Genomic DNA, 57671 nt, shown 5'->3' with positions numbered 1-57671 from the left:
CCACGCGTAGTCGTTGCCGGGGAAGGTCGCCCCCTGGACGACGCCCTGGTCGACCCGGTTGAAGCCGGTGGTGGTCGCGCCCGCCGAGCCGCAGTGGCCGGCGGTGACGAAGCCGCCCCGGTCGCCCTGGGTCACCGGGAAGCCGATCGAGCAACGGGCGCTGGCGTTGATGTAGTACGCCTCGCCGCCCCGCAGGTCGTGCAGCGGGCGCGGCCGCTCGGCCGACTCCACGACCCGTACGACATCGCGGTCCGCGCCGCTCGCGGCGACGAACGCCGCCGCCTCGGTCGGCTTGGCCGACTGCACCACGACGCTGTTGGACTTGAGGTCGACGTACCACGCGGACGCGACGTCGGTCGCCGGGGCGCGCTGCGCGGCCGTCCGGTCCAGCGCTTCCCTGGCGTCGGTGAGGGAGGTGAGGCTGTGGCGGACGACCTCGGCCTTGGCTCCGCCGGCCGTGATGGTGCCGCTCTGGTCCTTGTCGGTGGTGGCGACGGTGAGCTCGGCGGTGTTGCCGGACACCCATGTGCCGCCGTAGCTGCGGCCCAGGCTCTTGCGCAGCCCCGGTTCGGCGGCCCCCGCCCGGTATTCGTTGTTGAGCCGCGTCTTCGCCTCTTCGGCCGTAATGCCCAGGTCGCGCTGCATGGAGGCGAGCATCTCGGGCGGCACCTCCCTCCGGGGACCGGTGGTGGGTCCGCCGGGGTCGGCCGCCGCGGGTATGCCAGTGCTTAGGAAGAGGGCGGCTATGGCCACGGTGCACCCGGCGGCCAGCTCAAGGCCGTAACTGCGTCTGCGGGGCATCTTCTGTCTCCTCGGACTTGGGGGGCTGTCACTCTGCGTGCCCGTATGAGCGCCAAGCGTAATTGCCGTGGACGTGCCCCGCTCGGCGGAAGCGGGAGCCCCCCAGGGCCCGGACATGCGTCCGCCCCGCCGCGTGAAAACGCGGCGGGGCGGAGGAGTCAGGCGGTCAGACCATGTTGAACGTGTCGGGGTCCGGGCCCAGCCGGTCGCCCGAGTCCATGGCGCCGATGGCGGAGAGGTCCTCGGCGTCCAGCTCGAAGTCGAAGATGTCGATGTTCTCCTTGATCCGGGACGGGGTCACGGACTTCGGGATGGCGACATTGCCGAGCTCGATGTGCCAGCGCAGCACCACCTGGGCCGGCGACGTGCCGTACTTGGCGGCGATGGCCGCCAGCTTCGGGTCCTCCAGCAGCCCCTTGCCCTGGCCGAGCGGGGACCACGCCTCGGTGACGATGTTGTGCCGGGAGTTGAAGGCGCGCAGCTCCGCCTGCTGGAGATGCGGGTGCAGCTCGACCTGGTCGACCGCCGGGGCGACCGAGGTCTCGGAGAGCAGCCGCTGGATATGGGCCGGGTGGAAGTTGGAGACCCCGATGGCCTTGGCGCGGCCCTCGGCGTAGATCTTCTCGAAGGCCTTCCAGGTCTCCACGTACTTGTCGACCCCGGGCACCGGCCAGTGGATCAGGTACAGATCCACATGGTCCAGGCCGAGCTTGGTCAGGGAGGTGTCGAAGGCACGCAGGGTGGAGTCGTAGCCCTGGTCGGAGTTCCAGAGCTTGGTCGTCACGAACAGCTCGTCGCGCGCGATGCCCGACGCGGCGAGCGCCTTCCCCACGCCCTCCTCGTTCTCGTAGGCGGCGGCGGTGTCGATGCTGCGGTACCCGGCCTCCAGCGCGTTGCGCACGGCGACCTGCGCCTCGTCGTCGGGGATCTGCCACACGCCGAAGCCGAGCTGCGGCATCCGAACGCCGTTGTTGAGGGTGATGAAGGGGACCTTGCTCACGAGCGGTCGATCCTTACGTCGGAATGCGGATACGTGCTACCCCAAGGTCAACGATCAAGAGAGGCCACGCATTCCCGGCCGCCGCCGCCGGATCCCGGCTGGGGGCGAACCCAAGGGCGCATCTGCCGTTCGAGCCTCCGGGCGCCTGGTTTCTCCGGCTGGGGGCACCTCCCAGCGGTAGCGGACAACTCCCGGCCGCCCTGGCCGCCCCGGCCGCCCCGGCCCGCCCCGGCCGTCTTGGGCGCCTTGGGCGTCCTTGTCGTCCACCCTTCCCCAGGCCGCCCGTCTGCCGTCTGCCCGTCCCTACCGTGGCGCCGTGAGCCGCAGCGGCTCCGGCAGCTCCGACCGGAAGCGGTGCAGGGTGTGCCCCTCGCGCACCGTCGCCCCCACCGCGCACGCCGCCCGGCTGACCGCCGCGCGCGGCGCCCGTACGACCATGGCCAGCCGGTACGTACCGCCGATCCGCACCGCGCGGGTGTGCCGCAGCTCCCAGCTCGGATCCGAGCGCAGCTCCCGGCGCGCCTCCAGACAGACCCGCTCGCCGGGCGCCACGCCGTGGCCGCCGCCCAGGAACCCCAGCCGGGGGCCGAGGTGGGCCGGGCGGTCCGCCGCCGTCCCGCCGGCCTCCTCGGTCAGCTGCCGGGGTGTCATGGACCAGGCCACCGGCTGGAAGGCGGTGGTGCCCCGCTGGACCGGCTCGGCCGTCAGAGTGAGATCGAGGTTGACCGTGTGCAGCGCGGGGTCCGGCGCGTCCCGGGTGCAGGTCACCGACAGATGCAGCAGATGGTAGGCGGCGCAGTTGGCCTCGGCCTCCAGGAAGGCCCTCAGCTCCGGATCGGGGCCGACGAGCTCCGGCGTCACCGGGACGGCCACCGGCCCGCCCAGGACGACGCGCCCAGCCAGCGTCGGCCCGTACGGCAGGGGTGTCTCCTCGGAGACCAGTGCCAGTTCGCGTTCGGGAAGTTCGGGGAGAATGACATCGATCATTGCGATGCCCCCTTCGCGGCTCAGGTCGTGCTCACGAGTCGTGCGTGAGCGTCGCTCAGGCGTGGTACAGCGCCTCCACCTCGACGGCGTACGCCCGTTCGATGGCCTTGCGCTTCAATTTGAGCGACGGCGTCAGCAGACCATGCTCCTCCGAGAACTGCGCGGCAAGTATCCGGAACGTACGAATCGACTCGGCCTGGGAGACCAGTGTGTTGGCCGCGACCACCGCCCGCCGGATCTCCCTCTCCAGATCCGGGTCCCGGACCAGCTCGCCGGCCGGCAGGTTCGGCTTGCCGCGCATCGTCAGCCAGTGCGAGACCCCCTCCGGGTCGAGCGTCACCAGCGCCGCGATGTACGGGCGGTCGTTGCCGACCACGATGCACTGCGCGACCAGCGGATGCGCCCTGACGCGCTCCTCCAGGGGGACCGGCGAGATGGTCTTGCCGCCGGAGGTCACCAGGATCTCCTTCTTCCGCCCGGTGATGGTGAGATAGCCGTCGTCGTCCAGCGTGCCCAGGTCACCCGTGGCGAGCCAGCCGTCGCGCAGCACCCCGTCGGTCGCCTTGGGGTCGTTGTGATAGCCGGCGAAGACCTGGCCGCCGCGCAGCCACACCTCCCCGTCGTCGGCGATGTGCACGGTGGTGCCGGGGATCGGCACCCCGACCGTGCCGTACCGGGTCCGCTCGGGCGGGTTGGCGGTCGCGGCGGCGGCGGACTCGGTGAGGCCGTACCCCTCGTAGATGGTGATGCCCGCGCCCGCGAAGAACAGCCCGAGCCGCCGCTCCATCGCCGAGCCGCCCGACATGGCGTGCCGGATCCGGCCGCCCATCGCCCCGCGCACCTTGCTGTAGACGACCTTGTCGAAGAACTGGTGCTGCATGCGCAGCGAGGCGCCGGGTCCCGGCCCGGTGCCGAACGCCTTGGCCTCCTGGGCCTCCGCGTACCGCACCGCGACATCCACGGCCTTCTCGAACGGCCCGGACCGCCCCTCCGCCTCGGCCTTGCGGCGCGCCGCCGCGAAGACCTTCTCGAAGATGTACGGCACGGCGAGGATGAAGGTCGGCCGGAAGGCCTGGAGGTCGGGCAGGAGCGCGGCCGCCGAGAGATTGGGCTGATGCCCGAGTTTGACCCGGCCGCGGAGGGCGGCGACCTGGACCATCCGGCCGAAGACGTGCGCGAGCGGCAGAAAGAGCAGGGTGGAGGCCTCGTCACCCGGCTTGGAGTGGAAGGCCGTCTCGAACCGTTCGACGACGTTGTCACACTCGGCCATCAGATTGGCGTGAGTGATCACACAGCCCTTGGGGCGGCCGGTGGTGCCCGAGGTGTAGATGATGGTCGCGGGCTGCTCGGGCATCATCGCCATCCGGTGCCGGTGGACGATCTCGTCCTCCACCGACTCCCCGGCCGCGATCAGCTCTTCCAGCGCCCCGGCGTCCAGCTGCCACAGCCGCTCCAGGTACGGCAGCCGGCCGACCACCGAGCCGACCGTCATCGCGTGGTCCTCGTGCTCCACGACGCACGCGGAGACGCCCGCGTCATGCAGCATCCAGAAGACCTGTTCGGCGGAGGAGGTGGGATACAGCGGGACACTCTGGGCACCCAGGGTCCACAGCGCGAAGTCGAACAGCGTCCACTCGTAGCGGGTGCGCGACATGATGGCGACGCGGTCGCCGAACCGTACGCCATGGGCCAGCAGCCCCTTGGCGAGCGCCATCACATGGTCCCGGAACTGGCTCGCGGTCACGTCCTGCCATCGGCCGTCCGCGGTCTTGCGTGCGAGCGCCACGCGGCGCGGGTCGGCATCGGCATAGTCGAAGACGGCATCCGCCAGTCCTCCGGCCTGGGGTGCCGTGGCCATCGGGGGGACGGTGAACTCGCGCAATACCTGCTCCTTGAAGCCGCTCCGCAGCACAGCGCCGTGACCGTACCTGATCCGGGGCCCGATGGGGGAGAGGTGTTTTGTGCCCGGAACGTACGGAATGTGTGCCGGTCAGTGAGGTGAAAGAGGGTCAATCGGGCGTTGCGGAGGCCGGATTACGGTAAGTCTGGTCCCTTGCGGCTCATGTGTGGCTCATATGTAACGACTTTCTGCACGGAATCTCTCCGACGGCGGCACAGGGCCCGCCAAAATCGTGCCGCTCCCTCTGTCCGGCCCGCTCCGGGGCCGGCGTCGGAGCGGGCGGAATCAAGCCATGTGTGTGCCATCACACCGAGCCCCCGCCCGCGTCGCCGTGACCGAGGGAAGACCGTCAAGGGTAGCGGGCGAACGCGTCGGCAGTCGGAGCGGTAGCCGGGATTCCCGATTGCGATGATCAAGGGCACCATGGTCGGGGCCCGTCCGTTTCCTGGGGTCCCGGAAAGAGAGCGCATGCCCAGCCCGCACCGCCCGCACCGCCCGCACCTGCGGAAGATCACCCTCCCCTCCTGGCTCCCCCTGGACGGGTTCATCCTGGGCCTCGTCGGCACCGTGGCGCTCGCCGCGCTCCTGCCCGTCAGCGGCCGGGCCGCCACACTCACCGACACAGCCACCACGGTCGCGGTGGCCCTGCTCTTCTTCCTCTACGGCGCACGGCTCTCCACCCGAGAGGCGCTGGACGGAGTGCGCCACTGGCGGCTCCATCTGACCGTGCTGGCCTGCACCTTCGTGATCTTCCCGGCCCTCGGCCTGGCCGCCCGCGGCCTCGTCCCGTATGCGCTGACCCATCCGCTCTACACCGGGCTGCTCTTTCTGTGCCTGGTGCCCTCCACCATCCAGTCCTCCATCGCCTTCACCTCCATCGCCCGGGGCAATGTCGCCGCCGCGATCTGCGCGGGCTCCTTCTCCAGCCTCGTCGGCGTGATCGCCACCCCGGTGCTGGCCGCACTGCTGCTGGGCGGCAGCGGCGGCGGCTTCTCGGCCGACTCGATACTCAAGATCGCGCTCCAGCTGCTGGCGCCCTTCCTCGCCGGACAGCTGCTGCGCCGCTGGATCGGCGGCCTCATCTCCCGCCACCGGGCAGTGCTGCGCCTGGTCGATCGCGGCTCGATCCTGCTCGTCGTCTACGCCGCCTTCAGCGAGGGCATGACCCGCGGCATCTGGCACCAGGTCACCCCGGCCCGGCTGGCCATCCTCCTTGCCGTCGAGGCGGTGCTGCTCGCGGCGATGCTCTCGCTCACCGCGTACGGCTCACGCAAGCTCGGCTTCGTCCGGGAGGACCGGATCACGATCGTCTTCGCGGGATCGAAGAAGAGCCTCGCGGCCGGCCTGCCGATGGCGAGCGTGCTCTTCGGCGCCCAGGCGAGCCTGGCGGTCCTGCCGCTGATGCTCTTCCACCAGCTGCAGCTGATGGTGTGCGCGGTGCTGGCCCGGCGCTTCGCGGCGCGGGCGCCGGAGCCGGGCTCCGATCCTGCGTCGGGCGCCTCGGAGGCGGAAGCGGGCGAGCTCAGCTCCCGTCAGCCGGCTTACGGGCGATGAGAGAGGCCTGAGGGGTCTTCTCGTCCCGCTCGGGCTCGCGCTGTGCCCGCGCGCGCACCTGCAGCCCCGCCTCGTCCAGCAACGTGGCGATACGGTCCGGCTGCCAGCGGCGGAAGGTCAGCGCCACCTCATGCCCGAAGGCCTCCGTGTAGTGCACCGGCTCGTCCCCGACCTGGAACGCGACCAGCACATGGCCACCCGGCGCCAGCACCCGGTGGAACTCGGCGAACACCTCCGGCAGCCGCTCCGCCGGGACATGGATCGTCGAGTACCAGGCCACGACGGCCGCGAGCGCCCCGTCCGCCGCGTCCAGGGCCAGCATCGACCCCTCCTCGAACCGCAGGCCCGGATGTTCCCGCCGGGCCAGCGCGACCATCCGCGGCGACAGATCGACCCCGTGCACGGACAGTCCGAGCCCCCGCAGATGCGCCGTCACCAGCCCCGGCCCACACCCCACATCCACCACCGGCCCGCCCCCGGTCTCCCGCACCATCTCCGCGAACCCGGCGAGCACCGCCCGGTCCAGCGACTGGGCCTCCAGCACGTCACGGAAGTGCTCGGCGTAGTCGGCGGCCATGGCGTTGTAGGAGTCGCGCGTGCTCCGCAGAAAGTCGGTTTCGGTCACGGTGGCATACCTTAGTCCGGCCTCGTTGTCAGGGACCCCTCTATGTCCCACGCCGGATACAACCCGGGCAATGTCGGTGACGTGGACTTCGAGACGGCCAGGAGCGGGCGAGCCTCATCACCCCCGTGCCGGGCGGCGTCGGGCCCATGACCATCGCCGTCTGCTCGCGCAGACGGTCGAAGCCGCCGCCCGGCAACTCGGCCTAAGCGGTTACGACGAAGTCAAGTGCTGATCCTTCTCGGCGTCCAAGCCCTCGGCCAGGCCGAACGGCGAGGGATCAGCGGCGAACTTCACCGCATCCGCTTAGCCGCCGGATGAGCGTACGCGGTCCAGCGGGAGGCGTACGAGGACGCCCGAACCATGGTGGTCGAGCGGGGCGTTGAACTCACGGACGCGGCGCAGTTCGGTATCGGTGAGGGCGCGGGAATAGAGGCGGAACTCGTCCAGGCCGCCCGTCATATGGGAGCGGCTGTCGACCGCCTGGCCGAGATGGAGCCCGAACGGCGCGGTGCGACTGACGGTGCCAGGGACATCGGGGGCGGTGGCGGGGGTGCCGCCGTCCACCGTGAGGGAGAGCCGGCCGCCGCTGCGGATCAGGGCGATGTGATGCCACTGGCCGTCGTTGTACGCGGCGTTGGTGGACACGGACGCGCTGGTGAAGGTGGCGAAGCCATTGACCGTGGTGATCAGCGCCCGGATGCGGTTGCCGGCCGGCTCGCCGCGCAGCCAGACCTGTGGCTGTTTGGTGCCGATGCCGCCCATCCAGAGGAACGGATGCTGACCGGAGGCGGCGGTGTAGCGGAACCACATGCTGACGGTGAAGTCGTGGGTGCCGAGCGGCAGGTCGGCCCGGTACGGGACGCGCACGGCATCGTCCGTGCCGTCGAAGGCCAGACCGTTGCCGAAGCGGCCCTCGGTGCGCGCCGCGCCGCCGAGGACCGTCGCGGAGCGGGCGCCGGGTGCGCGGTCGTCGGTGGTGGGGCCGGGTGCGCGGCGGTCGCCCAGCCAGTCCTCGGTGAAGCGGGCGAAGCGGATCTCGTCGCGGGCGTCGACCGCGCCGCCCTCGTACAGCAGCCCGACCGTGTCGTGGGAGATCGCGGCCATGTCCGAGTAGCCGGACCAGTCGGTGGTCACCACCTTGCCGCGGTCGACACCCTCCCAGCCGCGCGCCTCGTTCCAGGAGGAGCGGATCATCATGGTGCGGCGGCGGTCGGGGTCGGCGGGGGCGGAGAAGAGGAGCCGGCTGTAGCCGTCGCGGTCCGGGTCGCGCAGCCGCAGGATCGACCCCTGCACCTGCGGGGTGGGCAGATCGGGGAGGGTACGGAAGGGCGCGGTGAAGCTCTCCCCGCCGTCGCGGCTGATGGCGTAGTCGCGGTGGCCGAGGTCGGTTCCGTCCTGCTCGCGCCCGTTGACGTAGATCGATCCGTCGGCGCGCTCCACCAGCGTCATCTCGGACGGCTTCTGTCGGAAGGTGCCGTCGTCGGCGATCGGGAAGGTGTCCACCGCGCCGAGGTGCCAGCGGTTGCCGCCGTCGTCGCTGTAGGCGAGGGCGGCATGGTTGTCGGTGACGCGACCGCCGCGGTAGCTCTCGGTGTTGATGGTGAAGATCATCCGGCCCTTGTGCCGACCGTGCCGGAGCTGAATGCCGTGGACGGGCCCGGTGGCGTACCAGGAATTCCAGTGCGGCGGGAGGAGGGCGGGGCTCAGATCGCGCGGGGCCGACCAGGTGGCGCCGTCGTCGTCGCTGTACTGGAGGTGCGGGGTGCGGTCACAGGGGACCTGGCAGCTCTGCGCGTCGTCGCGGCCCGTGTTGTACGTGCTGGCGAGCACGATGCGGCCGGTGCGCATGTCCACGATGGGCGCGGGGTTCCCGTGGGTGTCGCCGTCACCCTTGTCGATCACCTGGAGCGGGCCCCAGGTGCGGCCGCCGTCGGTGGAGCGCTTGAGGACGATGTCGATGTTCCCGGCGTCGCCACAGTTCTCCACCCGGCCCTCGGCGAAGGCGAGGAGCGTGCCGTCCTTGGACGTGAGGATTGCCGGGATCCGGAAGCAGGAGTACCCCTCGTCCTGGGCAGACTTGAAGAGGACGCGCTGGTCGAATCCGGAGTCGGGGCCGGGGCCGGGGCTGGGGTCGGGGGCGGGGCTGGGGTCGGAGGCGGAAACGGTACGCGCCGCGGACGCGGAGGAATCCGTGTCCGCGGCCCGTACCGGAAACGGAATCAGGGCCAGCGCCGCGGTGGCGAGAAGCACCGACGCGTGGCGCCGCCATGGTCTGGTGCGGGGGCCTGTGCGGAGAACTGACGCCATGGTCACGACCTGCCCTTCAGACTGCGCCTCAGAGGCATCCGGACATCACCGACAAGAGATCAACGACAAGACATCAAGACATCCCACGTCTTACCGATGACTGCGGCAGAAGTGTCTCGTCCGGCGGTCGCCGGAGACAAGGACCGTGCGTCATATCGAGGTGGCACCAGGACGGTTGGGGAGCGCCGTCACCGACCGTTCCATGACGACGGCGACCCGGTCCTCCGGGCCGATGCCGCGGCCGAGGGTATGAGCACGACCTTCCCGAGGCCGAGGAGCCCCGGACCGTGGCCGAGGCGCCCCGGGCCGTGGCCGAGGAGCCCCGGGCCGTCAGGCCGAGGCGTCCCGGACCGTGGCCGAGGAGCTGCTGTCCACGACCAAGTCGGTGCCGACGACGGCCGAGGAGCCCCCGGACCGTCAGGCCGAGGCGTCCCGGACCGTGGCCGAGGAGCTGCTGTCCACGACCAGGTCGGTGCCGACGACGGCCGAGGAGCCCCCGGACCATCAGGCCGAGGCGCCCCGGACCGTCAGGCCGAGGAGCCGCTGCCCACGACCAGGTCGGTGCCGACGACCTGGCCCGCCCGCCGTAGCGGTCGGCGAGACGCCCGCCGAACAGCGGCAGCCCAGCGAAGGTCGGTCCGTAGGCGGCGCTGAGCAGGACGAGCGCCGTGCAGCGGGCGGACCGGCGTCAGGCCCCGCCGATCGCTGTCCGCAGACCGAGCCGGTGCTCACCCGCGTACACGTTCATCGAGGTGCCGCGCAGAAAGCCGACCAGCGTCAGACCCGTCTCCGCCGCCAGATCCACGGCCAGCGAGGACGGCGCCGAGACGGCCGCCAGCACGGGGATCCCGGCCATCACCGCCTTCTGCGCCAGTTCGAAGGAGGCGCGGCCGGAGACCAGAAGGACCGCCCCGGACAGCGGCAGCAACCCCTGCTGGAGAGCCCTTCCGACCAGCTTGTCCACCGCGTTGTGCCGGCCCACGTCCTCCCGCACGTCCAGCAGCTCGCCGGCCGAGGTGAACAGCGCCGCCGCGTGCAGACCCCCGGTCCGGTCGAAGACGCGCTGCGCCGCGCGCAGCCGGTCGGGGAGGGCGGCCAGCGTCTCCGGATCGATCCGGACCGGGCTGTTTTCGCCGCCCTCGCCTTCCTCGCCGTCGAGCGCCCAGCGCGCCGTCGTCCGCACCGCGTCCAGGCTGGACTTCCCGCACAGCCCGCACGACGACGTCGTATAGACGTTGCGCTCCAGGGTGATGTCGGGGACGGCGACGCCGGGGGCCAGCTTCACGTCCACCACGTTGTAGGTGTTGGAGCCGTCCTCGGTCGCGCCCGCGCAGTAGACGATGTTCGCCAGCTCGTCCGCGTGTCCGAGGACGCCTTCGCTCACCAGGAAACCGGCGGCGAGCGCGAAATCGTCCCCCGGTGTGCGCATGGTGATCGCCAGCGGTCTGCCGTTCAGCCGGATCTCGAGCGGCTCCTCCGCCACGAGGGTGTCCGGACGCGTGCTGACCGCGCCGTCCCGGACGCGGATGACGCGGCGTCGCTCGGTGACCCGTCCCATGTCGATCAGTCCTCTGTGCGGTGGTTCTGTACGTGGATCTCATTGTCCCGCATACGGAGACTCTGTCTCAGCCCGTGAAGAGCTGCGTGGCCTTGCGGACGAGCTCATAGACCCCGTAGCCGAAGGGCAGGACGACCCGGGCCCGGACGGCGAGGGCGGCTTGCGCACGCTCCAGGCGTACGCCTGGCCGAGCCGATGGCGAGATGGACGGACAGCGCGGCGGGCGGCACCAGGCAGCGGCTCCAGCCCGGTGGGGCGAGGGTGCGGGAGTGATGGAGTGGGCCCGGACGATCAGTGGAGGTCATGGCCCGGACTGTGAGGATTCAACCACCGCGTGACCAGACGTCAGACGGTAACGCGTGGCCGGTCTGCGTCACGTGAGTGTGCCGTCCAGGCGCTCGACCGCTTCTTTGGCCTCCTTCAGGCCCGCGTCGGTGAGCTGTCGGTAGACCTTGATGGCCTCGATCTTCTTTCCCTCATTCAGCAGGGCCGTCACGCGCTCCAGCCCGGGCACGGTCTGCTCAATGCCCAAGTGGCCGAGGACCAGGTCCAGCTTCCGCTCGACACGATCCGTCTTGCGCTGGAGGCGCTGGAGCCTGCTCTCCAGGGCCGAGTACAGCAGAAGCAGGGCCGCGATGAGGATGTACGCCGCTATGTCCATGTTCGCCGATGGTAATCGCCGGGCGCGGGCACCGTGGCCCAGAGTTTGTTACGGGATGGGTGGATGACTGTTACGGAGCGGTTGAGGGACTGTCGGTGGACCGGGCCATACTGAGATGAGCGGGGTCCGGCACCGGAGCCTGGATCCGGGAACGGCACGGGACAATCCATGGGGGTGGGTTTGTGAAGTTCGATATGGGCACCTCGGTGCTGTCGACGCTGGTGGGTCATACATCCGGGTCGAGTGACGATCTCGGGGCGCTGATCCGGCAGTTGATCGCCGCGGCCCAGCCGTTGGAGGGGCGCTTCAACGGTGCGGGCAAGGCGGCGTTCGACGAGTTCAAGCGGAATGCGGACGAGATCACCGCGGCCCTGAACGGTTCGCTGCGCGACATCCTGGGCGGGCAGTCCGGCATGGACAAGGCATTCGGCAGCGGTGATGTCGAGTCGGCGGACAATGCGCGGCAGACCATGGCCGCGGCCAATTTCGACGCGGCCCGTTTCAACGGCCGCTGAGTCTCACGGGGGTGATGAGCGATGGCCAATCAGGATCGGCGTAGCTACGACACGGGCGCCTCGAGTGAGGTGCAGGGAAGCCTTGGCGGGATCATCGGTCAGCTGGAGCGGGTGCTCACCGACCGGGACCGCGCGGTGAAGGCGGCGATGGCCGACTTCACAGCCGACGGTGTGGCGGATGAGTACCACGGCAAGGAGGCGCGCTGGAACAAGTCGGCCGCCGAGGTGCGGCAGATCATCCACCTGGTGAAGTCCGCGCTGGAGAAGAACGACGGCACCGCGCAGCAGACGCTGTCCCGGGCCAAGTCCGCGGTGGACGCCATCGGGTGAACGGGCACGCTGCCGCGCGCCGTTGAGGCTGAAAGGGGGACGTGGTGGGCAAGCCGGAGAACGGCTGGGACATCGACACCGCCGGGGTGAGGGGTGTCCTGATCAAGACGGGAAATGTCGCCGATGACATCGAGGGTCAGGCGAAGTCGTACGGGACCCATCTGGAAAGCGCGGCGACGTCGGCCGGGACGCTGAGCATGGGTGGCGAGCGCCCGGAAGGCGGCCCGGTCGGCGCGGCGCTGGCGGAGTTCGCGCAGAAGACGCAGGACGACATCAAGTATGTGGCCGCCCGCGCGGGCAAGTCGATTCAGGGGACCGTGGACGCGACGACGGCGTATGTCGAGGGAGATCTCGGCATGGCGGCGGACGCGCAGCGGGAGGCGCTGAAGGCGCCTGATCTGAATACCGGGGGTAAGCAGCACCAGAACGGTCCGAAATGATCAAGCCGGAGGACATTCCCGAGTTCACGGGAAACCTGGAGCAGTTGGAGAAGGACGCGCCCGGCCTCAAGACGGACGCGGGTCATATCCGTAAGACGGGCCAGGGAATCCACGACGAGTTCCAGGGGCTCTCGGCGTACTACAAGGCGCCGGAGGCGGAGCAGCTGTTCGCCACCACCCAGCCGGTGAAGGAGAAAGCGGACGGTTTCGCGACCAAGGTGGAGTCGGTCAGCCAGGCGCTGAGCACGTACGCCACCGAGGTGCGTCCCATCGTGGACCGGCTCAAGCGGCTCAAGGCGGACGCGGCCCAGTTCGTCAGGGACTGCGGAGACGGGGACGACTGGAAGTACGACGGGGACAAGGTCCAGCGCAACAACGACCTGATGCACGACGTGGCCATGGCCACGGCGGCGTTCTGGGACGCCGAGCGGCGGGCCGCCAATACGATCAGCGCGCTGGTCGGCGGCACGAAATGGACGGTCGACGACGGCTCCCACAAGCCGGGGATGTACGGCTACAAGGCCGACGACCTCGACCACGCGGAGGAGACGCCCTGGGGCACCCAGGAGTCGGAGAAGCACCACTGGTACGAGTTCGGTCACTGGATCAAGAGCTTCGTCTGGGACGGCTTCATCGTCGACGGAGTCTGGGGCACCATCAAGGGGCTTGGCACCCTGGTCGGGTTCGACGGCTGGGAAGCCTTCAAGGGCGCCTGGACGAACCTGGGCAAGCTCGCGGTCGGCCTCTCGCTCGGCCCGGCGCTGTGGGTGACCCCGGACAACATGCTGCCGGGCTTCCTCAAGGACAGTAAGCACGCCGTGATCGAGACCGGCAAGGCGCTGGTGGCGTGGGACGAGTGGAGCAAGAACCCGGCCCGCGCGGCCGGAGCGGTCACCTTCAATGTGCTCACGGTCATCGCCACGGACGGCGCTGGGGCGGCCACCAAGACCGGCGCCGCGGCGAAGGCGATCAGCACCGTGGGCAAGGTCGGGAAGATCGTGGACCCGATGACCTATGTGCTCAAGGGCGCGGGCATGGGGCTCGGCAAGCTCAAGGTCGGCGATCTGCTGGGCAATCTGAAGAATCTGCACGCCGGCCGTGGCCTCGAACTCCCCGACGGCTCCCTCAAGCTGCCGGACGAGACCGTCTTCAAGCCCGACGGCTCGGTCAAGCTGCCCGACGGCACCGTCCTGCGCAAGGACGGGGCCCTGGTGCGGCCCGACGGCACGGTCGTCGACAAGCCCGTCCCGTCCGAGCTGTCCGCCGCCGAGCGTGAGGCGCTCCAGCGCCTGGACCACGAGCTGGAACAGGCCCGGCAGCCGGAGCTGGTGCACGCGGGCGGGCCCGGCCATGAGGCGGGGCGGGCCGGGGACGAGCTGGGGCCGAGGGCGAGCCATGACCCGCCGTCGGGCACCGGAGGCCATGACACGCCCGGCGGCACCGGCGAGCACGGCGCGGGGGGCGGCCACTCCGTCCACGAGAGCGGCACCCCGGGCCAGGAGCCGGCGACAGGCGGCGGTGGCGGTGGTGGCGGCACCGGCGGTGGCGGCGGTGGCGGCGGTCCGCACGATCCGGGCGGCCCGCACGACCCCGGCGGCCCGCACGACCCCGGTGGCAACGATCCGGTGAACGAGCCCAAGCCAGAGCTCACCCCGGCCGAGCGCGTCGCCCACGATCAGCATCTGCAGCAGATCGAACAGAGCCATAAGACCGACTTCGACGAGCTGAAGCAGGACCCCGATCACAAGGGGAAGGTAAAGCCATCGGAAATGGACGAGGCACGGCTCGCACTCGACCTGAGGGAACAGGGCAAGCTGCCGGCGGATATTCAGCGACCGCCGGGTGCCAACCAGGGTGACCTATACTCGCCGAGCACGGGTGAGTACTACGACATCAAGGGCGTCCACTCCGACTGGCCTCCGCTCAATAACGTGCGTGACAAGTCGCTGCCCTTTAAGGGGGCTTATGACCCGGCGAACAACCAGCGGTGGGTCGACAAGCTGGAGGACCAGATCGTCAACAGGCACCGTACGGTGATCCTGGACATGCGCAACGCCAATCAGGCCGCCATCGACGATGTCAAGGCGATCGTTGAGCACAAGGGCTGGGGTGACAATGTTGTCTGGTACCCGTGACGGAGGGCGTGACGTGAGGGCGCTGCCCACCGACGAGCAGGCGGCCGCGGAGGTCCGCTCATGGGCGGGCTCCTCCGACGACACACCGCTGGACGTCGCGGGTCTGGACCTCACGGGTGCGGATCTGACGGGAGCGGACCTCGCCGGAGGGCTGTTCACGGAGGCGGTTCTGCGGCAGGTTCCGCTCAGCGGCGCCGATCTGTACCGCGCCAATCTGGAGGGAGCGGACCTCCGCGGTGCCGACCTCTCCGAAGCCTCGCTGGTGAAGGCGGTCCTCGACGAAGCGGTGCTGAGGGGCGCCCGGTTCGACCGGGCCAACCTGGGCAGCGCGTCCCTGTGGGGGGTCGACGCCCGCGAGGCGGGTTTCCGCGGGGCCAGTTTCGACGGTGCGTCCCTGCTCCGGACCGTGCTGACCGGCGCGGACCTCTCCGAGGCGTCGGTCTCGGAGACGTCCTTCAAGGTTGTCCTCGACGACCGGACGGTCGTCACCGGCTTGTCGGGGACCGTGTTCGGCCCGGCCACGGTGACCGAGGGCGAGGAGTCGCGTGAACTCGCGGGCGCGGAGCTGGAGCGCTGGCTGAACGATCGCGGGGCGCGGATCGAAGTCCTCGCACCCAAGAGGCCGGGCTAGCCCGCCATGGCGAAGGACTACGACAGCCAGCTGCTGGAGTCGGTGTCGGTACGCCGTCGCCGCACCCGGGACGCGCTGCTCTACGGCGCGCAGCGGGGGCGGCGGTCGGCGGATGAGAACCTCGGCAAGTTGTTCGCGGGCCTGGCGATCGCGGCAGTGTTGTGTGCCGGGTGCGTGGGCTGGTCCTTCATCTCCGACAAGGTCGGCAAGCAGGGCGGTCCGGGGTCGGGCGTGGTCACGCCCGCACCGACGGCCGTGACCGGAAAACCGTGACCGGAAAACCGTGACCGGAAAACCGAGATGAGAAGTTCGGCGGAGTGGTGAGCGTGGGGGCGTCGGAACAAGCGCGGCGGACGGAGTTGAGCCGGGTCACCCTGGTCGGGGAGCGGCGCCGGGTGGACATCGTGCTGCCCTCCGACGAGCCGGTCGGCCGGCTGCTGCCGGATGTGCTGCGGCTGGTCGACGACCACGTGCCGGAGCGGCCGATGCTGCGGCATCTGGTCACGGCCGGGGGCACCGTCCTGGCGCAGGACGCCACGCTCACCTCCGCGTCGATCCCCGACGGGGCGGTGCTGCGGCTGGTGCTGGAGCGGGATGTTCCGGCCGCGCCGGTGGTGCACGACGTCACCGACGAGGTCGCCGAGGACCTGGACGTACGGGCCTGGCGGTGGTCGGCGGGCGCGCGCCGGTGGACCGCGAGCGCGGCCACCCTCGTGCTGGCCGTCGCCGTCGGGCTGCTTGCCCGGCGCGGCCTCGCGGACTCCTCGGTGGCGGCGGCCGTGGCCGTGGCCGCCGTGCTCTTGGGGCTCGTCGGCGCCGCCGCCGGCCGCCTCCGTCACCAGGAGCTCGGCACCGCGCTCATGCTCACCGGCGGCGCGCTCGGCGTGCTCGCCGCCTGGACCGGCGCGGACGCCCACGGCTGGGGCGGGGCGGCCCGGCTCGCCGGGGCGGCCGGCGCGGTCGCGGTCACCTTGCTGCTGCTCGGGGCCTGTTCGGCGGTCGGCCGCGGAGGGCTAATCGGCGCCGGGGCCATCGTGGGCTCCGGCGGGCTGTGGGAGCTGGTCGCGGCGTTGCAGGACGGCGCCCATACGGACGGGCAGCAGGCGCGGCTGGGCGCGGTGCTCGCCGTCGTCTCCGTCGTCGCGCTCGGGCTGCTGCCCCGGATCGCGCTGACGGCCGCCGGGCTCACCGGGCTCGACGACCGGCGGTCCGGCGGCGCCTCGGTCAGCCGGCACGAGGTCGAGACCGCGCTCGCCGCGACCCACCGGGGGCTGGTGCTCGCCACGGTCGTCACGGCCGTATCCGCCACCGCGGCCGGGCTGCTCGCCGTCACCCATCCCTCCCCGTGGACGGTGCCGCTCACTGTCGTCCTGGCCGTCGTGCTGCTCTCCCGGTCGCGGGCGTACCCGCTGGCGGCCGAGGTGGTGGCGCTGCTCGCCGCAGCCGTCGTACTGCTGATCCGCCTGGTGGTGCTCTGGGCCGACGCGGCCGACGGAGCGCCGTACGGGCCGCTGGCCGCGCTCGTCGTCGCCGCGCTGCTTCCGCTCGGGGTGCTGACGGTGCGGCCGCCCGAGCATGTCCGCGTCCGGCTCCGCCGGGTTGTGGACCTGGTCGAGGCGGTGGGGGTCATCGTGCTGTTCCCGCTGGTCGTCGGGGCGTTCGGGGTGTACGAGCGACTGCTCGACGCGTTCTGAGACCGGTGCCCGTGACGAGCCGAGGGAGAACCACCATGGGTGGAGGCGACTGGCAGGGCGAGCTGCTTCGCCAGCTGCGGGACACGTCCGCCCCCCAGGCCGTACCGGGGAACGAGCGGGCCGTCGGGCTGGAGAAGGGACCCGGGTACGACAAGTCAGCCGGGCACGACAAGTCAGCCGGGCACGACAAGTCAGCCGGGGACGGGAAGAGCGGCACCGGGGCCGAGGGCGGCGCGGGCTCCGAGGCCCCCCGCCCCGCCGGCTCCGGCCCCGCCGACTTCCGCCCCGCCGGCTCCGGCCCCGCCGACTCCCGCCCCGCGGACCCACGGCGTCACGACGCACCCGCCGTACCGGACAAGCCCACCACGCCCCCGCGCCCGGCCCCCACCGACCGGCGCCCTCAGCCCCGCCCCCGTCATCTGCCCGTGCCCACCCCCGTACCGCCCATCGACCCCCGGCTCGCCCTCGCCCAGGGCAAGCCCCGCAGCGGCGACCCCGTCACCCGGCGCGCCGGGCGTACCCTGCGCCGGCTCGTCGCCTCGTCCGCCTCCCGTGAGGTGGCGGAGGCCACCCAGGTCGCCCAGGCGTTGCAGCGGCCGGTCACCACCGGGCGGCAGATCGCCGTCACCAGCATCCGGGGCGGCGCGGGCAAGACCACCGTCGCCGCGCTCCTCAACCTCACCTTCGCCCACTACCGCCAGGATCCGGTTCTCATCGTGGAGGCGGACCCCGCGCTCGGCACCCTCCCGGTCCGGCTGGGCGCCGAGTCGGTCCGCTGGACGTGTGCGGAGCTGGCCCAGGTGGTCACCCCGGCCATGCCGTTCGCGGAGATCAGCGGCTATCTCGTCCCCTTGCCCGAGGGCGGCTGGCTGCTGCCGGGGAGCCAGGGGAAGATCGGCACCCCGCTGGACATCCCCGCCTACCGCACCGTGACGATGGCGTTGCGCCGCTATTTCGGCATCACCGTCGTCGACTGCGAGACACTCCCCGGCGAGCTGGCCCGTACCGCGCTCGACACCGTCCAGGCCCGGGTGCTGGTGGCCCCCGCGACCCTGGAGGGCGTGGCGAGCACCCGCGCTGTCCTCGACTGGATGGCGGCGGTGCCGCGCCCCATGCTGCCCGGCACGGTGGTCGCCCTGACCGAGTCCTCGCCCGACACCGCGATCGACATGGACATCGCGCGCCGCCATCTCGCGGAGACCGGGGCCCTGGTGATGGGCATCCCGTATGACCGCCACCTCGCGGCCGGCGGCGCGATCCGGACCGGGCTGCTCGCCGAGTCCACCCGGCTGGCCGCGGGCCGCCTGGCCGCCGAGCTGCTGGACCGAGCCGTTAGGGACGCCCTACGAGACAGGGGAGGACAGCGATGACGAACCGTCTCGTGCACCGGCCCGCCCGCGCCACCCGCCCCCTTTCCGCGCCACAGCCGCGCACCATCGAGGCGCCGCCCAACCTCCCGGAGGGCAAGGCGGCCGGGGCGGCGATGTCGCTGCTGCCGATCGCCGGGGTGATGAGCTCGGTCGTCATGATGACCGTGTTGCGCAGCGGGCAATTCGCGGCCATCGGCGCCCTCGTCCTCGTCGTCACGGTGATCGGCGCCGTCGGGCTGCTGTTCTCCCAGCGCGGCCGGGCCCAGCGCACCCGCCGTCAGCAGCGCGAGCGCTATCTGGAGTATCTGGAGGAGCTGCGTGACGAGTTGACCGCGGAGGAGCGCGCCTGGCGCGATACGGCGCGGGTGCTCGACCCGCCGCCGCAGGCGCTGTATGACATCGCGCGCGACCCGGCCCGGCTGTGGGAGCGACGCCGCACCGACGCCGACTTCCTGCGGGCCCGGATCGGGACCGGCGAGCTGCCGCTGCGTCCCCTGACGGTGAGTCGGCAGGCGGGCAGCGTGCTCACCCCGCCCGACCCGTTCATGCTGAACGAGGCCGGGGCCCTGGTCAGCCGCTACCGCATGGTCACCGACCTGCCGCTGACCGTGCCGCTGGACCGGGCGGGCAACGTCAGTGTGGTGGGGGAGCGGGCGGCGGTGCTGCGGGTCGTCCGTGCCCTGCTCGTCCAGACCGCCGTCAGCCACGCCCCCGACGATGTCGCGCTGGCGCTCGCGGCTCCCGGCGACCGGCTGGAGGAGGACTGGGCGTGGCTCAAATGGCTGCCGCACATTCTCGATCGGGAGGAGCGGGACGGCCCGCTCGCCGCCCGCCGGATCGCCCCCGACCTGGTGCAGCTCGCCCGGCTGCTCGGCCATGACCTGCGGCAGCGTGCCGCGTACGCCGCGGAGGTACGGCGCGGGCTGTCCGGCCGGGACGCGCTCGGGCTGACCGGGCGGCTGCTGGTCATCAGCGACGACCACGGCGAGGAGGCCAGGGAGCTGCCGCGCCCCGACGAGGCCGTGGCCGCCCACGAGATGGGCCTCACCGTGCTGCATCTCGTCGCGGAGCGGGTCGCCGAGCCCGGCGAGGTGTCGGTCCGTATCACCGTCCACGGCGACGAGGTGACCGTCGAGGATCTGCGGGGCGAGCAGCCGCTCACCGCCCGGGGCACGGTCGACGACATCACCGCCGCGGGGGCCGAAGGGCTGGCCCGGATGCTGGCCCCGCTGCGGCTGTCGGCCGAATCCCTGGTGGACGCGCCGCTGTCCGGGCCGGTCGACTTCGCCGCGCTGCTGGGGATCGAGGATCCGGGCGCCATCGACCTCGCCCGGGTCTGGGCGCCGCGCGGCGAGCGCTCCTTCCTGCGCGTGCCGATCGGCGTCAGTGACGCCCATGATCCGGTGCTGCTGGACCTCAAGGAGTCCGCGGAGCTGGGCATGGGCCCGCACGGTCTGTGCGTCGGCGCCACCGGCTCCGGGAAGAGCGAGCTGCTGCGCACCCTCGTCCTCGCGCTCGTGGCGAGCCATCCGCCCGAGGATCTGGCGCTGGTGCTGGTCGACTACAAGGGCGGGGCGACCTTCGCGCCGTTCGACGGACTGCCGCATGTCGCCGGGGTCATCACCAACCTGGAGAACCAGGTCGGCCTCATCGAGCGCGTCCACGCGAGCCTGGCGGGCGAGGTCAAGCGCCGTCAGGAAGTGCTCAGGGACGCGGGCAACGTCGCCGACATCTCGCAGTACGCCGCCGTACGCGAGTCGACCCGGCCCGAGCTCGACCCGCTGCCGCATCTGTTCGTCGTCATCGACGAGTTCGGTGAGCTCATCACCGCCAAGCCCGACTTCATCGACCTGTTCCTCTCCATCGGCCGCATCGGCCGCAGCATCGGCGTCCATCTGCTGCTCTCCAGCCAGCGGATCGAGGGCGGCAAGCTCAAGGGACTGGACACCTATCTCTCCTACCGGCTCGGCCTGCGCACGTTCTCGGCCGACGAGAGCCGCACCGTCCTCGACACCACGGACGCCTTCCACCTGCCGCCGCTGCCCGGGTTCGGCTATCTCAAAGTCGACACCTCGGCGTACGAGCGGTTCAAGGCGAGCTATGTGTCCGGCCCGTACCGGGGGCCCGCGCTGCGCACGGCCGAGGACAACGGACCGGCCGCCTTTCCGTACCCCGCCTACAACACCTTCGCCGAGCCGCGGGACGCCGTCCCCGCCGACGATGACGCCTCCGGGGTGAGCAAGCGCAAGCGCGACCCCGGGCCCACCGTCATGTCGGTGATGGTCGACCAGCTGCGCACCGCCGCCCCGCCGGTGCGCCGCATCTGGCTGCCGCCGCTGCCCTCGGCCCTCGCGCTGGACAGCGCGGCGGGCCCCATCGAGGTGGACGCGGAGCGCGGCATGCAGCTGTCCCGGCGGCCCGGTCTGATGAAGGTGCCGCTCGGGCTGCTGGACGACCCGGGGCGGCAGTGGCAGGGCCAGTGGGTCCTGGACCTGACCACCGCGGGCGGCCACGCCGCCGTCATCGGCGGCCCACAGTCCGGCAAGACGACGCTGCTGCGCACCCTCGCGCTCTCCCTCGCCCTCACCCACACCCCGCGCGAGGTGGGCATCTACGGTCTCGATCTGGTCGGCGGGGGCCTGCAGGCGCTCGCCGCGCTGCCGCATGTCGGCGGCGTCGCCGGGCGGGCCGACCGGGAGCGAGCCACCCGCACGGTCGAAGAGGTGCGCGGCATGCTGGACGTCCGCGAGGAGCTCTTCCGCGAGCACGGCATCGACTCCGTGGAGCGGCTGCGCGAACTGCGGGCCACCGGCGCCCTGCCCGAGCTGGCCTCCACCGAGATCGTGCTGCTGATCGACGGATTCGGGGCGCTGCGCGACGACTTCGAGGCGCTCGACGACGCCGTGGGCGATCTGCTCAAGCGCGGCGGAGGCTACGGCATCCATGTCGTGGCCGGGATGCTGCGCTGGAACGACGTCCGCATCGGCCACCAGTCGACCTTCGGCACCCAGGTCGAGCTGCGGCTGAACGACGCGGGCGACAGCAGCGTCGACCGCAAGCTCGCCGAGACCCTCACCCCCGACGACACCGGGCGCGCCCTGACCGACCGCAAGCTCTTCGCGCAGACCGCCTTGCCCCGGCTGGACGGCAGCGGCTCGACCGCCGATCTGGGCGCCGCGGTCGAGCAGGCCGCCCGGTCCATCGCCGCGGCCTGGGCCGGTGAGACGGCGCAGCGGGTGCGGGTGTTGCCCGCGCGGGTGCCGGCCGAGTCGCTGCCGTCGGCGGCCGCCCAGCCGCGCCGGGTGCCGATCGGCGTCGACCAGACGGCCCTGGCCCCGGTGCTGCTCGATCTGTTCGACCGCGATCAGCATCTGCTGATCCTCGGTGACAACGAATGCGGCAAGACCAATCTGCTGCGGCTGATAGCCCAGGGGCTCGCCGAGCGCCACTCCGACGAGGACCTGGTCTTCGGGATCATGGATCCGCGGCGCGGCCTGCGCGAGGTGGTCCCCGAGTCCTACCAGGGCGGATACGCCTACAACTCCCGTATCTGCGAGGGGCTTGCGGCGGGCATCGCGGGCGAGCTGGCCAAGCGGATGCCGGACGAGAGCAGCGGCACCCCGCCGCCGTCGGCGGGCCCGGCGTACGAAGGGCCCCGTATCGTCATCCTCGTCGACGACTACGACATCCTCTCCTCCGCCGGGCAGCAGCCGCTCGCGCCCTTCCTCCCGTATGTGCCGCACGCCCCCGACATCGGGCTGCACTTCGTGGTGACCCGGCGCGTGGCCGGGACGTCCCGGGCGCTGTACGAGCCGTTTGTGATGAATCTGCGGGAGAGCGGCACCTCGGCGCTGGTCATGACGGGCGACCGGATGGAGGGCCAGCTGTTCCCCGGGGTGTACGCCTCTGCCCAGCCGCCGGGGCGCGGGCTGCTGGTCCGGCGCGGTGAGCCGAACCGCCTGATCCAGACGGGATTCGTACAGCCGCCACAGGACGCACAGGACGGATGAGGAGAGACACCCGATGACCAAGGACGTGATAGCGCTCACCGAGCGGATGCCCGATGTGTGGAGCATCCTGGCCGGGCTGCTCGCCGGCGGACCGGATCTGGAGGTGCGGGCGGCCGGTGAGGGCGCGGTGATCCAGCTGTGCGACGAGGGCGGCCGCCCGCTCGTCTCGATCGAGGCGCCGCTGCTGGTGCGGGTGGCGGGCGAGGCGGCCCGGCTGCTCGGCCCCGAGGCCGACCGTGCGAGCACGCCGGTGTGGTGGACGGAGGCCAGGGCCGCGACGGGGGTCAAGCGGGCCGAGCTGCTGGCCGGATCCATTGGGCGGCGACTGGCCCATCTGCTCGGCGGATCGGTCTGGCCGCCGGACGCGGCCACCGCGCCCGCGGACGAGGAACTCGCCGGCGGCGGGGGCGGTGCGACGAGGGCGGTGACCCTGACCCCGGCCCCCGCCGCCGCTCAGCCCGCCGTCGATGTACTCACCGACCAGGTGGCGGTGGTCCTCCAGGACCGGCCGGTCGTGGCCCTGACGGCCTGGCTCTCCGATGCGATGCGGGCCGCGGCGGCCAGCGGCCGGGGCGTGCAGCTCGTGACGCCCGCGACCTCCCGGCTCTCCCTGCCCACCCGTCTCTCGCTGTCCGGGCTGCCGTCGCGATGGGTGGTCCAGGACGAGGAGAGCGGCTATTACGACGGGCTGTCCGGTGCGCTGCTGCGCTGGCAGGACGGGGCCTTCGCCCCGGTCGAGGCGGAGCCGGACCGTACCCCGGTGGCGCCGGCCTTCGCCGCGGGCGCGGCGGGCACCGGCGAGCGCCAACTGGCCCTCTCCTTCCGTACGCTGCACCCCGCCGATGAGCGACTGGAGCTCGGCGGGGCGCTGGAGGCCGTCTGGGAGACGCTGACCGGAGGGCCGCCGTCCGGCTGGTCCACCGCCGAGCCCGTCAATCTGCCGTGGTCGCGGCGTGCGCTGACCGACCTGGCCCGCGACCGGGCCCCCGAGTCCACCTGGCTGGTCGCGGCCGGCGGCCCCGACCGGCCCGCCGTGGCCACCCTGCGCGTGAACCGGACCGCCCAGGGGATCGAGGAGGATGTCACCGTCGCCGTCGGATACGGGGCCGATGAGACCCCGCCGCTGGACCTGCTGCCGGAGCTGGCGGGCGGTCTGGTCGCCGAGCACCGGCTGCGGTCCCTGCTGGTGCAACTGCGCACGGCGCGGGCGGATCTGACCCTGCCCGCACACTTCGAGCCACCCGCGGTGCCGGTCGGCTTCGCGCTCGGCGCGGATGAGGTCGGGTCCATCGGGCTGACCTTCGCCCGGCGTACGCCGCTGCCCGCGCGGCCCGTCGCGCTGGGGCCCGAGGCCCGTCCGGGGTTCTTCTATCCGCTCGGCGACGGCAGCTCCGCCGTCGGCTGGACCCTGCTGGAACAGCTGATGCGTCATCTGGGGCAGACCGGCTGACGCAAAATCGACGCTGCTTTGTCCTGTGGCAGGAGAAAGTCTGCGCCGATCGCGGTTCAACTTCTTCCCACTCCCGACAAGCGCTGCTACGTTCCCCGTGAAAGCCGGTGCGAACGGCCGGCCACACGGATGCCGACGACGGCGGGAGGGGCAGCGTGAGGCGCATGACGGCACGACCCGCTAACGCGCATCAGGCGCGACTGCTCCGCCTGCTGCGCGACGGCGGCCCCAACTCCCGGGCCCAGCTGGGCGATCAGATCGATCTCTCACGCTCCAAGCTCGCCGTGGAGATCGACCGGCTGCTGGAGACCGGGCTGGTGGTCGCCGACGGGCTCGCGGCCTCACGGGGCGGCCGGCGCTCGCACAACATCCGGCTCGCCCCCGCCCTGCGGCTCCTCGGCGTCGACATCGGGGCCACCTCGGTCGATGTGGCCGTGACCAACGCCGAGCTGGAGGTCCTCGGCCATCTCACCCAGCCGATGGATGTGCGCGAAGGTCCGGTCGCGGTCTTCGAACAGGTGCTGGCCATGGCCGCGAAGCTCCGCGCCTCCGGCGTGGCGGAAGGGTTCGACGGGGCGGGCATCGGGGTGCCGGGCCCCGTACGGTTCCCCGAGGGCGTGCCCGTCGCGCCGCCGATCATGCCGGGGTGGGACGGCTTCCCGGTACGGGAGGCGCTCAGCCAGGAACTCGGCTGCCCGGTCATGGTCGACAACGATGTGAACCTCATGGCGATGGGCGAGCAGCACGCGGGCGTCGCCCGCTCCGTCAAGGACTTCCTCTGCGTGAAGATCGGCACCGGCATCGGCTGCGGGATCGTCGTCGGGGGCGAGGTCTACCGGGGGACAACCGGCAGCGCGGGCGACATCGGCCATATCCAGGCCGAACCCGACGGTCGCCCGTGCGCCTGCGGCAACCACGGCTGCCTGGAGGCGTACTTCGGCGGAGCGGCGCTGGCCCGCGACGCCGAGGCGGCCGCCCGCGACGGCCGTTCCGCCGAGCTCGCCGCCCGGCTGGAGGAGGCGGGCCGGCTCGCCGCCACGGATGTCGCGGCGGCGGCCTCGGCGGGCGACGCCGCCGCGCTCGAGCTCATCAGGGAGGGCGGCATGCGCACGGGCCAGGTCATCGCCGGGCTCGTCAGCTTCTTCAACCCGGGCCTGGTGGTGATAGGCGGTGGCGTCACCGGGCTGGGACACGCGCTCCTCGCCGCCATCCGCACCCAGGTCTACCGGCAGTCCCTGCCCCTGGCCACCGGAAACCTCCCGATCGTGCTGGGCGAACTGGGCCCGGCCGCCGGGGTGACCGGCGCGGGCCGTCTCATCAGCGACCACCTCTTCTCCCCGGCCTGACCGGACCCCGTAAGGCCGCCCGGCGGCCGGCCCCACGCCGGCCCCAACCCGGACGCACCACCGCACTGCCGCACTGCCGCACTGCCGCACCACCGCACTGCCGCACCACCGCACTGCCGCACCACCGCACACCGCACTGCCGCACACCGCACTGCCGCACACCGCACTGCCGCACACCGCACTGCCGCACTGCCGCACGGTCCGTACTCGCCGCAGGAACAGCGCAGCCGCACACCAGGACGCCGCACAGCGCGGCACGCCGAGAAAGCCCTCGCCAGACCACGTCGCACCGCGTACAGCACGGGCGCCACCGAGCCGCACCACCCACCCAGGCGCCACGCCGCATAGTGCACGGCCCTGCACCGCACGGCACGGCCCTGCACTGCACTGCACCGCACCGCACTATGCACGGCACGGAACGGCACCGCACGGCACCGCACCGCACGGCACCGCACCGCACCGCACCGCACCGCACCGCACGGCACCGCACGGCACCGCACTGCACTGCACCGCACCGCACCGCGAGAGCAACCTGCGCCGTCCCAGCGACCAACACCCCCGCGCCACATCCCATCCGCACCGCGTAGCGAAACCGCCTGAGCCAACGGCCGAGGAGGCTCGCCATGGCACGACCCGACCCGCGCCCGCTCCTCACCATGTCCGCGATCACCAAGTCCTTCCCCGGCGTCCGCGCCCTCGACGGCGTCGATCTCGACGTCCACGCGGGGGAGGTCCACTGTCTGCTCGGCCAGAACGGCGCGGGCAAGTCCACCTTGATCAAGGTGGTCGCCGGGGTCCATCAGCCCGACAGCGGCGAGATCGTCTGGCAGGGCGCACCGGTCACCCTCAAGTCACCGGTCGCCGCCATGCGCCTGGGCATCGCCACCATCTACCAGGAACTCGACCTGGTGGAGGGGTTGTCCGTCACCGAGAACATCTTCCTCGGCCATGAGCTCGCCACCGCCGGATTCGTACGGGCCCGCGCGGCCCGCACCGCGACCACCGCCCTCCTCACCCGGCTGGGGCACCCCGAGATCGACCCGGGGCGGCTGGTCGGCGGGCTCTCGGCGGCCGGGCAGCAGATCGTGTCCATGGCCCGGGCGCTCTCCCATGACGTACGGCTGATCGTCATGGACGAGCCGTCCGCCGCGCTCGACCCCGACGAGGTGGACAATCTCTTCCGCATCGTGGGCGATCTCACCGCCGCCGGTGTCGCCGTCGTCCATATCTCGCACCGGCTGGAGGAGATCCGCCGCATCGGTGACCGCGTCACCGTGCTCAAGGACGGCCGGGCCGCCGCCCGTGGCCTGCCCGCCCGCACCACCCCCACCCGCGACATCGTGGCCCTGATGACGGGACGCGACGTCGAGTACGCCTTCCCCCGCCGGACCACCCCCCCCGCACCGGGGGCCGAGCCACCGGTGCTGCGCCTCGAAGGGCTCACCAGGGCGGGGGAGTTCGAGGCGGTCGACCTCGATCTCGCCCCCGGAGAGATCGTCGGGCTCGCCGGACTCGTCGGCTCCGGCCGGTCCGAGATCCTGGAGACCGTCTACGGCGCACGCCGGCCCACCGGCGGCCGCGTCCTGGTCGACGGCCGCCCGCTGCGCCCCGGCAGCGTGATCGCCGCCGTACGGGCCGGGCTCGGCCTCGCCCCCGAGGAGCGCAAGGCGCAGGCGCTGCTGATGCTGGAGTCCGTCACCCGTAACGTCTCCGTCTCCTCCCTGGCCCGCTTCTCGCGGGCCGGCTGGCTGGACCGCGGCGCGGAGCGGGCGGCCGCCCGCCGGAGCGTCCGTGATCTGTCGCTGCACCCCGATGACCCCGAGCGGCCGGTGCGGACGCTGTCCGGCGGCAATCAGCAGAAGGCCGTCCTCGCCCGCTGGCTGCTGCGCGGCTGCCGGGTGCTGCTGCTGGACGAGCCGACGCGCGGGGTGGACGTCGGCGCCCGCGCCGAGCTGTATGCCGTGATCCGGCGGCTGGCCGACGACGGCATGGCCGTCCTGCTCGTCTCCAGCGAACTGCCCGAAGTCCTGGGCCTCGCCGACCGGGTGCTGGTGCTCCGCGAGGGCCGTCTCATCCATACGGCGCCGGCGCACGAGCTGGACGAGCACCGCGTCCTCGATCTCGTCATGGAAGGGAGCCCGTCATGACCTCTCCCGGGAGCGGGCCGGCGCCCCACACCCCGGCCGACGCCGCCCCCGTGCCCGGTGCGGGGGCCACGCTGACCGCCCGGCCCGTGGACAAGCCACCGGCCACCACCTCCGGCACCGACCCCCTCGGCCGGCTGCGGCGCCTCGCCGACCTGCGCCATCTGTCCCTCGTCGGCGTGCTCGCGGTGCTGGTCGCGGTCGGCGGCCTCACCAAGCCCGATGAGTTCCTGACCACGGACAACCTTCAACTCGTGCTCACCCAGGCGTCCGTCATCGGCGTCGTCACCGTCGGCATGACCTTCGTCATCACCAGCGGCGGCATCGATCTGTCCGTCGGCGCGATGGTCGCCCTCGCCTCGGTGTGGGCCACCACCCTGGCCACCCAGGAGTACGGACTCGGCGGCATCCTGCTCTGCGCGGTGCTGGTCGGGCTGGGCTGCGGGCTGATCAACGGGGTGCTCATCGCCTACGGCGGCACGGTCCCGTTCATCGCCACCCTCGCCATGCTCGCCTCGGCACGTGGCCTCGCCCTGCAGATCAGCGACGGCAAGACCCAGGTGGTCACCGTCAAGCCGGTGCTGGACCTGGGGCTGCGGGACGCCTATGTCCTCGGCGTCCCGCCGCTGGTGATCATCTTCGCCGCCGTCACCGTCCTGGGCCGGCTGGTGCTGGGCCGCACCACCTTCGGCCGGCGCACCGTCGCCATCGGCGGCAACGCGGAGGCCGCCCGGCTCGCGGGCATCGACGTCCGACGGCAGCGGCTGATGCTGTATCTGCTGTCCGGGCTGTGCTGCGGCATCGCCGCGTTCATGCTGATCGTTCTCACCGGCTCCGGCCAGAACACCAACGGCAATCTCTACGAGCTCGACGCCATCGCCGCCGCGATCATCGGCGGCACGCTGCTCAGCGGGGGCCGCGGCACCATCACCGGCTCCGTCCTCGGCGTCCTCGTCTTCACCACCATCACCAATCTGTTCGCCCTGAACAACCTTCAGAGCGATGTCCAGCAGATCGCCAAGGGCGCGATCATCGTCGCCGCCGTCCTGGTACAGAAGGGTCGTTCGACGCCATGAACGATGTCACGAGGGGTGTCACGAGGGGTGTCATGAGGGATGCCATGACCAGTCGCAGAAACCTTCTCCTGGGCACCGCCGCGGCGGGCGCGCTCCTCGCGTCCGGCTGCACCAGCAACGAGAACAACGAAAACAACGACAATAGGGACAGCGGCAAGCAGCCCGCCAACGCCGCCAACGGCAAGCCCGGCAGGAAGGTCACTGTCGGCTTCGCCGGACCGCAGGCCGACCACGGCTGGCTCAACGCCATCAACGAGCAGGCCAAGCGGCGCGCCAAGGAGTACCAGGACGTCACACTGGAGATCACCGAGGGCTCCAACGACACCGCCCAGCAGATCGGCCAGATCGAAACCCTCATCAACAAGAAGGTCGATGTCCTGGTCATCCTGCCCGCCGACGGCAAGGCGCTGACCCAGGTCGGGCTCAAGGCGATGAAGGCGGGCATCCCGGTCGTCAACCTCGACCGTGTCTTCGCCTCCCCACAGGCGTACCGCTGCTGGATCGGCGGTGACAACTACGGCATGGGCATCAACGCCGGGCACTACATCGGCGAGCAGCTCAAGGGCGAGAAGAACGCCAAGGTCGTCGAGTTGGCCGGGATCGACAACCTGGAGCTGACCCGGCAGCGCACGAAGGGCTTCGACGATGCCCTGAAGAACTATCCGAACATCAAGAAGGTCGGCCGCCAGGCCGCCGAGTTCACCGTCGAATCGGGCCAGTCGAAGATGGCTCAACTGCTCCAGGCGCACTCCGACTTCGACGCCTTGTGGAACCACGACGACGACCAGGGCGTCGGTGCCGAGCGCGCCATCCAGCAGGCCGGGCGGGACGACTTCCTGATGGTCGGCGGCGCGGGCGCCAAGCACGCCATGGACGCCATCAAGGCCGACAACACCGTGCTCAAAGCCACCGTGCTCTACCCGCCGACCATGGCCGCCTCCGCTATCGACCTCGCCCGCGCGCTCGGTCAGGGCAAGGGCGTCGGCGGACTGGCCGAGCTGGAGATCCCCGCCTCCCTCACCCTCTACTCGGCCGTCGTCACCAAGGACAACGTCGACGACTACCTCCCCACGGGATTCAGCTAGGCCCCCACAGGCCCATAGCTCCACCTCGCGTCGGCCGCGATCAGAGAAGGAGTCCCATGGAAAGTCCTGACAGTCCCGAAGCGCAGACTCTCGGCGTCGGCATGGTCGGCTACGCCTTCATGGGCGCCGCCCACTCCCAGGGCTGGCGCACCGCGGGCCGCGTCTTCGACCTCCCCCTCCGCCCCGTCATGTCCGCCGTGTGCGGCCGCGACCCGGACGCCGTACGGGCGGCCGCGGCCAAACACGGCTGGTCCGCCTCCGAGACCGACTGGCGGGCGCTGATCGCGCGGGACGATGTGCGGCTCGTCGATGTGTGCACCCCCGGCGACAGCCACGCCGAGATCGCGATCGCCGCGCTGGAGGCGGGCAAGCACGTGCTGTGTGAAAAGCCGCTCGCCAACTCGGTCGCCGAGGCAGAGGCGATGGCGGACGCCGCGCGGCGGGCCCGGCAGCGCGGACAGGTGGCCATGGTCGGCTTCAACTACCGCCGTACGCCCGCCATCGCGCACGCCCGCCGCATGGTGGCCGAGGGCCGGGTCGGAGTGCTGCGGCACGTACGGGTCGTCTACCTCCAGGACTGGCTGGTCGACCCGGAGTTTCCGCTGATGTGGCGGCTGCGGAAGGAGCTGGCGGGCTCCGGGGCGCTGGGCGACCTCGGAGCCCATATCGTCGATCTCGCGCAGTATCTGGCGGGGGAGCCGCTGGTCGGCGTCTCCGCGCTGACCGAGACCTTCGTACGGGAGCGGCCGCTGCCGGCCGAGGCTGGGGCCGGGGCCGGGCTCGGCGCCGGTCCGGTCTCCCCGGGACGAGGACCGGTCACGGTGGACGACGCCGCCCTCTTCACCGGACGGCTGGCCTCCGGCGCGCTCGCCTCCTTCGAGGCCAGCCGCTTCGCCGCCGGCCGTAAGAACGCGCTCAGGATCGAGCTCAACGGGTCCGGCGGCTCGCTCGCCTTCGACCTGGAACGGCTCAACGAGCTGTCCTTCCACGACCACACCCAGCCCGCCGCCGACGCGGGCTTCCGCCGGATCCTGGTCACCGAACCCGACCACCCCTACCTCGAGGCATGGTGGCCGCCGGGCCACGCCCTCGGATACGACCACACCTTCGTCCACCAGGCGGGCGACATGGTGCGCGCGATCGCCGCCGGGACCGACCCGGAACCGTCCTTCGAGGACGGGCTGCAGGTGCAGCGGGTGCTCGCCGCGGTCGAGGACAGTGCCGCCAAGAACTGCGTTTACACCCCGGTGTCCGCTTAAAGGAGGCCCGTATGCCCAGACCCTTCACGCTCTTCACCGGACAGTGGGCGGATCTGCCGCTGGAGGAGGTCTGCCGGCTCGCCCGCGACTTCGGCTACGACGGTCTCGAACTCGCCTGCTGGGGAGACCACTTCGAGGTGCACCGGGCCCTTTCCGAACCCGGCTATCTGGACGGACGGCGACAGCTGCTCGAAAAGTACGGGCTCCAGTGCTGGGCGATCTCCAACCATCTGACGGGCCAGGCCGTCTGCGACGCCCCCATCGACGAACGGCACCAGGCCATCGTGTCCGCGCGGGTGTGGGGCGACGGCGACGCCGAGGGCGTACGGCAGCGGGCCGCCACCGAAATGGCGGACACCGCCCGCGCGGCGGCCGCCTTCGGGGTCCGTACGGTCATCGGCTTCACCGGCTCGTCCATCTGGCACTTGGTCGCCATGTTCCCGCCGGTCCTGCCGGGCATGATCGAGCGCGGCTACGAGGACTTCGCCGAGCGCTGGAATCCGATCCTGGACGTCTTCGACGCGGAGGGCGTGCGGTTCGCCCATGAGGTCCACCCCAGCGAGATCGCCTACGACTACTGGACCACCCAGCGGGCCCTGGAAGCCGTCGGCCACCGCCCCGCCTTCGGGCTCAACTTCGACCCCAGCCACTTCGTCTGGCAGGACCTCGACCCCGTCGGCTTCCTCTGGGACTTCCGGGACCGGATCTACCACGTCGACTGCAAGGAGGCCCGCCGCCGCCTCGACGGCCGCAACGGCCGCCTAGGCTCCCACCTGCCCTGGGGCGACCCGCGCCGTGGCTGGGACTTCGTCTCGGCGGGCCACGGGGACGTCCCCTGGGAAGACGTCTTCCGGATGCTGCGCTCCATCGACTACACGGGCCCGGTGTCGGTGGAATGGGAGGACGCGGGCATGGACCGCCTGACGGGCGCCCCGGAGGCGCTGACGCGGCTGAAGGCGTACGACTTCGACCCGCCGGCGGCCTCGTTCGACGCGGCGTTCGGGAGCGGCGGCGACTAAGCGGATGCGGTGAAGTTCGCCGCTGTTCCCTCGCCGTTCGGCCTGGCCGAGGGCTTGGACGCCGAGAAGGATCGGCACTTGACTTCGCCGTAACCGCTTAGCGGAATCTTCGTCCCGCGCCCCGCCCCGCCACGGCGACGAGTGCGTCTTCGTCCTGCCGCGGCTCCGCCGCGGGGCCTGCGCATCGCCACGCGGCCGGTCGCCCGGGGCCGCGCCCCTGGGCCTGCCCCGGTGTGCCGCCTGGGCCGCGCCCTGCGGCGGTGGGCGCGGCCGCCGCCGTTCGTGCGCACGCGGCGGTGGGGGAAAGCTCAGCGCGCCCCCTATCCGCTTTGTCCTGCCCGTGGATGAAGCCCAACCGCTTTATGTCAATGGGGTTTCCGAATTGGACAAACCCAGCTACCGTCCTTGAGATGTACCGGTCACACCGGGCCCCCTCTCCTCGGACCGGTCACCGAACGGCGCGACGGCGCGCGCCTGTGCCAGTCACGGCGGCCTCTGGCCCGCCCGTACACTCCCCCTCTTTTTCCGGAGGATCAGCGTGCACAGGAAAAAGTCTCGACTGCGCGGGCCCCTCGCGCTCCTCACAAGCGGACTGCTCATCGGCGCGGGGCTCGCGTTCACCGCCCCGCCCGCGGGCGCGGACCAAGCGGACCGACCGGCCCCGGCCGTCGAGGAGTTCCAGCAGGTCACGCTCGCCAAGGGCGCGGCGGAGACCGGCGAGCCCATGACGCTCGCCGTGCTTCCCGACCGCTCGGTGCTGCACACCTCGCGCGACGGCACCCTGAGGCTGACCGACGCCGACGGCGACACCATGGTGTCCGGAAAGCTCCCCGTCTACTCGCACGACGAGGAAGGGCTGCAGGGCGTCGGTGTCGACCCCCACTTCGCCGAGAACCGCGCCATCTACCTCTACTACGCGCCGCCGCTCGACACCCCCGCCGGCGATGCCCCCAACGAGGGCACCGCCGCCGACTTCGCCCCCTTCGACGGCGTCAACCGTCTCTCCCGCTTCACCCTCAAGACGGACGGCACCCTCGACACCGCCGGCGAGAAGAAGATCCTCGACGTCCCCGCCTCGCGCGGCATCTGCTGCCATGTCGGCGGGGACATCGACTTCGACGCCGCCGGCAATCTCTACCTCTCGACGGGCGACGACTCCAACCCCTTCGCCTCCGACGGCTTCACCCCCATCGACGGGCGCGCGAACCGCAACCCCGCCTACGACGCCCGGCGTTCCGCCGGAAACACCAATGACCTGCGCGGCAAGATCCTCCGCATCAAGGTGGCCGCCGACGGCTCGTACACCGTCCCGGACGGAAACCTCTTCCCGCCCGGCACCGACAGGACCCGGCCCGAGATCTACGCGATGGGCTTCCGCAACCCCTTCCGAATGAGCCTCGACAAGCCGACCGGCACGGTCTACGTCGGCGACTACGGCCCGGACGCGGGCGCCGCCGACCCGAAGCGCGGACCGGGCGGCGCGGTCGAGTTCGCCCGTGTCACCAAGCCGGGCAACTACGGCTGGCCGTACTGCGTCGCCGACAACAAGCCGTACGTCGACTACGACTTCGCCACCGGCGCCTCGGGTGCGGCCTTCGACTGCGCCGCGCCCAGGAACACCTCGCCGCACAACACCGGGCTGACCGATCTGCCACCCGCGCAGCCCGCCTGGATCCCGTACGACAACGACTCCGTGCCCGAGTTCGGCTCCGGCTCCGAGTCGCCGATGGGCGGGCCCGTCTACCGTTACGACGCCTCGCTCGACTCCCCGGTGAAGTTCCCCCAGGCGTACGACGGGGACTTCTTCGCGGGGGAGTTCGGCCGCAAATGGATCAAGCGGATCGAGCAGGGCGCCGACGGCGCCGTAGAGAAGATCAACGACTTTCCGTGGACCGGCACCCAGGTGATGGACTCGGCCTTTGGCCCGGACGGCGCGCTCTACGTCCTCGACTACGGGCTGAGCTGGTTCGGCGGGGACGAGAACTCCGCCCTCTACCGGATCGAGAACGCCACGGACGGCCACTCGCCCATCGCCGAGGCGAGCGCCGACCGCACCTCCGGCAAGGCGCCCATGAGGGTCGCCCTCACCTCGGCGGGGACCACCGACGCCGACGGCGACGCCCTCACCTACCGCTGGGACTTCGGCGACGGCGCCACCTCCACCGCCCCCAACCCCACCCACACCTACACCGAGAACGGCACCTACACCGCCACCGTCACCGCCAAGGACCCCTCGGGCCGCACCGGCAGCGCCAGCGTGCATCTGACGGTGGGCAACACCGCGCCCACCGTCACCCTGCAGCTGCCCGGCGACGGCCAGCTGTTCACCTTCGGCGACGAGGTTCCGTTCAAGGTGAAGGTCACCGATCCGGAAGACCGGACCATCGACTGCGCCAAGGTCAAGGTCACCCACATCCTCGGCCACGACAGCCACGGCCACCCCGTCACCTCGGCGAACGGCTGCTCCGGCACCATCAAGACCAGCGCCGACGGCGAGCACGACCCCAACGCCAACATTTTCGGGGTCTTCGATGCCGAGTACACGGACGGCGGCGGGGGCGGACAGCCGCCACTGACCACCCATGACCAGCACGTAGCCCAGCCCAAGCACCGGCAGGCCGAGCACTACGGCGACAGCAAGGGCGTCTCCGTCGTCGCCCACACCCCGGCGAACGGCGGCAAGACGGTCGGCAACATCGACAACGGCGACTGGATCTCCTTCACCCCCTATCTCCTGGCGAACGCCGAGCAGTTCACCGCCCGCGTCTCCTCGGCGGGCGCCGGCGGCACGCTGGAGATCCGCGCCGGATCCCCCACCGGCCGCCTGCTGGGCAGCGCCACCGTGCCGGTGACCGGGGGTTGGGAGACGTTCCAGGACGTCAAGACGGCCCTGCGGAATCCCCCGGACCGCACCACCACGCTCTGCCTCGTCTTCAAGGGCGGTGCGGGTGCGCTCTACGACGTGGACGACTTCACCATCGGCACCGGCTGACGACCGGGACCCGGGGGCCCGTGACCGCCCCCGGCCCGGAGGAAGGAACACGACGGACATGCGCGCGCAGCCTTCTTCACACCCCGGACCGCACCCCGGACCGCACCCCGGACCGGGCCCTGGACCGCACCCCGGACCGCACCCCGGACCGCACCCCGGACCGCGCCGCGGACCGCACCCCGGACCGCAACCCGGACCCAGGCACGGAGCCCGCCTCGCCACCATGGCGGCCACGCTGCTGCTCGCCGCGACGGCCCTGCCCGCCGCCGCCTCCGGCGAGCCCCGGTCCTCGGCGCCCGACGACCGCGTCCTCGTCTTCTCCAAGACGGCGGGCTTCCGCCACGACTCCATCCCCGACGGCATCGCCGCCATCAAGGAGCTCGGCGCGCAGGGCGGCTTCACCGTCGACGCCACCGAGGACGCCGGCGCCTTCACCCCCGGCAACCTCGCCCGCTACGACGCAGTCGTCTTCCTCTCCACGACCGGCGACGTCCTCGACGCCGGCCAGCAGTCCGCCTTCGAGCGTTATATAGGCGCCGGCGCCGGCTATACAGGCGTCCACGCGGCCGCCGACACCGAATACGACTGGTCTTTCTACGGCGGTCTCGTCGGCGCGTACTTCCAGTCCCACCCCGCCATCCAGCAGGCCACGGTCGCCGTCGAGGACCGCGCCCATCCCGCCACCTCGCATCTGGGACCGGTGTGGGAGCGGACGGACGAGTGGTACAACTACCGCACCAACCCCCGCGACCGGGCGCACGTCCTCGCCACGCTCGACGAGTCCTCGTATCAGGGCGGCACGATGGGGGAGGACCACCCCATCGCCTGGTGCCAGACCTACGGCGGCGGCCGCGCCTTCTACACCGGCTTCGGCCACACGAAGGAGTCCTACGCCGACCCCGCCTTCCGCCGGCACCTGCTGGGCGGCATCCGCTACGCCACGGGCGCGGCCCAGGCCGACTGCCGCCCGGAGCGGGGCTACCGGCCGCTGTTCGACGGCACGTCGGCCGAGGACTGGAAGCAGGCGGGGCCCGGTGGGTTCACCCTCGACACGGCGTCCGGCACCCTCACCTCCACCGGCGGCATGGGCATGCTCTGGTACCGTGCGCGCGAGTTGGGCTCGTACTCGATCAAGCTGGACTGGAGGCTCAGTGGTGACGACAACTCAGGAGTCTTCGTGGGCTTCCCGGCCTCCGATGACCCCTGGTCCGCGGTCGACCACGGCTACGAGATCCAAATCGATGCCACGGACACTCCCGATCGCACCACGGGGGCGGTGTACGGCTTCCAGTCCGCTGACCTCGCCAAGCGGGACGGCGCGCTGAACCCGCCGGGGGAGTGGAACACCTATGAGATCCGGGTACAGGGCGAGCGACTGCGAGTCTGGCTTAACGGCGTCCCGATTAACGACTTCACCAACCGGGATCCGGCGCGGAGCCTGCGCCGCGGCTACGTCGGCATCCAGAACCACGGGGAGGGGGACGAGGTCTCCTTCCGTCATATCCGCATCAAGGACCTCCCGCCGAGGAGCCCCTAGGGGGTGTCTCGTGGACCAGGCTGAGCCCGGCATGGTCCACGAGACACCCCCTGGACCCCGGTCGGCCGCCCTGACGGCCCGAGGGGAGCCGTTGGGGCGGCGCGGGGCGGCGGGGAGGAGTACGCCGCCTCCTCCCCGCCGCCGTTCCCCGGGGCCCGGCGGAACCCTGGGGCCTCCGGCCTTGGCCCCGGCCCCGGCCTTGGCTCCGGCCTTGGCCCCGGCCCCGGCCTTGGCTCCGGCCTTGGGCCCGGCTCCGGCCTTGGGCCCGGCTCCGGCCTTGGGCCCGGCTCCGGCCTTGGGCCCGGCTCCGGGCCTGCGGCCGCGGGCCGGCCGGTATCCGGCCGGGCGAGCGTTCCCGGCTCGGGGCGGTATCGGCCCGAACTCCGGCCCCGGGACGGAGGCGGTCGCCCCTGGCCCACGCCGACCGGGATCGGCACCGGATCCGGCTCGATTCGGCTGGAGCCCTGAAGTCGGGCCTGTGGTCCGGGAGTTCGGGGCCGCAGCAGCGAGGCCCCGGGCCACCTCGTGTGCGCCCGCACCGCCGGCACGACCCACGCGGGGTACGCCACCGGGTCCCCGGCACGACCGCGGAACCCGCGTCACCACATCACCACCCCACCGGGACCATCGTCACCGCTTCACCACCCCACCGGGACCATCGTCACCGCTTCACCACCCCACCGGGACCATCGTCACCGCTTCACCACCCCACCGGGACCATCGTCACCGCGTCACCGCGTCACCGCGTCACCGCGTCACCGCGTCACCGCGTCACCGCGTCACCGCGTCACCGCGTCACCAAGACCATCGTCACCGCGTCACCTCACACCGGCAGCGACCGCTCCGCACGCCCGGGCGAGGAACCACGCGTCGCGCCAACGCTCAACCGCACCGCACCACCCCACGGAGAGGCAGCTCATGACCACCCGCCCCGACGACCTCACCCATCCGCGCAGCGCACCCCGCACGGGGGTCTGGCTCATCGGTGCCCGCGGTTCCGTCGCCACCACCGCCGTCACCGGCTGTGCCGCCGTCGCGGCGGGACTGCATCCGGCGACCGGCATGGTGAGCGAGACCGCGCCGTTGGCGGACTGTGGCCTTCCCGCCCTCGCCGACCTCGTCTTCGGCGGCCATGACACCGCCACCACCCCGCTCCCCAAGCGGGCCGAGGCGCTGGCCGCCGACGGGGTGGTGCCGCATGGGCTGTCCGGCGCCGTGCGTGCCGAACTCGCCGCCGCCGACGCCGCGATCCGCCCCGGCGGGCCGCAACCCGGGGACACCCGGGGCGAGGAGGAGCTGATCGAGGCCTTCGCCGCCGACCTCGCCGACTTCGTCCGTACCAACGGCCTCGCCCGTGCCGTCGTCGTCAACGTCGCCTCCACCGAAGCCGCTCCGCCGGATCCGGACGCCCTGCCGCCCAGCTCCCTCTACGCCGCGGCCGCCCTCCGCGCCGGCTGCCCGTACGTCAACTTCACCCCTTCCACCGGCCTTCACCATCCCCGGCTGCGTGAGGCCGCCGCGCGCTCCGGACTGCCGTACGCGGGCCGCGACGGCAAGACCGGGCAGACCCTTCTGCGGTCCGTCCTGGCGCCGATGTTCGCGCAGCGGGCGCTGCCCGTACGGGCCTGGTCCGGTACGAACCTGCTGGGCGGCGGCGACGGCGCCGCGCTCGCCGACCCGGGCGCCGCGGCCGCCAAGAACGCCGGCAAGGCGCGTGTCCTGGCCGAGACCCTCGGCGAACTCCCCGACGGCGAGCTCCACATAGACAACGTTCCCGCGCTCGGCGACTGGAAGACCGCCTGGGACCACGTCGCCTTTGACGGTTTCCTCGGCTCCCGGATGGTCCTGCAGACCATCTGGCAGGGCTGTGACTCGGCCCTCGCCGCGCCCCTCGTCCTCGATCTGGCCCGGTTCGCGGCCCGCGCCCACGAGGTGGGCCTCGCCGGGCCGCTCGGCGAGCTCGGCTTCTACTTCAAGGACCCGGACGGAGGCCCGTCCGCACTGGCCGACCAGTACGCGGCGCTGGCCGGCCTCGCCGCCCGGCTGCGGGGGCGGGCATGACGGCGCGGTACAACGAGAAGCGCGGCGTCGGCCGCCGCGCGGCGGCGTGGGCAGAACTGCTACGGGTCTCGGCCCTGTTCACCGTGCCGGGTGACGCCCTCGCGGGCGCGGCGGCGGCGCGGTGCGGGCCCAACCGGGGTACGGCGCTCGCCGCCTGCGCGTCGCTGTGCCTGTACGAGGCGGGGATGGCGCTCAACGACTGGGCGGACCGCGATGTCGACGCCATCGAGCGGCCCGGCCGCCCGCTCCCGTCGGGCCGTATCGCCCCGGCCGCCGCCCTCGTCGCCGCGACGGGGCTGACGGCCGCCGGGCTGGTCTGCGCGGCGGCGGCAGGCCGGCCGGCCCTCGGCACGGCGACGGTGCTCGCGGGCACGGTGTGGGCGTATGACCTCGGGCTGAAGAACACTCCGGCGGGCCCGCCCACGATGGCCGCGGCCCGCGCCCTGGACCTTCTCCTCGGAGCCACGGCCTCCGCGGGGGCTTCCGCCGGGGTTTCCGCGGGGGCCTCCGCCGGAGTTTCCGACGGGGCGTCCGCCCGAGTTCCCGACGGGGCGTTCGCCGCGGGGGCCGTACGCTCCGCCCTCCCCTCGGCCGCCCTGCTCGGCGCCCACACCCTCGCCGTGACCACGGTCTCCCGCCGGGAGGCGGTGGGGGGTTCCTCGGCGCCACCCCTCGCGGCGCTCGCCACGGGCGCGGCGATCGCATGGTCCGTCGCACGACGCCCCGCCGCGCACGGCCGGGGGGCCCGGCGACGTCCGTCCCTCCTCGGCCGGCGCGCCGTCACCACCGCGGCCACAGAAACGATCCGTGCAGCGGCGATGGACCGGCTCGCACCCCATGAACCAGCGGCCCGCCGCCACGCCGTCGCCCATCGCACGGCCGCCGCGGCCACCGCCGCTCTCGCCGCCACCTATACGGCGACCGCCGCCCGCCCGCTCGCCCATGCCGCGCTCAACCCCTCCCCGTACCTCCTCCAGAGCGCCGTCGGCGGGGGCATCCGCGCCATGATCCCGCTTCAGGCGGCGCTGGCCTCGCGGGCGGGCGCGCAGCGGACCGCGCTGTCGTTGCTCGCGCTCGTACCCGTCGCTCGCCGCCTCGCCCGAAAGGTGAGCCCGACTTGACCACCACGACACCGGCCCCGGGCCGCCTCCGGTTCGCCTACGGCACCAACGGGCTGACCGACCTCCGTCTGACCGACGCCCTCGCCCTCCTCGCCGACCTCGGCTACGACGGCGTCTCGCTCACCCTCGACCATATGCATCTCGACCCCCTCGCCCCGGACCTCGCCGCCCGCACCCGCGAGGTCGCGCGGCGCCTGGAGGGGCTCGGCCTCGGTGTCGCGGTCGAGACCGGCGCCCGGTACGTCCTCGACGCGCGGCGCAAGCACCACCCGACCCTCCTCGACCCCGACCCACAGGCCCGGCACGCCCGCGTGGATCTGCTGCTGCGCGCCGTGAGGGTGGCCGCCGAGCTCGGGGCGGGGGCCGTGCACTGCTTCAGCGGTGTCACACCCCCTGGCGCGTCGGAGGAGACCGCCTGGCGCCGGCTGGCCGGCGCCCTCGGGCCCGTACTGGACGCCGCCGCCTCGGCGGGCGTGGCCCTGGCGGTCGAGCCGGAACCGGGACACCTCCTCGCCGACCTCGCCGGATTCAACCGGCTCCGTACGGCGCTCGGCGATCCGCCGGCCCTCGGACTCACCCTCGACATCGGTCACTGCCAGTGCCTCGAACCGGCGCCGCCCGCCGAGTGCGTGCGTGCGGCGGCGCCATGGGTGCGGCATGTGCAGATCGAGGACATGCGGCGCGGGGTGCATGAGCATCTGCCGTTCGGCGAGGGGGAGATCGACTTCCCGCCGGTGCTGGAGGCGCTGCGGGCGACGGGTTACCGGGGGCTGGTCGGCGTGGAGCTGCCGCGCCACTCCCACGCCGGCCCGGAACTGGCCCGTACCTCCCTCCGTTTCCTCAAGGACGCCGAGCGCTCCGCGATCGAGGGAGCCGTCCGGTGCTGACCCCGACCGCCCTGCGCGAGGCGCTGCACGAGCGACTGGACGAGGACGCACGTGCCTGGCTGGACAAGGCCCTGGCGGAGGCGGCCGGGGCAGAGGCGCGGGATTCCGGCCCCGCACCATGGGAGTCGGCCTTCGCCTCCGCCGGCCGCCACTGCCGCCGCGCCGCACCCTCCGACCCGGCGCCCGCCACCGACCCCACCCAAGCCACCAACCCCACCCAAGCCACCAACCCCACCCAAGCCACCGACCCCACCCAAGCCACCGACCCCACCCAAGCCACCGACCCCACCCAAGCCACCGACCCCACCCAAGCCACCGACCCCACCCAAGCCACCAACCCCACCCCTGCCACCGACCGGCCGCCCGCCCCCCACCCTCCCGCCGACGCCGCCCGCGTCCTGCTCCTCCATGCCGCGCAGGCCGACGCCCGCACAGCTCAGCGGCTGTACACGCACGGGACCGGCGCCGAGCGCCGCGCCGTGCTGCTCGCGCTGCCGTATCTCCCCCTCGGCGCGGACGCGGTGCCGCTGGTCGAGGACGCGCTGCGGACCAATGACACCCGGCTGATGGCCGCCGCCATCGGCTGGTACACGGCCCGTCACCTGAGCCCCCACAGCTGGCGGCAGGCCGTGCTGAAGTGCCTCTTCACCGGGGTGCCCATGGCCGCCGTGGCCGAGTGGGAACACCGCGCCCGGGGCGACGGCGAGCTGGCCCGCATGCTCACCGACTACGCCGGTGAGCGCACCGCGGCCGGCCGACCCGTGCCCGCCGATCTCGTCCGCGTACTGGCCCTGACCCGCGAGGAATGCTGATGCGTATCTTCGACCCCCACATCCACATGACCTCGCGCACCACCGACGACTACGCAGCCATGTACGCCGCGGGCGTGCGCGCCGTCGTGGAGCCCTCCTTCTGGCTCGGGCAGCCCCGCACCTCGCCCGCCTCCTTCTACGACTACTTCGACTCCCTCCTCGGCTGGGAACCCTTCCGCGCCGCCCAGCACGGCATAGCCCACCACTGCACGCTCGCCCTCAACCCCAAGGAGGCGAACGACCCGCGCTGCGCGCCCGTCCTGGACGAGCTGCCGCGCTATCTCGTCAAGGACGGTGTCGTGGCCGTCGGCGAGATCGGCTACGACTCGATGACCCCCGCCGAGGACGCCGCTCTCGCCGCCCAGCTCCAACTGGCCGCCGACCACGAGCTGCCCGCCCTCGTCCACACCCCGCACCGGGACAAGGCGGCGGGCCTGGCCCGTACGCTCGACGTCGTCCGCGAGTCCGTTCTGCCCACCGGCCATGTCCTGCTCGACCATCTCAACGAGACCACCGTACGAGCGGCCGCCGACAGCGGCTGCTGGCTCGGGTTCTCGATCTACCCCGATACCAAGATGGACGAGGGGCGCATGGTGCGCGTACTGCGCGAGTACGGGGCCGAGCGGGACCGCATCCTGGTGAACTCCGCGGCCGACTGGGGACGCAGCGATCCGCTGAAGACGCGGCGGGTCGGTGAGGCGATGCTGGCGGCCGGCTTCGGCGAGGAGGACGTCGACCAGGTGCTGTGGCGCAATCCGGTCGCCTTCTACGGGCTGAGCGGACGTCTCGACCTCGATCTGGACACCGGAGAGGCCGAGCCCACCGCCACCCACGAGGGCAACTCCATCCTGCGTGGCGCCCCCGCCGCACCGACGGGGCGGTGATGAACCGATGCGCTTCCGCCACCCCGACGGCTCCACCGTCCACCTCGCCTACTGCACCAACGTCCACCCCGCCGAAGACCTCGACGGTGTCGTCGACCAGCTCCGGCTGCACTGCGAGCCGGTACGCCGCCGTCTGGGCCGTGACCGGCTCGGCATCGGCCTGTGGCTGGCCCGCGACGCCGCCCGCACCCTGATCGCGGACCCCGCCGAGCTGCGCCGCCTGCGCACGGCACTGGACACCCGTGGTCTGGAGGTCGTGACGCTCAACGGCTTCCCGTACGAGGGATTCGGCGCCCAGGAGGTCAAGTACCGCGTCTACAAGCCGGACTGGACGGACACCGAGCGGCTCGACCACACCACCCATCTCGCCCGGCTGCTGGCCGCCCTGCTCCCCGACGACATCACCGACGGCTCCATCTCCACGCTGCCCCTCGCCTGGCGCACCCCCTTCGACGCCGACCACGCCCGTACCGCCCGCCGCAATCTCACCGTCCTCGCCGAGCGGCTGGACGCCATCCAGGAGCTCACCGGCCGTTCGATCCGTATCGGCCTGGAACCGGAGCCCGGCTGCACCGTCGAGACGACCGCCCAGGCCATCGAGGCACTCACCGTGCCCGGCGGACCGCCCCCCGAGCGCATCGGGGTCTGCGTCGACACCTGCCATCTGGCGACGCAGTTCGAGGACCCGGACGCCGCCGTCGACGCGCTGACCGCCGCCGGTGTGCCCGTCGTCAAGGCCCAGCTGTCCGCCGCGCTGCACGCCGAGAATCCGCGGCTGCCCGCCGTACGGACCGCCCTCGCCGCCTTCGCCGAGCCCCGCTTCCTCCACCAGACCCGCACCCGCGCCCCGGAGGGCGGCGTCCACGGCACGGACGACCTCGACGAGGCGCTCGCGGGCGGGCTCGGCGGCACCGCGCCCTGGCGGTCGCACTTCCACATACCGCTGCACGCGGCGCCCGAGCCCCCGCTCACCTCCACGCTCCCCGTGCTCACCGACACCCTCACCCGGCTCGTCGGCGGCGCCGCGCCGCTGACCCGCCATCTCGAGGTCGAGACCTACACCTGGCAGGCGCTCCCGCCCGAGCTGCGCCCGCGCAGCCGCGACCGGCTGGCCGACGGGATCGCCGCCGAACTGGCCCTCGCCCGCGATCTGCTGACCGACCTCGGCCTCAAGGAGCTGCCATGAGCACCGCCAGGACCGGCCCGACGCCTCTCCTCGTCCTCGACGTGGTCGGCCTCACACCGCGCCTGCTCGACCACATGCCGCGGCTGCGCGCCCTGGCCCGCTCCGGCTCGTACGCCCCGCTGGGCACCGTGCTGCCCGCCGTCACCTGCGCCGCCCAGTCGACGTTCCTGACCGGCGCCACCCCCGCCGAGCACGGGATCGTCGGCAACGGCTGGTACTTCCGCGAGCTGGGCGAGGTGCTGCTGTGGCGGCAGTACAACGGCCTCGTAGGCGGCGACAAGCTGTGGGACGCGGCCCGCCGCGCCCACCCCGGCTACACCGTCGCCAACATCTGCTGGTGGTACGCCATGGGCTCGGACACCGACATCACGGTCACCCCGCGCCCCGTCTACTACGCCGACGGCCGCAAGGAGCCGGACTGCTACACCCGGCCCACCGACCTCCACGACGAGCTCACCGCGGAATTCGGCACCTTCCCGCTCTTCCACTTCTGGGGACCCGGCGCCGATCTGGTCTCCACCCAGTGGATCATCGACGCCACCCGCCACATCCTGCGCACCCGGCCCACCGATCTCGTCCTCGCCTACCTCCCGCACCTGGACTACGACCTCCAGCGGTACGGCCCCGACGACCCCCGCGCCCACGCCGCCGCGGCAGGACTCGACGCCGCCCTCGGCCCGTTGCTGGACGACGCGACCGCCCGGGGCCGTACCGTCGTCGCGCTGTCCGAGTACGGCATCACCCGGGTCTCGCGGCCCGTGGACATCAACCGGGCGCTGCGCCGCGCCGGGCTGCTGGAGGTGCACACCCAGGACGGCATGGAGTATCTGGACCCCGGGGCCTCCCGCGCGTTCGCCGTGGCCGACCACCAGCTCGCCCATGTCTATGTGCGCCGCCCCGAGGACCTGGACGCCACGCGCGCCGCGCTGGCCGGGCTGCCGGGCCTCGCCGAACTGCTGGACGACGAGGGGAAGAAGGCGCACGGCCTGGACCACCCCCGCTCCGGGGAACTGGTCGCGCTCGCCGCGCCGGACGCCTGGTTCACGTACTACTACTGGCTCGACGACGCCCGGGCCCCCGACTTCGCCCAGCTGGTCGAGATCCACCGCAAACCCGGCTACGACCCGGCCGAGCTGTTCCTGGACCCCAAGGACCCCTATGTGCGGGTGCGGGCTGCCGCCGCGCTCGCCCGCAAGAAGACCGGGATGCGCTACCGCATGGCCGTCGTCCCGCTCGATCCCTCCCCGGTGCGCGGCAGCCACGGCCGCCTTCCGGACCGCGACGAGGACGGGCCCGTCCTCATCTGCTCCCAGCCGGACGCCGTCGGTGGCCGCGTGGCCGCCACCGACGTCAAGTCACTGCTCCTGCGCCTCGCCGGCCTCCACCACAACTGAAGGAGACGCACGTGAAGAGCACCCGCAGCGACCACCCCGAACTCGCCGACACCCTCCGCCGCCGCAGATTCCTCGGCGTCGCCGCGGGGGCCACGGCGGCCACTCTGCTCGGCACCGGCGCCGCCACCGCGGCCGGCACCACCGGCACCGGCACCGCCACCGCCACCGCCGCCGGCACCGCTCGGTCCGCCGAGGGCGGCCCCCTCGTCCCGCCCGGCCACCTCGGCATCCAGCTCTACACCCTCCGCGACCAGGTCCAGTCGATCGGCTTCGCCCGGGTCTTCGAGGAGCTGGCCCGCTACGGATACGACCAGGTCGAGTTCGCCGGATACACCCAAGGGGCGGGCGCCATCACCCTGAGGCAGCTCAAGCGACTGCTGCGGGACAACGGGCTGCGCGGCATCGGCAGCCATGTCGGCTACTGGTCCGACGACCCGGGCGCGTACACCTTCGCCACCAACCTCACCAAGGTGCTCGACGACGCCGAGGCCCTCGGGCTGCCCCATGTGGGCACCGCCTCCGGTCCCTGGCGCTACGGCTCCACGGTCGACGGCTGGAAGCGGTGCGCCGAGGAGTTCAACACCTACGGGGCGGCGGCCAAGGCGCGCGGGCTGAAGTTCTACCAGCACAACCACGCCGAGGAGTTCTCCTTCGCCACCGACCGGCCGGATGTGCGCCTCTACGACGTGCTGCTCGCCGAGACCGACCCCGAGCTGGTCCATCTGGAGATGGACATCTACTGGGCGTATGTGGGCCAGTACCGCTTCGGCAAGAAGGCAGACGGCACCCCGGCGCCCTTCGAACCGCTCGACTACGTGCTCCGGGCCCCGCACCGCTATCCGCTCTTCCACGTCAAGGACGGCGAACACGACGAGACCGCCACCGACGGCTACCGCATGGTGGACGTCGGGGACGGTGACATCGACTACCGGCGTTTCCTGACCGCCGTCGGCCGCACCCACGGGGGCCGCCGCGACCACAACTGGCTGGTGGAACACGACCAGCCGGCCGACTCGCTCACCACCGCCCGCCGCTCCGCCCGCTATCTGCGGTCCCTGCGGTGCGGCGGACGGCACTGAAGGACAGCCCTGCCGTCGGGCCGGGGCACCCGCACCCCGGCCACGTTCCTCTCCGTCTGTCTGCCCGCGGTCCGGGCCATCCGCGTCGGCTCCCCCTGGCGGTGGAGAACGCATCCGACGACCTCCCCGACCTGGACTTCGGCCCCCCTGATCAACGCCCCCAAGGCCAAGGAGCTCACCGACCAGGTCGCCGAGGCCATCGACCGCGGAGCCGTCCCCCTCCACCGCGGCGACCTCGCCGACGGCCGCTTCCTCCCCGGCCGGGACCTCTCCGCCCATACGGCCCCCGTCATCCTCCTCAACCCGCCCTCCACCTCGCCCCTCCACCACGCCGAGCCCTTCGGCCCCGTCGACACCATCGTCCTCGTCGACACCGAGGCCAGACTGCTCGCCGCCATGAACGCCGGCAACGGTGCCCTCGTCGCCACCTCTCCCGCGACGACCCCGAGACCCGCACCCGTCTCGCCCCCCAGATCCGCGCTTCAAGGTCGGCCACGGCAAGCCCCGCTCCCGCGGCGACCGCGAAGAGCTCGTCGGCGGCTTCGGCGCCTCCTGGCGCGGCGCCTTCGTCGGCGGCGACCTCCTGGTCCGCGCGGTCACCCAGGGCCCGGAGCCCGAGCGCCTCCCCGGTAACCTCCCCCACCACCACCTGATGACCGACTGATCACCCACCGTGACCACACCCGTCCCGAGCCCCGTCCTCGCAGGTCGGCGCGGCTCGGGGCGGTGCGCGAGGGTGCGCATACGCAAGTGAAACGCACTCCGAATCCTTGGTATTGTTGTCTTTGCCGCCGCGGGCAACCGCGCGGCACACCTGGTCCGGGTGGCGGAATGGCAGACGCGCTAGCTTGAGGTGCTAGTGCCCTTTATCGGGCGTGGGGGTTCAAGTCCCCCCTCGGACACTCGACTCGCGATAACGAGACGGAAGCGAGTGCCTCGACCTTACGGTCGCGGTCCTCGTTGCGTTTTCTAGGCGATCGTGATGCCCAGGGCCTCGTAGAGCGGGCCTTTCTTGTCGGGGTCGGCCGCTTGGATGCGTTGTGTGATGTCTCCGAGCCTCTCAGTGATCTCCCGGATCTGGTCGGGGGTGAGAGGTGGTTCCTTCTTCCGAGTGACGGATGGCAGGGCATCGACCTTCTTCTGTGCCGCTTTCCTGTCGCGTTGCGCCTCATTGATCCACTGGGTGACGACGGCTGGGTCGGCTCCGGCGTCGAGGGTCGCCTGGTAGCGGGCGAGGCGCCGCTCGCATTCCTTGATCGCCTGGCGGGCTTGGACCTGCTCGGGGCTCTGGGGCTGTGCCGCACTCGCGGCGTGACTGGCCTGGCTGAGCGCGGTGAGAGTGGCGGTGAGCCGGTCCGGGGCGAAGGCTCGGGCCACAAGAATCCCACAAAGTCGAGCCCTACCGTACCCGGCGACACCCGATTCCGTGGAGGAATACTCATGCTCGGTATCCAACGCCGCCGCACGGTCACGGCCGGATTGTGTATGGCGGTGGCCGCCGCATTACTGACGTCGTGTCTGGGGAAGACGGACACCGCTCGGGCCGGCAGGACCGATGCGTCGGCCGACAGCGCCACGAGGGCGGCGCACAAACCCAACATCGTCTATGTGCTGACCGATGACCTTTCGTCGAACCTCATCAGGTACATGCCGCATGTGCAGCAGATAGAAAAGAGCGGGACGTCATTCCCCAATCTCTTCACCACTGACTCATTGTGCTGCCCGTCACGCTCGTCCATCTTCACCGGCCAGTACCCGCACAACACCGGGGTCTTCACCAACAACGGCGCTGACGGCGGTTACGGCGCCTTCACGAAGAACGACAACGAACACAAGTCGTTCGCACCAGCTCTGCAACGGGCCGGCTACCGGACCGGATTCATGGGGAAGTACTTGAATGGCTACCGGCCGAAGAACAAGTACGTCCCGCCCGGCTGGGACGAGTGGGATGTCGCCGGCGACGGCTATCGCAATTACAACTACGACCTCAATGAGAACGGCGAGGTCGAGCGCTACGGGGAAGCCCCCCAGGACTATCTGACGGATGTGCTGTCGAAGAAGGCCACCTCCTTCGTCGACTCCTCCGCGAAGGCGGACAAGCCGTTCATGCTGACGGTAGCGACATTCACCCCCCACGCCCCCGCCATCCCGGCACCGCGCCACATCGACGAGTTCCCCACACTCAAGGCTCCCCGCACACCCGCCTACGACAGGACCTCCGAGCCGGCGCCGAAGTGGCAGCGCAAGCTGACGCCCCTGACGCCCAAGGAAAAGAAGCAGATCGACGGGAAGTTCCGCCAGCGGGTGCGCTCCGTGCAGGCGGTGGACGAGATGATCGGCCACCTGAGGAGCCGGCTCAAGGAGAAGGGCCTGGCGGACAACACCTACCTGGTGTTCGGCTCGGACAACGGTTTCCACATGGGTGAGTACCGGCTCCGCCCGGGCAAGCAGACCGCCTACGACACCGACATCAGGGTGCCGATGGTGGTCACAGGTCCCGACGTGCCCGCCGGGAAGAGCGTTTCGCAACTGGCCGAGAATGTCGATCTCAACCCCACCTTCCTGGAACTCGCGGGCGCGAAGCCGCCGTCGACCGTCGACGGGCGGAGCCTCAGCGGGCTGCTGCACGGTCGGCGGGCGGACGACTGGCGCGATGCCGTGCTCGTCGAACACCACCACGCGAAGTCCAAGAAGAACGACCCGGACGCGGCTCCGGACGACGCCGGCAACCCGCCCAGCTACGAGGCGATCAGGACCGCGGACTCCCTCTACATCGAGTACGCCACCGGGGAGCGGGAGTACTACGAGACCCGGTCCGACCCCCACCAGTTGAAGAACCTTGCGGCATCCCTTCCGGCCGAGAAACGCGCTTCCCTGCATAAGACCCTCACCGCGCTGAAGCACTGCCGTGGCGCGAAGAGCTGCCAGGCCGCGTCCCGCGTCCAGAAGTGATGGCGTGGGGCCTCACCGAACCCTGAGGAGGTATACATGAGTGGATTCAATCGGCGCGACTTTCTGCACAGCGGGATAGCCCTGACGGTCGGCGTCACCGTCGCGGGATGCGACCCCGACGGCGCTCGGGATGAGCAGGGGGCAGCGGACGGAGCCGGTCCGGTCATCGCTGTCAACACACAGCGGGCCCTCTCCAAGGTGAGCCGACTCATGGCGGGGGTCAACGGCGCCAAGTGGTACAGGGACTCCTACGGTCTGTGGGATCCAAAGGCCAACGCCCCCGAACCGGTTGCCGTCAAGAAGATCAAACAGAGCGGTATCGCCCTCGTACGGTATCCGGGCGGGACCTCGTCCAACCTGTTCAACTGGAACGGGGCCGTGGGACCCCAATCGCGCCGGACCCGCCAGGTCGAGGGGCAACATGGGGCTCAGGTGGACAGCAGGTACGGCCCGGACGAGTACATGTCCCTTCTGAAGGAGATCGACGGTACGCCACAGATCATGGCGCCGTTCGCGAATTCGACACCACAAGAAATCGCGGACTGGGTGGCGTACATGAACGCCCCCCAAGGAACGAAGTGGGGGAACTTGCGGGCGGAGAACGGCCACCCCGAACCCTACGGTGTGCGTTGCTGGGAAATCGGTAACGAACTGTTCGGGAAGTACCAGCGTTACTGGATGAGCGCCGATGACGACAGGGCCATCAAACAGTATGCGTTCGGTGGTACGCAGCGGCAGCGACGTCAACGTGTCGGGCAACCGACTGATCAACGCCCCACCGCGTCGGTCAGCAACGGCCGGCCGAGCCAGAGCTTCACCGTGTGGTACCCGCCAGTGGTGCCCAAGAGCCAGGTGGTCCGTGTCTCCGGCACCAAATGGCGTGAAGTCAGCGACTTGTCCTCAGTGGGCGCAAGCGCCAAGGTCTACACCTTCGATCCGAAGAGCGGCACGATTCAGTTCGGTGACGGCCGGCACGGCGAAGTTCCCCCGAAGGGGGCAAAGATCACCACCGACTACGACTCCGGGCCGCACGCCGGCTTCGTGGACTATTACAAGGCGATGAAGGCCGTCGACCCCACGATCGACGTGCTGTCCGTCTGGGCGCCCATCGAGGCGGGAAAACTCGTGACCGGAAAAATGAGTTTCCCCCGGCTCATGGCCGAGCACGGCCATGCCGATGACTACGATGGCATGACCATCCACCCCTACACGAACTTCTCGCGGGACCTCCGTATCACCAGCTTCCCCGACAAGCGGGCCGGCCACGACTACCAGATGCTGGGAGACGCGGCCGCTGCCAGTATGGTCACCGATCTCATGGCTGAGGTGCGCAAGTACGGCAAAAAGGGAGCGTACGTTGCGGTCTCCGAATGCGGTGCGCTCTTCTTCGGCAAGCAACGCAGCACGGAAGCCTATCCTGAGTATTCCTATGCGATGTCGCACGTCCTCTACATGGCGTCTCAGTGGGCGCGATTCAGCAATGCCGGTGTTCCATGGACGGCGAGCAATGACCTGGTCAGCCACAAGCCCGGTGCATCGCGGACCGTGTTCGGAGGTGCTCCGGAATTCGCGCGCATGCCGGAAGCCATTATGCGCGAGCAGCTGCGGGTTGTTTTCCATGGTGGTGGCAACGTCGTTGACAGCAAGGTGAACGACAACATCGACGTAGCAACCGACAAGACCCCGCTGGGTTCCTCCTACGAGGCACTGGTGACGACGGCCACCATCGACCGGGACGGGGCCCTCAACGTCCTCGTGGTGAATCGCTCACCGGACAAGGACATCAAGGCGCACTTCGCTCCGGATGATTTCACACCCGCCGGCACTGTCGATGTGTCCGTGGTCGCCGGGAGGACGTACTACGACTTCAACAACGCAGAGCACCCGAACTCCGTCAAGATTGAAAAATCACAAGCCAAGGTGAAGGCAAAGACGTTGGACTGGGTGTTCAAGGCGCATTCGGTGACGCTACTGCGTTTTCCTGCTCGAAGCTGATGTCCCGTTCTCAGTGTGTACCAACGCATGCCTGTCGCCCTTGCTTGGGGATGGGAATGGGCGTTGGTGCGCTGTGGAGGCGGGGTCGGCGGGGTTGGGGCAGGTTGCGGAGTGGTGGTGGGCTGTGCGGGAGGAGTTGGGCGACGGCGCCGAGTGCCGCGGCCGATTCGCCCAGCCCTGCCGTCCGCAGGCTGATCCTGTTCTGGGGGCAGGGCAAGGTGTGAGAGTCGAATGCGTGCTGGATGGCGTCCATGAGGGTGGGGCCGGTGCGGATGAGTTCGCCTCCGATGACGCTGATCTGAGGGCCAACGACATTGGAGGTCGCGGCCAGGACCCGGCCGATCCGGGTTCCGGCCGCGCGGAGGACGGCTTTGGCGGTGCGGTCGCCCGCGTTGAGCGCGGAGATGAGTCCAGGCAGGTCGTGTGCCGTGCGTAGCAACCCTGGCTGGCTCGCAAAGTCAGTGGTAGGCGTCTGGTGCGGGCCTAGGCGTCCGGCGGTCATACTGTCGAACCCGTTCCCGAGGAGGACTTCTGATGCGCAGCGTGACCTATTCGATGAGCGTCTCACTCGACGGCTACATCGTCGGGCCGGATGGCGACTTCGCCTGGACGGGCCCCGACGAGGAGGTCTTTCGCTTCTGGATCGACGAGATTCGAGAGGTCGGCGTCCACCTGTTGGGACGACGGCTGTACGAGACGATGCTGTACTGGGAGACCGCCCACCAGGATCCATCGCTCGACGACTCAATGCTCGAGTGGACCGCGCTCTGGAAGCCGCTCCCAAAGGTGGTGTTCTCCACCACGTTGTCGGCGGTGCAGGGCAATGCCCGCCTGGCCTCCGGCGGCCTGGCGGAGGAGATCGAGCGGTTGCGAGCCGAGCCGGGGGAGGGCGAGATCGCGATCGGCGGCGCGGCTCTCGCCGCCGAGGCGGCCGCGTTGGGTCTGATCGACGAGTACCGGGCCATGGTGTACCCGGTGCTGGTTGGCGGTGGCATTCCGTTCTTTCCCCAACGCGAGCGCCGGGTGGATCTCGAACTCGTCGAGACCCGCACCTTCAGCTCGAGATTCGTCTACCTCCGCTACCGTGTGGCGCGTTAGCCGGCTCGTTCGCCGAGCCCTGGGAAGAACGGGCCGGCCAGTGACGTCTTCTCAGCGAAATGATCTGCGCGAAAAGCGGTGTGAACCACCGCCTGGCGAAGGCGGGTCGAACGGTCCACACCCGACCGCAGACACCACGTAAAGCCCCTGGTGGGACAGGTCTCACCACAAGATCATGTCGGCAACCACCAGAGGCTTCACGTTGGGCACCTATGTCGCCACGCTCGACGTCCCGCTCCACGTCGTGGACCATCTCTCACGCTTGCCGGCCGCACACCGGCGGCGGATCGGCACCCCGCGCGGCAGCCGGGCACTCGGCCCGCTCCGCCAGGCCCGTCCTGGTCCTGCGCTGGTTCCGCGAACGCGGCTGCGTGCACTGCCTGGCGTTCATCCTCGGTGCTCGCGGCGCGCTCTTGATCACGTCTCTGCCATCGGCCGTCGAAGACGGCGTCGAAGGACTGCCCGTATTTGCCGTCGCGGTCACGGAGCAGGAACCGCAGGGGTACTCCATCCCGCATGCCGAGGTCGGCGGCTCCGCCTGACGGCAACGCCGACGGCAACACGGGCGCAGGAGGGCACTTCTATGCACACCAGCGGACAGGTGAATTGGCTCGCTGGCTTCCGTGGCCTGCGGGGATCACGTTCACGCTCACCAACGACGCCCCGACACCCTTCCCCGACGGAACCCCGGTCACCCCGCCCGCCGACGAGATCTTCAGCGTTGCGCCTTGCTGGACTGGGCAGCGGATCAACTCACCGCGTACGGTGGGAGCTTGGGCTCCACGCGGGCCACGCTCACCGCGTGCCGCCTCGGCCCTCGTCTTCTCGGACGTCGATCCCCTGGCTCGGCTGGAGGTCACAAGAGTCGGGATCGGACACGTGTTGGCGGGGCTCTTCTATGAGCCGGCCGATACCGCCAATTGGGGTTGACAGCGGTCGGCTGCCCGGACAGTCGCGGCAGTCGTTGACGTACGCGGATAGGGGGAGCATGTCCCGTTCTGGAACAGACGCCTACGCACGCCTGACTGGCCTGCCTGATCTCGTGGTGGAGGCAGTCGAGCTCGCTGGGCGGCTGGACTTCCCATCCTCGTGCCGTCCGGAACAGGGGCGCCTCCTACACGCGCTGGCCGCCGGCGCTCGAGAGAGCATCGGGGAAACGGGGACCGGCTGCGGTGTGGGTCTGGCCTGGATGATTGCGGGACGTCGACCCGGCGTCCGGATCGTCAGCGTCGAGCGGGACGAACGGCGCGCCGAGGAGACTGCCAAGCTCTTCGCGGACATCCCCGACGTGGAGATCCTCTGCGGCGACTGGACCCGCATTTACGAACGCGCGCCATTCGACCTGTTCGTCCCCGACGGCGGCGGCAACGGTAAGAAGACGTCCCCAGTGGATCCGGAGCGCCTGCTCCGTCCGGCTGGCACGATCGTCGTTGACGACTTCACCCCCATGACGCAATGGCCACCGCTGCTCGACGGCCAGCCAGACGCCGCCCGCCTGGCCTGGCTTGAGCATCCGGCTCTGCTCTGCGCAGAGGTGCGGCTAGCCCCGGACCTCTCCACGCTCGTCGGCACGAGGCGGCCGTGACCGTTGTCGCCCACCTCGACGTCGCCGCACAGGTAGGCGGCTTCCTCAGCGGGTGGGGGAACGCCCCTCGCGGTCTGTTCTCCGAATCTGGCGACGTGGCATCCGGCGACGCGTAGCCGACGGCGGTCGGCGACGGCGGTCGGCGACGGCACGGCCGAGCGGATCGTGCAGTCCCTTGGCTACATCCTCAAGCAGGACGAGATCCGGAGCCCGCAGGGTGTGTCGGCTGGGGTGTTCTCGCGGCGCTTGGCCCACATCCGGGTCGGCTTCTCGGCGGCACCCCCCGCCGATCACCGGGCCGCGATCACCGGCCACGAGGTCGCCCACGCCTTGGATCCCGGCCCCTACGACTTCGACCACCCCTGGGCCAAGACGGATGGCCTGCCGTCGTTTACTCAGACTTGCACCGCGCGTACATGTGCCACGACGCCCCCTCCGTCGGCTTCTCCCCCTGGTCTTATTCTCCCGTGTCAGTCGCGTTCATCCAGAGACACGTCCCAGCCACCTGGCCGGATATCAACTCACCGAACCACTCGAACGGTTGAAGATCGGTGTCCGTTGATTTCGGCAGTAGCGTGCTGCGTGGCCGATAGCCTCAGGCACGCCACCCGAGTACGGCCAGTTCGATGTGGCCCCGTTCGGTGCTTGTGTGGCGGCCCGGTGGGCTGGATCCGTGTCCGGCGGGCCGGCAACCGTTGCTGTGGGTGTCCAGGGCCTGCTTTCGCCGGGTAGCGTGGTTGGGTCCCGTTCGGTCGTCTGTGAGGTTATCTGTCCTGTGCTCATGTTGTTCGAGCCCGACGAGGAGGAGTTCGAGGCCGCCGCCGACGTGCTGGCGAGTCGGGTGGAGGAGTGGGCGCGGGAGCACGATGAGGCAGCGGACGCGTTCGTTGTGCAGTCGGCTCTCGACTACCGCCACAGCGGGACGGTGGACGGCCGTCTGGGGCTGTGGCAGGCGGCTCATGCTGAGGGGTTCCTCCTGGACTGGCTGCCGCGGACGCTGACGGTGCTGCCGGGCCAGCCGGTGCCCGACGGGCCGGGTTCGCTGCTGGCCCTGCTGCGGTACCTCGACGCGGTCGGACTCGCCGATCCCCGCGGGGAGGGCCTCACCGCACTGGAGCGAGCGGTGAGCTCCGCGGCCGGGGGGTTCGGCGCTCGGATGGCGGACCGTACCCGCTGGGGACTGGCGAAGTTCTGGACGGTTACTGCCGCCGAGCTGGGCGTGGACATCATGGACCAGGCGGCGATGGCACAGTTTGCCGAGCGGGCCCGGAGCGGGGAGGTTCCCTACGACCGCGATGCCCTCGACGCGATCATGACCCGGCAGATGACGGCCGGCCCGGCGCAGGTGGAACGGGCCGAACCGCAGCTGCCGGTCGCCTTGCCGGGGGAGGACGCGCTGCGGGAGCGGGCCGCCGCGGTCCCCCTGATCGGGCAGCTGGCGGGGCTGGCCGGGTGGGCCGGGAGCGAGGGCCGTGATCTGACGAAGACGGGTCGGCTGCGCCTCGCCGATGCCCGGGATCTCGTCCGCGCTCTGGACACCGGGGATCAGGCCGATCAGGTGCGCACCAGTGCGGAACTTCCGCGTCTGGACCTGCTGTTCGCCTGGGCGAAGCAGGCCCGGCTGATCCGGGTGGTCAAGGGCCGGGTGTACGCGGTGGCCAAGGCGCGCCCGGTGCTCGCGGATCCACTCGCGCTGTGGGAGCGCGCCTTCGAGGCGTTCTTCGAGCTGCGCGGCCCACTGCTGGGCGGCCCCGACGGGTACGGCGCCTCGATGCTGTTCGACGTGTACCAGGACGTGCTGCCCGACGTCCTCAACACTCTCTACAGCCTCCCCTACCCGATGCCCTGGCCCCGGCTGCGGGACTCGGTCCACCTCGCCTACCGGATGAGTTTCGACCTCGGCGGGGCGACGGAACGCGAGCGGCGGGCGTGGCTGCTGGACGCCGACCACGACCTGCGCCATGTCCTGGACGTCCTTCAGCGCCTCGGCGCGATCACCCGCGAGCAGGGCATGGCCGACCCCGCCTTCCTGGAAACCGCACTCGATGAGCCCCTGGCCGCTCCGCGACCGCCCGCCGGGATGCCTGCCGAACTCGCCCAGTTGCTGGGGGCCCTCCCGGCCGCCCCGGACCCGGAAGCCACGGCACGCGCGAGTAAGCTCCGTGCGGAACTGGCCTCGAACCCCGTCGAGTTGATCCGCCTCACCGATCTGGGCACCCGCTCCGTCCGGCAGCGGCTGCTCGCCCAGGGCCGCAGCGCACCGCTGGTGGGCGAGCTCGCCCACGCATCCGCCGCCGAACTGCTGGGCGTGCTGGCCCAGGAGTACGACCCCGAGCACGCCGAAGCCGAACTCGCCGCCTGGACCGCCGCCCACGACAGCCCCGAGGCCGCCCGGCACCTGCTCCTGGACGCCGTACGCACCACCCCGTTCCGCACCCGCGCCGCCGCCCTGCTCGACACTCTGACCACCGCCCTCCCCGACGGTGCGGAACTGCTGCGCTCCCTGCGCGGCGACCCGGAGCTGGCCCCCACCGCCCTCACCGTCCTCACTCAGCGCGGCGCCCTCGACCACGTGGACCTCACCGACACCGAGGCCGGGCTGATGGTCGCCGAAAGCCTCCTCCAACTCCTCGACCTGGGCGGCGAGCAGGCCCTCCTGGAAGCCCTGCTTTCCCAGGGCCGTGTGGAAGCCGAGACAGCGATCGGGGCCGCACTCGCCTCCGGTCACCCCGACCAGGCCGGACTCGACACCCTGCGCCGCATCGCCGACGGCCCCCTTCGCGCCAAGGCGACCCAGCTCGGACGGCGGGGCGCGGCCCGCACCCGGCACGGGCGCAGTACGGCGAAGAGGCGCAGTACGGCGAAGAAGCGCAAGCCCCGCCGCTGACCTCCCGATCCGCGCCCTCGTACCTCATGACGACCGCCCCGGGGTGTACGGAGTGGACCGGGCCCGGCTGGAACGTGCGCGCGGCGCAGGCCGGCAGTCGTGATCGGCGAGCCAGGCCCGGGCCCGGCCGGCGCTTCCTGGGCAGACGCCGGCCACAGTGACGTCGTTGCATGAGTGGCGCCTTGCGCACCTCCCGCCGGACACCAGACCGCTGCCGTCGGTGACCCCCTATGACCAACTGCTCCGACGCCGCCGTACCAGCGGTAGCGACCACCGTGAGGGAGAAGCCCAGTGACCCTGCCCCGCCAGCGAGGCTTGACCGAGCAGGCCGCCGACGCCGCGATCGACACCGCCTGCCGCCTTCTGCGGCTGCCGTCGATCCGCAACGAGTTCAACGAGATCGCCGACCGGGCGGTCAAGGATCAGATGACCTACCGCGGCTTCCTCGCCGAACTGTTGATGACCGAGTCACTTTCGCCAGAACAGGTGGTGCGTCACGCCGCTCGGGCTGGGAACGACCTCCAGGTGGAACCGGTCGAGCAGCTCATCGGGGGACTCCCAGAGTCGCACTCCGGACCCGAGCTTCACCGGCGAGACCGCCACGTGCATGGTGTCGACGAGGTCGGCGTCGAGAAACTGCCGGACGGTGGTAGCGCCGCCGCCGAGTCTGACGTCCTTGCCCTGCGCCGCCTCCCGGGCCTGCTCGAGGACCGTGGCCGGGTCGCCGTCGACGAAGTGGAACGTGGTGTCGGAAAGCGTGAGCGAAGGACGCTTGTGGTGGGTCATGACGAACACCGGGGTGCGGAACGGGGGCTCGTCCCCCCACCAGCCCTGCCACTCAAGGTTGTGCCAGGGCCCGCGCTGGGGCCCGAACTTGTTGCGGCCCATGATCTCGGCGCCGATGTTGCGGGCGTAGTCCCGCGTGAGATAGTCGTCCAGGCCCCGGCTGCCCCCGGGGTCGGTGCGCATGGGCCAGCTCGCCGTGGCGCCGGCCCAGGAGAACAGCCTCTCGGGATCGACATGCCCGAATGGCCTCTCGAGGGTCTGGTCCTCACCGGCACCGATTCCGTCATTCGAGACGTTGAAGTTCTGGACTCTCAGTAGCTGAGCCACGTGTTCCTCCTGTGTTGTCGACAACGGTGGTGAGACTTGCCGGGCCGGGCAAACTCATCGCCGGCTGACCCAGGTCACCACCGGTCAGGGCGTCATCCCGCTGAACCAGCCGGGGATCCGGGCCTGCTCAGGCAGCTGGCTCCGGCAGATGACCGAGGTGCTCGATGACCCGTTCGCGCAGGAGAAGGTAC

At 71.3% G+C, this 57671-nt stretch carries 44 protein-coding genes, 1 tRNA gene and 3 pseudogenes (2 of these 48 running past the window's edge); 35 read left to right on the top strand and 13 right to left on the bottom strand.

Annotation, left to right across the window (positions count from 1 at the left end):
* From ABZU99_RS08635 to ABZU99_RS08620, 4 genes are all read right to left on the bottom strand, one after another.
* On the bottom strand, positions 1 to 801 hold the 5' portion of the coding sequence (locus tag ABZU99_RS08635; RefSeq protein WP_355944579.1) for a S1 family peptidase. The gene continues 375 nt to the left of window position 1, outside the view; the window shows 801 of its 1176 coding nt (coding positions 1-801); the start codon lies at positions 799 to 801; its stop codon lies off the left edge, out of view.
* Positions 802 to 967: 166 nt separating this feature from the next.
* On the bottom strand, positions 968 to 1801 hold the full coding sequence (locus tag ABZU99_RS08630) for an aldo/keto reductase (RefSeq protein ID WP_355944577.1): 834 nt from the start codon (positions 1799 to 1801) through the stop codon (positions 968 to 970).
* Between the two features lie 303 nt (positions 1802 to 2104).
* The gene (locus ABZU99_RS08625; protein WP_355944575.1) at positions 2105 to 2788 is read right to left on the bottom strand and encodes a hypothetical protein; all 684 of its coding nucleotides are present in this window, start codon (positions 2786 to 2788) and stop codon (positions 2105 to 2107) included.
* Between the two features lie 55 nt (positions 2789 to 2843).
* Positions 2844 to 4646: an AMP-binding protein gene (locus ABZU99_RS08620; RefSeq protein WP_355944573.1), complete on the bottom strand. Its 1803-nt coding sequence runs from the start codon at positions 4644 to 4646 to the stop codon at positions 2844 to 2846.
* A gap of 510 nt (positions 4647 to 5156) precedes the next feature.
* On the opposite strand from ABZU99_RS08620, the gene ABZU99_RS08615 reads away from it, so the two are divergent.
* On the top strand, positions 5157 to 6242 hold the full coding sequence (locus ABZU99_RS08615; protein WP_355944571.1) for a bile acid:sodium symporter family protein: 1086 nt from the start codon (positions 5157 to 5159) through the stop codon (positions 6240 to 6242).
* On the opposite strand, the gene ABZU99_RS08610 is transcribed toward ABZU99_RS08615, so the two are convergent.
* A complete protein-coding gene (locus ABZU99_RS08610) occupies positions 6211 to 6867 on the bottom strand; it encodes a class I SAM-dependent methyltransferase (protein ID WP_355944569.1) in 657 nt (218 codons plus the stop codon). The genes ABZU99_RS08615 and ABZU99_RS08610 overlap by 32 nt on opposite strands.
* Positions 6868 to 6918: 51 nt before the next feature.
* Between ABZU99_RS08610 and ABZU99_RS08605 the strand changes: the two are divergent.
* Positions 6919 to 7099 (top strand): annotated as a pseudogene (locus ABZU99_RS08605) (hypothetical protein); the annotation flags it as partial.
* 71 nt (positions 7100 to 7170) lie between these two features.
* Here ABZU99_RS08605 and ABZU99_RS08600 read toward each other — a convergent pair.
* The 4 genes and pseudogenes from ABZU99_RS08600 to ABZU99_RS08585 all read right to left on the bottom strand — a co-directional run bounded on the left by ABZU99_RS08600 (position 7171) and on the right by ABZU99_RS08585 (position 11393).
* Positions 7171 to 9174 carry a sialidase family protein gene (locus tag ABZU99_RS08600; RefSeq protein ID WP_355944567.1) on the bottom strand — a complete coding sequence of 668 codons (2004 nt, stop codon included), beginning with the start codon at positions 9172 to 9174 and terminating at the stop codon, positions 7171 to 7173.
* A gap of 688 nt (positions 9175 to 9862) precedes the next feature.
* Positions 9863 to 10732: a formate dehydrogenase accessory sulfurtransferase FdhD gene (fdhD, locus tag ABZU99_RS08595; RefSeq protein ID WP_355944565.1), complete on the bottom strand. Its 870-nt coding sequence runs from the start codon at positions 10730 to 10732 to the stop codon at positions 9863 to 9865.
* Positions 10733 to 10885: 153 nt separating this feature from the next.
* A pseudogene (locus tag ABZU99_RS08590) lies at positions 10886 to 11037 on the bottom strand (MFS transporter); the annotation flags it as partial.
* Between the two features lie 68 nt (positions 11038 to 11105).
* Positions 11106 to 11393, bottom strand: a complete 288-nt coding sequence (locus tag ABZU99_RS08585) for a ribosomal protein L7/L12 (protein WP_355944564.1) — start codon at positions 11391 to 11393, stop codon at positions 11106 to 11108.
* A gap of 182 nt (positions 11394 to 11575) precedes the next feature.
* Here ABZU99_RS08585 and ABZU99_RS08580 point away from each other — a divergent pair, with 182 nt between their 5' ends.
* The 28 genes and pseudogenes from ABZU99_RS08580 (at position 11576) to ABZU99_RS08445 (ending at position 46752) form a co-directional block, all read left to right on the top strand.
* Positions 11576 to 11908, top strand: coding sequence for a hypothetical protein (locus ABZU99_RS08580; RefSeq protein ID WP_355944563.1), 333 nt, complete (start codon positions 11576 to 11578; stop codon positions 11906 to 11908).
* 21 nt (positions 11909 to 11929) lie between these two features.
* Positions 11930 to 12238, top strand: coding sequence for a pore-forming ESAT-6 family protein (locus ABZU99_RS08575; RefSeq protein ID WP_355944561.1), 309 nt, complete (start codon positions 11930 to 11932; stop codon positions 12236 to 12238).
* Positions 12239 to 12282: 44 nt separating this feature from the next.
* Positions 12283 to 12678, top strand: coding sequence for a DUF6507 family protein (locus ABZU99_RS08570; protein WP_355944559.1), 396 nt, complete (start codon positions 12283 to 12285; stop codon positions 12676 to 12678).
* Complete coding sequence (locus ABZU99_RS08565) at positions 12675 to 14813, top strand: protein phosphatase (protein ID WP_355944558.1); 2139 nt, start codon at positions 12675 to 12677, stop codon at positions 14811 to 14813. Before ABZU99_RS08570 ends, ABZU99_RS08565 begins: the two co-directional genes overlap by 4 nt.
* Before the next feature lie 13 nt (positions 14814 to 14826).
* Positions 14827 to 15444, top strand: a complete 618-nt coding sequence (locus ABZU99_RS08560) for a pentapeptide repeat-containing protein (RefSeq protein WP_355944556.1) — start codon at positions 14827 to 14829, stop codon at positions 15442 to 15444.
* Positions 15445 to 15450: 6 nt separating this feature from the next.
* Entirely contained in the window at positions 15451 to 15717 is a 267-nt protein-coding gene (locus ABZU99_RS08555) for a hypothetical protein (RefSeq protein WP_355944554.1), read from the top strand.
* A gap of 53 nt (positions 15718 to 15770) precedes the next feature.
* A complete protein-coding gene (gene eccD / locus ABZU99_RS08550) occupies positions 15771 to 17138 on the top strand; it encodes a type VII secretion integral membrane protein EccD (RefSeq protein WP_355944552.1) in 1368 nt (455 codons plus the stop codon).
* Positions 17139 to 17173: 35 nt separating this feature from the next.
* Entirely contained in the window at positions 17174 to 18508 is a 1335-nt protein-coding gene (locus tag ABZU99_RS08545; protein WP_355944550.1) for a type VII secretion protein, read from the top strand.
* On the top strand, positions 18505 to 22518 hold the full coding sequence (gene eccCa / locus ABZU99_RS08540) for a type VII secretion protein EccCa (protein WP_355944549.1): 4014 nt from the start codon (positions 18505 to 18507) through the stop codon (positions 22516 to 22518). The genes ABZU99_RS08545 and eccCa overlap by 4 nt, the downstream gene beginning before the upstream one ends.
* Positions 22519 to 22531: 13 nt before the next feature.
* The gene (locus tag ABZU99_RS08535; protein ID WP_355944547.1) at positions 22532 to 23968 is read left to right on the top strand and encodes a DUF6177 family protein; all 1437 of its coding nucleotides are present in this window, start codon (positions 22532 to 22534) and stop codon (positions 23966 to 23968) included.
* A 164-nt stretch (positions 23969 to 24132) separates the two neighbouring features.
* Positions 24133 to 25314, top strand: coding sequence for an ROK family transcriptional regulator (locus tag ABZU99_RS08530; RefSeq protein WP_355944545.1), 1182 nt, complete (start codon positions 24133 to 24135; stop codon positions 25312 to 25314).
* Between the two features lie 623 nt (positions 25315 to 25937).
* Positions 25938 to 27461, top strand: a complete 1524-nt coding sequence (locus ABZU99_RS08525; RefSeq protein WP_355944543.1) for a sugar ABC transporter ATP-binding protein — start codon at positions 25938 to 25940, stop codon at positions 27459 to 27461.
* Complete coding sequence (locus tag ABZU99_RS08520) at positions 27458 to 28534, top strand: ABC transporter permease (protein WP_355944541.1); 1077 nt, start codon at positions 27458 to 27460, stop codon at positions 28532 to 28534. The genes ABZU99_RS08525 and ABZU99_RS08520 overlap by 4 nt, the downstream gene beginning before the upstream one ends.
* A gap of 44 nt (positions 28535 to 28578) precedes the next feature.
* Positions 28579 to 29619: a substrate-binding domain-containing protein gene (locus ABZU99_RS08515; protein ID WP_355944539.1), complete on the top strand. Its 1041-nt coding sequence runs from the start codon at positions 28579 to 28581 to the stop codon at positions 29617 to 29619.
* A gap of 56 nt (positions 29620 to 29675) precedes the next feature.
* Complete coding sequence (locus ABZU99_RS08510) at positions 29676 to 30878, top strand: Gfo/Idh/MocA family oxidoreductase (protein WP_355944537.1); 1203 nt, start codon at positions 29676 to 29678, stop codon at positions 30876 to 30878.
* Positions 30879 to 30889: 11 nt separating this feature from the next.
* Complete coding sequence (locus tag ABZU99_RS08505) at positions 30890 to 31897, top strand: sugar phosphate isomerase/epimerase family protein (RefSeq protein WP_355944535.1); 1008 nt, start codon at positions 30890 to 30892, stop codon at positions 31895 to 31897.
* 538 nt (positions 31898 to 32435) lie between these two features.
* The gene (locus ABZU99_RS08500; RefSeq protein ID WP_355944533.1) at positions 32436 to 34889 is read left to right on the top strand and encodes a PQQ-dependent sugar dehydrogenase; all 2454 of its coding nucleotides are present in this window, start codon (positions 32436 to 32438) and stop codon (positions 34887 to 34889) included.
* A gap of 223 nt (positions 34890 to 35112) precedes the next feature.
* The gene (locus ABZU99_RS08495; protein ID WP_356044553.1) at positions 35113 to 36426 is read left to right on the top strand and encodes a ThuA domain-containing protein; all 1314 of its coding nucleotides are present in this window, start codon (positions 35113 to 35115) and stop codon (positions 36424 to 36426) included.
* A 918-nt stretch (positions 36427 to 37344) separates the two neighbouring features.
* Positions 37345 to 38487, top strand: coding sequence for an inositol-3-phosphate synthase (locus ABZU99_RS08490; protein ID WP_355944529.1), 1143 nt, complete (start codon positions 37345 to 37347; stop codon positions 38485 to 38487).
* Positions 38484 to 39608: an SCO3242 family prenyltransferase gene (locus ABZU99_RS08485; RefSeq protein ID WP_355944527.1), complete on the top strand. Its 1125-nt coding sequence runs from the start codon at positions 38484 to 38486 to the stop codon at positions 39606 to 39608. Before ABZU99_RS08490 ends, ABZU99_RS08485 begins: the two co-directional genes overlap by 4 nt.
* Positions 39605 to 40495, top strand: coding sequence for a sugar phosphate isomerase/epimerase family protein (locus ABZU99_RS08480; protein ID WP_355944525.1), 891 nt, complete (start codon positions 39605 to 39607; stop codon positions 40493 to 40495). The genes ABZU99_RS08485 and ABZU99_RS08480 overlap by 4 nt, the downstream gene beginning before the upstream one ends.
* The gene (locus tag ABZU99_RS08475) at positions 40489 to 41307 is read left to right on the top strand and encodes an EboA domain-containing protein (protein ID WP_355944523.1); all 819 of its coding nucleotides are present in this window, start codon (positions 40489 to 40491) and stop codon (positions 41305 to 41307) included. The genes ABZU99_RS08480 and ABZU99_RS08475 overlap by 7 nt, the downstream gene beginning before the upstream one ends.
* The gene (locus ABZU99_RS08470; protein ID WP_355944521.1) at positions 41307 to 42191 is read left to right on the top strand and encodes a TatD family hydrolase; all 885 of its coding nucleotides are present in this window, start codon (positions 41307 to 41309) and stop codon (positions 42189 to 42191) included. The genes ABZU99_RS08475 and ABZU99_RS08470 overlap by 1 nt, the downstream gene beginning before the upstream one ends.
* 7 nt (positions 42192 to 42198) lie before the next feature.
* Complete coding sequence (eboE, locus tag ABZU99_RS08465) at positions 42199 to 43377, top strand: metabolite traffic protein EboE (protein ID WP_355944519.1); 1179 nt, start codon at positions 42199 to 42201, stop codon at positions 43375 to 43377.
* Complete coding sequence (locus ABZU99_RS08460; protein ID WP_355944517.1) at positions 43374 to 44771, top strand: nucleotide pyrophosphatase/phosphodiesterase family protein; 1398 nt, start codon at positions 43374 to 43376, stop codon at positions 44769 to 44771. Before eboE ends, ABZU99_RS08460 begins: the two co-directional genes overlap by 4 nt.
* 11 nt (positions 44772 to 44782) lie before the next feature.
* Positions 44783 to 45850, top strand: coding sequence for a sugar phosphate isomerase/epimerase (locus ABZU99_RS08455; protein WP_355944515.1), 1068 nt, complete (start codon positions 44783 to 44785; stop codon positions 45848 to 45850).
* A 45-nt stretch (positions 45851 to 45895) separates the two neighbouring features.
* Positions 45896 to 46514: pseudogene (locus ABZU99_RS08450) on the top strand (aldehyde dehydrogenase family protein); the annotation flags it as partial.
* A gap of 153 nt (positions 46515 to 46667) precedes the next feature.
* A tRNA-Leu gene (locus tag ABZU99_RS08445) sits at positions 46668 to 46752 on the top strand.
* 67 nt (positions 46753 to 46819) lie between these two features.
* Here the strand turns inward: ABZU99_RS08445 and ABZU99_RS08440 are convergent.
* Positions 46820 to 47227, bottom strand: a complete 408-nt coding sequence (locus ABZU99_RS08440; RefSeq protein ID WP_355944513.1) for a hypothetical protein — start codon at positions 47225 to 47227, stop codon at positions 46820 to 46822.
* Positions 47228 to 47290: 63 nt separating this feature from the next.
* Between ABZU99_RS08440 and ABZU99_RS08435 the strand changes: the two genes are divergently transcribed.
* On the top strand, positions 47291 to 48802 hold the full coding sequence (locus ABZU99_RS08435) for a sulfatase (protein ID WP_355944512.1): 1512 nt from the start codon (positions 47291 to 47293) through the stop codon (positions 48800 to 48802).
* A 36-nt stretch (positions 48803 to 48838) separates the two neighbouring features.
* Positions 48839 to 50797 carry a hypothetical protein gene (locus tag ABZU99_RS08430; protein WP_355944510.1) on the top strand — a complete coding sequence of 653 codons (1959 nt, stop codon included), beginning with the start codon at positions 48839 to 48841 and terminating at the stop codon, positions 50795 to 50797.
* 10 nt (positions 50798 to 50807) lie between these two features.
* Here the strand turns inward: ABZU99_RS08430 and ABZU99_RS08425 are convergent, their stop codons facing one another.
* The gene (locus ABZU99_RS08425) at positions 50808 to 51299 is read right to left on the bottom strand and encodes an ROK family protein (RefSeq protein WP_355944508.1); all 492 of its coding nucleotides are present in this window, start codon (positions 51297 to 51299) and stop codon (positions 50808 to 50810) included.
* A 32-nt stretch (positions 51300 to 51331) separates the two neighbouring features.
* Here ABZU99_RS08425 and ABZU99_RS08420 point away from each other — a divergent pair, with 32 nt between their 5' ends.
* The 3 genes from ABZU99_RS08420 (at position 51332) to ABZU99_RS08410 (ending at position 56367) form a co-directional block, all read left to right on the top strand.
* The gene (locus tag ABZU99_RS08420) at positions 51332 to 51895 is read left to right on the top strand and encodes a dihydrofolate reductase family protein (protein ID WP_355944506.1); all 564 of its coding nucleotides are present in this window, start codon (positions 51332 to 51334) and stop codon (positions 51893 to 51895) included.
* A 1174-nt stretch (positions 51896 to 53069) separates the two neighbouring features.
* On the top strand, positions 53070 to 53480 hold the full coding sequence (locus tag ABZU99_RS08415; protein WP_355944505.1) for an SAM-dependent methyltransferase: 411 nt from the start codon (positions 53070 to 53072) through the stop codon (positions 53478 to 53480).
* Positions 53481 to 54261: 781 nt separating this feature from the next.
* Positions 54262 to 56367, top strand: coding sequence for a hypothetical protein (locus tag ABZU99_RS08410; protein ID WP_355944503.1), 2106 nt, complete (start codon positions 54262 to 54264; stop codon positions 56365 to 56367).
* Between the two features lie 468 nt (positions 56368 to 56835).
* Here the strand turns inward: ABZU99_RS08410 and ABZU99_RS08405 are convergent, their stop codons facing one another.
* Together ABZU99_RS08405 and ABZU99_RS08400 are read right to left on the bottom strand one after the other, a co-directional pair.
* Entirely contained in the window at positions 56836 to 57480 is a 645-nt protein-coding gene (locus ABZU99_RS08405) for a dihydrofolate reductase family protein (protein ID WP_355944501.1), read from the bottom strand.
* Positions 57481 to 57607: 127 nt separating this feature from the next.
* Positions 57608 to 57671, bottom strand: the end of a protein-coding gene (locus ABZU99_RS08400) for a hypothetical protein (RefSeq protein ID WP_355944499.1). 335 nt of this gene lie beyond the right edge of the window; the window shows 64 of its 399 coding nt (coding positions 336-399); its start codon lies beyond the right edge, outside the window; it ends in the stop codon at positions 57608 to 57610.

It is taken from the genome of Streptomyces sp. NPDC005266 (assembly GCF_040607655.1).
Taxonomy (GTDB): domain Bacteria; phylum Actinomycetota; class Actinomycetes; order Streptomycetales; family Streptomycetaceae; genus Streptomyces.
The sequence above is the reverse complement of the archived record's forward strand: the minus strand, read 5'-3'. Positions and strand labels throughout refer to the sequence as shown.

Coding starts and splice junctions, on each gene's coding strand:
- ABZU99_RS08625 (WP_355944575.1), bottom strand. CDS start 2,788: ATGATCGATGTCATTCTCCCCGAACTTCCCGAACGCGAACTGGCACTG.
- ABZU99_RS08620 (WP_355944573.1), bottom strand. CDS start 4,646: ATGGCCACGGCACCCCAGGCCGGAGGACTGGCGGATGCCGTCTTCGAC.
- ABZU99_RS08615 (WP_355944571.1), top strand. CDS start 5,157: ATGCCCAGCCCGCACCGCCCGCACCGCCCGCACCTGCGGAAGATCACC.
- ABZU99_RS08600 (WP_355944567.1), bottom strand. CDS start 9,174: ATGGCGTCAGTTCTCCGCACAGGCCCCCGCACCAGACCATGGCGGCGC.
- fdhD (WP_355944565.1), bottom strand. CDS start 10,732: ATGGGACGGGTCACCGAGCGACGCCGCGTCATCCGCGTCCGGGACGGC.
- ABZU99_RS08585 (WP_355944564.1), bottom strand. CDS start 11,393: ATGGACATAGCGGCGTACATCCTCATCGCGGCCCTGCTTCTGCTGTAC.
- ABZU99_RS08575 (WP_355944561.1), top strand. CDS start 11,930: ATGGCCAATCAGGATCGGCGTAGCTACGACACGGGCGCCTCGAGTGAG.
- ABZU99_RS08565 (WP_355944558.1), top strand. CDS start 12,675: ATGATCAAGCCGGAGGACATTCCCGAGTTCACGGGAAACCTGGAGCAG.
- ABZU99_RS08555 (WP_355944554.1), top strand. CDS start 15,451: ATGGCGAAGGACTACGACAGCCAGCTGCTGGAGTCGGTGTCGGTACGC.
- ABZU99_RS08545 (WP_355944550.1), top strand. CDS start 17,174: ATGGGTGGAGGCGACTGGCAGGGCGAGCTGCTTCGCCAGCTGCGGGAC.
- eccCa (WP_355944549.1), top strand. CDS start 18,505: ATGACGAACCGTCTCGTGCACCGGCCCGCCCGCGCCACCCGCCCCCTT.
- ABZU99_RS08535 (WP_355944547.1), top strand. CDS start 22,532: ATGACCAAGGACGTGATAGCGCTCACCGAGCGGATGCCCGATGTGTGG.
- ABZU99_RS08530 (WP_355944545.1), top strand. CDS start 24,133: ATGACGGCACGACCCGCTAACGCGCATCAGGCGCGACTGCTCCGCCTG.
- ABZU99_RS08525 (WP_355944543.1), top strand. CDS start 25,938: ATGGCACGACCCGACCCGCGCCCGCTCCTCACCATGTCCGCGATCACC.
- ABZU99_RS08520 (WP_355944541.1), top strand. CDS start 27,458: ATGACCTCTCCCGGGAGCGGGCCGGCGCCCCACACCCCGGCCGACGCC.
- ABZU99_RS08515 (WP_355944539.1), top strand. CDS start 28,579: ATGACCAGTCGCAGAAACCTTCTCCTGGGCACCGCCGCGGCGGGCGCG.
- ABZU99_RS08510 (WP_355944537.1), top strand. CDS start 29,676: ATGGAAAGTCCTGACAGTCCCGAAGCGCAGACTCTCGGCGTCGGCATG.
- ABZU99_RS08505 (WP_355944535.1), top strand. CDS start 30,890: ATGCCCAGACCCTTCACGCTCTTCACCGGACAGTGGGCGGATCTGCCG.
- ABZU99_RS08495 (WP_356044553.1), top strand. CDS start 35,113: ATGGCGGCCACGCTGCTGCTCGCCGCGACGGCCCTGCCCGCCGCCGCC.
- ABZU99_RS08490 (WP_355944529.1), top strand. CDS start 37,345: ATGACCACCCGCCCCGACGACCTCACCCATCCGCGCAGCGCACCCCGC.
- ABZU99_RS08485 (WP_355944527.1), top strand. CDS start 38,484: ATGACGGCGCGGTACAACGAGAAGCGCGGCGTCGGCCGCCGCGCGGCG.
- ABZU99_RS08470 (WP_355944521.1), top strand. CDS start 41,307: ATGCGTATCTTCGACCCCCACATCCACATGACCTCGCGCACCACCGAC.
- eboE (WP_355944519.1), top strand. CDS start 42,199: ATGCGCTTCCGCCACCCCGACGGCTCCACCGTCCACCTCGCCTACTGC.
- ABZU99_RS08460 (WP_355944517.1), top strand. CDS start 43,374: ATGAGCACCGCCAGGACCGGCCCGACGCCTCTCCTCGTCCTCGACGTG.
- ABZU99_RS08435 (WP_355944512.1), top strand. CDS start 47,291: ATGCTCGGTATCCAACGCCGCCGCACGGTCACGGCCGGATTGTGTATG.
- ABZU99_RS08430 (WP_355944510.1), top strand. CDS start 48,839: ATGAGTGGATTCAATCGGCGCGACTTTCTGCACAGCGGGATAGCCCTG.
- ABZU99_RS08425 (WP_355944508.1), bottom strand. CDS start 51,299: ATGACCGCCGGACGCCTAGGCCCGCACCAGACGCCTACCACTGACTTT.
- ABZU99_RS08420 (WP_355944506.1), top strand. CDS start 51,332: ATGCGCAGCGTGACCTATTCGATGAGCGTCTCACTCGACGGCTACATC.
- ABZU99_RS08410 (WP_355944503.1), top strand. CDS start 54,262: ATGTTGTTCGAGCCCGACGAGGAGGAGTTCGAGGCCGCCGCCGACGTG.